The sequence below is a fragment of the Cupriavidus sp. C3SS-1 genome (assembly GCF_057073755.1).
In genome coordinates this window covers 507,264-564,084 of record NZ_CP172700.1, presented here as the reverse complement: position 1 = coordinate 564,084, position 56,821 = coordinate 507,264, and the positions used below count along the sequence as shown (strand labels likewise).

Here is a 56,821-nt window from a genome sequence, read left to right as displayed (position 1 = left end):
CTGCGGACCAACGATGGCGAATTGCTGCGGCCCGTTCCCGGTCGTGCGCGTACCGGGAGAAGTGAAGACATCCGTCCACATGTCGAGCATGGGCAATAGATAGTAACGGCCACCGGAATCCGGCACGGAGACAACCAACGGTTCACGAGTGACGTCATACCACAACGACGAATAGAGGGTATCGGCATTCGGGCGAACTACTGTCTCGAACTTGTCATCAGGAAACGCAGGTGCATGCGCGAACTGGTTCATCGGCGAACGGATGCCCGTGGGCGTTTCGACATTGGTAGAGACGCGCCTCGTCACTTCCATCAACACCATCGGATAGGCATAGAGGTAGGCTTCCTTGGCAATTTCGTGCGCGTCGGCAGCGCTGAGCGGTGTCACTCCGGCATTTGCCTGAAATGCGATCGCGCCAAGCAGCGCGCAAAGAGCACGCCGAATCCACGGCTCGCGGGTCATTACGTTCATGTCTCTTCCTTCGTTTTCGAATACATTGTGCTTCGCTTCGCATCATTACTGCGGAGGTCGAGATAGCCGCCCTAGCGCCACGCTCCTCATCGACTTGAATACTGCACGTGACATCCACGTGATGTGGTACGTCCAGGCCTGCGGGCTAGCCAGTGCGAGGGAACGGTCGCTGCGATGCCATCCACGATCGCTTCTGCCATGATGGTTAATCGACGTGTTGATTATGCTAGGTAGACGGAAGTCACGCCGACCTGCGTATCGGCCAGTTCCATCGGCAGCACATGTAACACCCATTACCGCATGCTTGGATAGCGCATAGCGCTCGCGTTTGGAGCGTGCGATGCTGCCGCCCATGCCATGACGATCCAACGCGCGCCGGCCGCCTCGATCCTCCGTTTGCCTGAGTCAACTCTCGAAGGCAGACAGGTCTTTCGGCTTGATGCCGTTAGCCTCGCAGTAATTGAGGTAGCGGTCCATCGAGGTCTTCCAGTTCTCCACCGCGATAATGTTGTCCTGGTCGTCGAGGTAATGCAGTTCGCCAGCCACTATGTTGAAGGTGATAATGTCGGGGCCTTCGGCGTAGGCCGCTTGCGGTGTGTGCCGCGTCGAAGCGGTCTCGTAGACGACGCTGCCTTCGTGCGCGACCCAGTTGTGTTCCTTGTAACGCCATCTTCCCTGGACCGTGTAGACAATCACGGTGCCAGTGTGATGGTGGCGGGGCATCTCTATGCCGGCGCGCGCCTTCAGTAGCGTAATAGTCTCTCCGCGTACCGGATCGATCTTGAAGTACTTCACCATCACGGCGTCGCGGTACCCCTCAAGGGGAATCCAGGGGGTATCTTCATCGTTCAGGCAACCGGTTTCGATGGATTCGAACAGCATGGCATCTTCCTCTCGTGGCCCCGTCCGGGATGGATTCGGGCTCATTTGCAGGCCTTCATTCTGCGTAGGTAGCCGACTTTTCTGCTTGTCATTTTCAGACAGTGATCTATCATTTTCAGACAGCGTACCTTCCGTGCAACTTTCCTCACTCAGTCCGGTAGAAATGAAAGGCACGACACGGCCTCTGTCCCCGGCCCGCTATTTCCTGTTGATGCGCAGCTATCTGAAATCGGCAGGCACGTCACTGGGTGAACTGCTTCACGGCGTGGAGATCGACCCCGACGAGTTCCAGGAAGCGGAATTCAGCCTGACCACGCAACAACTCGAGCGCCTGTTTGCGAAAGCCGCGCTTCTGACCGGACGCAGTGACTTTGGCTTCGAAATTGGCCGCCGGCTCAAGCCGAGCGCCCACGGCATTCTGGGGCTCGCGATACTCTCGTGCTCAACGCTTGACCACGCGCTGCGCTTGTGCTCCCGCTATTACCAGCTCATAACGCCTATGTTCAGGATGACGTATCAGCGCACCGGCGATAGCGCGGAACTCGTCTTCCGGCCGACGCAGCCGATGGGTGTGCAAACCCTGGAATTCCTACAGGAAGCCATTGCCGTCTCAACGCACCTGCAATGCAAGGCATTGCAGAGTCGCTCGTCCGTTTATGACATCTACATGTCGATGCCACCGCCGCCGCATGCGGAACGCTATCGGGAACTCGCACCGGCGCGCGTTCACTTCCGGGCTTCGCCGCTGCCGGAAGTCCGCATGGTCGCGGAAACGTGGGATTTGGACGCCCCGCTTCCCCTGGCAAATGAACACGCGGTACGAGTGGCGGAGGTCCGATGCAAGGCTTTGCTGCAGAAGTACGCCGAGCCGAGAAACTGGACAGAATGGGTTGTCATGATGCTACACGAGGCAGACGACAACCAGCCTACTCTGGAGAGTCTTGCACAGTTTCTTGGATTATCGTCGCGCACGCTCGACCGCTACCTCAGGAAGGAGGGAAGCAGTTTCCGCGACCTCGCGCTTGATGCGCGTAACGAACGCGCCCGGAAGCTCCTTGTCGAGGGGAGTCTTCCGATTTCGCAGATAGCATACCGGCTTGGGTATGCTGACGTTGCGAACTTTAGCCGCGCGTTCCGGCGAGCAAACGGGGTCAGTCCATCGGACTATCGTGGCAACTGCCGTAGTCTGTTCCACCAGGTAACGTGAAGCTCGGGGTCATCGTAACTTCCGTGCATCTTCTGGTGATTGAGGGCTGGCCGGGGTGTGGTTTTCTGCACTTTGCCCAGAATCGGGTTCGGGTCGGATGCCCGAGCGCATTGGCGTCACGTCAAAGTGCCGCCGGAATAACGACGGCAATTTTCCAACGGCGCCTTACATCACGGTATGATGAAAGCCTGACGTCTCAGCCTCACAGCAGCGGCAATGGGGCCTGAGTTATCTGAAGCCGAGTATGTCAACTAGGCGCTGGAGCAACTCAAGGCCTTCAGCCTGATACCAGGGATCGTCGGGCCCTATTTTGCCGACTCGTTAGTCTGGCAGGACGCGAGGTACGTTCATGCCCTCGACTACATCGGCCACCGCCGTCTCATTGAGGTGTTCGTCGTAACTGACAAGCGAAAGCTTGGCACTGAGGATTAGTTTCCCCTCGGTGATGGAGCAATACTCGAGCGTCTCGTGGCACCCGGCAGACTACGTATTCTCAGCACTGGGAGAATCTATGGACGGAGTGATCGCTGGACCTTCCGGGTCGAATCCGTGTTTTCTCCGCCTGGCGCTGGCTCAAGCGCGCCCTCGATCTGGGCAACGACAAGCCGCAGTCTGGGATGTTCATTTAGCACCGTCACTATCAGTGCTCGATGCTTTTGCTCCGCAGCCACTGCCTCCCGCAGGGTATCCAACAGTTTGAGTGCTAAGGTGGTGTCATGACCGTCCGCGCGCAACTCTCGAACAAGGGCGATCTGGCGGCGAATGCGTTGTCGTCCCTCCGTGATATGCCGGGTGCTCATCTCCAGATCCCGCAGCTCCGTCTTAACGTCAAGCATGTGACTTCTTCCGACTGAATCCCCAATAAGAATAGGATGTTGCATGGCCGTCTTCCTGAAGCGAAATGCAGATGACCGATGCGTCGGCCGCTAAGCCTCTCGGGAGCAACAGCGCTTTCACATCCCGTTAGATTGACCCGGATCTAAAGCGTGGTTTTCGCCTCATTTCATGGATATGCAAGCGGCTGACCGCAGCTAGAATCAACTTCTCCGGTTTGCTGGTTCATCTAGGTAAGAAATGCCCCGAAGGTCACCGCATGCTCATCGCACTTACCGAGAAGGTCCATGACCTGCGGGAGCAGTTTCCCGGACGACGCATTTTGGTCTTGGGCAATGAGTACTGCGCTGTTTTCCAAGACTGCGAGATGGGAAAGGACGGAGTTGAGATAATCGTGTCACCTCTCGATGGCGGCTCGGGGAGGCAGTCGCTCCGATGGGACCCAGCGCGCTACTCGATCATGGTCGAGGAAGTCAGTGTTGCCGACCAGAAGAGCGCTGAGCCGAAGGCTGACGAAAGCCAACTGGAGCAGGTCTCGCACGAAAAGAACCCCCCAAAGCGCGGGGGCACTAAGACGGGCCGGAAACACAGATCCTGATATGTCCAGTAATTTTTGTCGTTTAAGTCCGATCTGAGCGTCATTGTGTGGGGACTCACGGAGCACTTTAGTGCGCTGATCCGTGACCGGCAGAAAGCTGCCGCTCGCCAACGGCAGCTCTTGGGTAGGCTGTTTTCTCATTCCCCGTTGATCCGGAGGCCCAACTAACTCCCCAAGTTCGTGACACCGTTGAGGGACCAAAGAACGTGACCGTCAAGCGAATAGACAACGTCCTGATAGTTGTGGACGACCTCGAAGCCGTGAAGGCATTCTTTATCGAGTTGGGCCTCGCGTTTGAGGGGCAAACCACGGTTGAAGGGCCTTCTGTCGGGAGCCTCATAGGTCTCGGGGACATCCGAGCCACCCTCGTTATGCTGCGGACTCCCGACGGGCAGGGAATTGAACTGGACAAATTCCACACGCCAGATGCAGTCAGGTTTGGGCCCGTGGCCACGCCAGTGAATGCTTTGGGCCTTCGTCGCATCATGTTTGCCGTTGATGACATCGATGCGGTCGTTGCGCGAATGCAGGCCCATGGCACAGAACTCATTGGCCGGATGGAGTACGAGAAATCGTACCGGCTCGCCTATATTCGTGGTCCAGAAGGCATCATCGTCGGGCTTGCCGAGCGACTCAGTTAAAGAGTCGCTTCGCTCTCGCGCACGACTAGTCGAAATAGGGCTTCACATCGACGCCGGTCGCCCCCCGCCTGCTGCAGCAGTTTGGTGACGCCGGCGAAAAAGCTGGTCCGACAGCATTCCGCCTCGCCAACGGCGCGGCAGACCGAAGGTTTGCCGCTTCGCGACGGGCATCGGTCCGAGACCGGTCAACAGGAGCCACTCGGGAGCGGCCGTCGCTCCGGCGAACGGCCGAGGGGATGCACCCAGCTCGGCGCGCGGTACCGAAACGTCACGGTCTCGCAAGTCGTACGACGCACTTCTGCAAAGGGGCCGCGCTATACTTCGCGGCGATGCGTCAAGCGCATCCCCACCCCGCACCGCGAGAACCCGCCTCATGACCGAAGCCACCGCCCTGACGCCCGACGAACTCCAGGAGCTTGATGATCTGCTGGACGACCTGCGCCAGCGCGCTGAGGAAATCCCGCAATGGGAGTTCTGCGACGGCTTTCTCACGGCCCTGGTTTGCACGCGCCGCCACATCCCGGCTGCCGACTACCTGCCCATGCTGCTGGGCGACGGCGCGGCGCTCGACGTGGCCGAGGGCAGCCCCCTGCCGTTGCTGCCCGCGTTCCATGAAGCGGCTCAGCAGACCCGCTTCATGGAGCTGTGGCAGCGTCGATGGAACGAGGTGGAGCATCAGCTCGACCAGCCCGTGGAGACGCTGGAGGACGAACGCACCTTCCATCCCGAGGCCATGGACATGCGCGGCGCCATCTTGAGCCTGCCCCAGGAAGAGCGCGCGGAGATGGACGGGCGGGAAATCCCGTCGTTTGGCCAGGTGTGGGCGCTGGGCTTCATGTTCGCGGTGGAGAACTGGCCCGAGGAATGGGCCGCCCCACGCGACAAGGAAGCCGCCCAGTGGCTGGACGACGCGCTCGACGCCATTGTCGCCCTGACCGAGGACGACACCGGCCAGCCCGAGGTCTGCATGTACAGCGAGGATGGCCCGCCCAGCACCAGCCAGGCGCGCGTGGAAACCTTCGGCGAGGCGATCTGGGCTGTCTACGACCTGCGCCAGATCTGGAAGAGCCTGGGCCCGCGCGTGGAGGCCGTGGTGAGGGGCGACCAGCCCGGCCGCAACGACCCGTGTCCTTGCGGCAGCGGCAAGAAGTTCAAGAAGTGCCACGGGAGATAAGGGATTCAGCCAGAATTGGCCGATTGTCTGCCCGAATTGCTCAGGCGAGTCGCATGAGGGTGGCTGGTCGCCGCCGCCCAAAGTCGAGCGACCAGTGGCCAGCCGGCGACTTGCTCGCAGGGGCCGTGTCCGGCCATCAACCGTCGTTCATTTGGCACCCACTCAGCAACCTAGGCGTCGGCCTTGCACCTGAGAGCAGTCATCCAAGCACGGTCCGATGGCTTTCAATGTATATGAGGGCAGAAACTTCGGATCCTGGTAGCGCGCCGCCAGTGTTTCCTCTGCGATGACGTCAGTGGAAAGATTCCGCGTTTCGCCACCGCCCTCTAGCCCGCCATCACACCTTGGTTGGCACGGTACAAACGGTTTTTCGAGCGGGGAATCCATGTCCCCGGAGCTCTCAAGCACTTGGCGCTCGCTCTGGCAAAACCGGTGGAACTCGCCGGGATTGCCGCCGGCTGCAAATCAACGCGGGCGAGTAATCCATTTAACGGATCGCATTTTTGGGACCTCCGTTCGGTCTCTTTTGCTTGCAAGACATGCCAGCCAAGACCTTCTAGTGCTTTCGATGCGTGACATACCGGTCTCACCTACCCCCCGCGCACAGCCGTCATACCACGGCAGTGCGAAGCCCGGGAAGGCACGAGTATTGCACCCTCACACCGAAATCGATGAATCGCTGCACGGGGGCCCTCCTTAGGGCAGAACATGCAGAAATTTCTTGGTCGTTTGTAGAAACCGAAATGGGTGAGGCGGCTCATCTTTGGAGCGGATGTGGAAAAGGAACTGAAACTTGAGTTTGCGGTCGAGCCCAACATCGCTTGGAACGATTTGCCCAAGCTTCTCGAACTGGAAGCAGACACGCCGAGAGACCAACTTCTAGAAAGCGATTACTTCGACACCCCGGATTTCCTATTCCGCAAGCACGGTGCATCGCTGCGCGTCCGCAGCGTAGAGGATCAACTCGTCCAGACCTTGAAATCCGGGGGTGCCCCGACCGGCGGGCTGTACGACCGCGAGGAGTACGAGACGGCCGTGGAAACTTCCGAGCCCAATCTAAACGCGCTGCGGGCGTCAGTACCTAAGTCCTCGCCGCTATCGAGACTTCTCAGAGACGACGCCCTGCAAGCTCGTCTAATAGCCGCTTTCCGCACAACAGTGAAACGCAAGACCTGGGCGCTGACACTGTCCAGTGGCGATGACATCGAACTTGCCGTAGATAGGGGCACGGTTACTGCCGCCGAGCATGAGCAATCATTTTCGGAGATCGAGATCGAACTCAAGCATGGCGATGCACACTGCATCGGCGACATGGCACGTCGACTCGTCGACAAACTACCACTTCGACTAGGCATGCAAACCAAGAGCGACCGTGGCTACGGCATGCTGACCGCCGAAAAGCGCTCGGCGACCACCGCCGCCCCAGTCACCCTGAACAAGCGCGACAATGTGGGGACGGCAATGCACAAAATCTTGCGCAGTTGCCTGGATCAGATCGAAGCAAATGCGCCACTTGTCGCCGCGGGCAATTCGCCTGAGGGCATCCATCAGATGCGCGTTGGACTGCGACGCTTCCGGTCGGCCCTCGACCTGTTTGAAGAAGTGACCACGATGCCAGAGGGCCTGGCAGACGAAGTGAAATGGATTGCCAATGAGCTAGGCTATGCCCGCGATTGGCACGTGCTCGCCCATGCCACGCTCGATCACGTCCAGGCGAGCGAGGAGCAGAGCAAAGTCCTGAGCGAAACCGTAGCTGCAGCCAAATCCATTGAAGCAGCGCGCCAGGCCGATGCTTCGCTGGCAGTCCAATCGCCACGGTATGCGCGCCTGATGCTGACTCTAGCTCATTGGCTGGAAGCCGCCGCCTCGCCCGATGCCAGCAGCGGCCTACATGACAACTTGCGAGACGAGCCCGTCTCCGAGCATGCGCGCCGTGTCCTCCGCAAGCGCCACCGCAAGCTGGTACGACGGGGCCGAGGTCTTCACACGCTTGATGCCCCGCATCGGCACCGGGCACGCATCGCCGCTAAGAAGCTGCGTTATGCCACTGAGTTTTTTGCGGACCTCTTTCAACGCAAAAGCATGAAACCGTATCGCCGAGTCTTGGCAAATCTGCAAGACGACCTCGGCTGGGGCAACGACATGGCAGTGGCCGAAGGCTTGCTAAACCAGCTCGAACACAATCATCGCAAGGCAGCCCCGGGGGCAAACTACGTGCGTGGCTTCCTGGCCGCTCGAGTCGCCGACGACCGATCGAATCAACGCAAATTGTGGAAGCGCTTCCGCGCCACCAGCCGCCCGAGGCTGCTGTGACCATGGCCGTCTCCAGGGTATTTTGGATGGCGTCGGCCCGCGTGGCAGCCAAAGACCGGTGCGCGGGTGTCCATGGACTCTTCCAGCACGGCATCTTCCGCCCCGCTGCGCGAGAAAAGCAGCGCGCCGCTGGCACGCACCGAGAGGCCCGCCTGCCCGGCCCAGCCGAGATACTGCGCACGGCTCTCGCGTGCCAGGTCGAGCATGATCCCGGGCGGCTGGCCGGTCACCAGCATCTGCCCGAAGTTGCGGATCGAGGCTCCGACAGCAATTTCGCTGCGCTCGAACACCGTCACGCGCAGGCCGCGCTTGACCGCAGCCGCCGCGTGCGACAAGCCCAGGATGCCCGCGCCGACGATCGCGACGTCGTTGCTGGGATCCAGGCCCTCTTGAATGGCAGGATCTTGCATCGCCTACTTCTTCTCCGACTTGCCGTCGTATCGCTTGGTCCACTCGCCGAGATTGCGGTCGCGGTTGGCGCTTGCCCACACGAAGTCATTCTTGATCAAGCGCTTCTCGTAGTCGGCCGGCAGCAACGCAACCGAGATGATGCCATTGCGTTTGCGAGGGATGCGTCAGCCTCCGATAGCTGGGTTATCGAGGGCATATGGATGGCTCGTGGACGAAGCCGAGGCGAATGCCACGGCGCTCGTCTGGCTCTGCATCGATGAAGCCGATTGCATTGCCAATATCAGACAGCGCGGGCTGCGGCGTTGAGGAAGCCAAGAATCGTTCAACGCGCTACTGAGTTGGGCAGGAAGCTACAGGATGCGCAATGGCTCAAGTTCGTACTCCGCACATGAACTCATCTTTGAGGCCTTCTCGGGCGCAAAGACGCGCTTGTGCAGCGGCAGCGACGTAACGGCATTCGCGATTGCCGCACTCTGCCTTCACGCTGATTGAGCGAACGCTTTTCACCGATTTGAAGGTCTCCTTCGGGTCGGCTGCTGCCGATTATGTCGGCCCCGTCGGCTGATCGACGGCCGGGTCCGGCGATCAGGAGACTCTCGTCCCATGCGCTGTCGAGGCACTCACACGGCAATTCCACTTTAGAAGCGGTCCTTCGCGCGTGGGAGGATTCTTCCGGACGCTCATAAGAAGCAGCGGGGGCCAGCCATCAAACCGCCCTAGCTTTCCCATGAGGTGTTGCCGAAGTCGCCGAGATCGGAAGCGTCCAGATCCGAAGTACCATTTGTTTGGCCGACCGCGGCCATGGATGGCAGTCGCGATCGGGGACGTCGTGAAAGGCGGCTGCCATGCACAGCATTATCGGCAAGTGAGAGGGAAGTAATGCTTGAGTCGCACAGGATGGATGGCGGCGAAGGCAAGCGTGCGATCCGAAGCGAAACGATGACAACCGCTGCCGCGGAGACCGCAAGCGTGGAAGCGGTCGAAGCGCAATTGGCGAGAGCCGCAAATGCGTAGGTGCGACTTTACACGGCAATTTTTCCTCATTGACCTTTCGAGAACAGACTCGCCGTGGCTGGCCCTCCAGTGTTCTCGTGAACTTTGCGATGTGAAACGACTTGGCATAACTCTTGCAATGTCATGACGAGCGTGGGCCTTTCTCACGCTGAACACCTTTCACAGGAGACCATCATGAAGAAGGACAAGGGGACAGCGAGCGACGACACTAGGAAGAAGGACAAGAAGGCGGAGAAGAAATCCGAAGACAAGAAGACGGGCAAAAAGTCCAGCGATCGTGCTTCGGCGTCGGGTAAGAATTCGAAGAGCGGAAAGAAGGCAAAGAGCGAGACAACGGCTGGTAAGGAAAACCGTGCAGATCGGGCCAAGAAGCAGCGGAAAAGTTCGCACTAATTACTTCCGACGTATCGATCCCAATGACGGCTTCCGAGTACAAAGCCGTCGTTTCTCCATTGCTTACTGTCGAGGCTCAGCGTTAGACAAAATCCGAATCAGCCCAGGATCGTAGCCAGACAGTGCGACGCGGTTTCGCGAACGCCATTTTGTTATGTCCGGGTGATTCCGACCCGAGGCGATCGCCGCCATGGCTGATATTGCGCTGGGCGAAGACGTCGGCACCCGCCCGCGGCCGTTCGCTGGCGGTACCAATGGAATGGATTTGATGAAGGTCAGCGCGATGAAACTGGATAGATTCGTGCGTGACCAGCTCATGCTGGAGGCAGCGATCGCTGCCTCGGTTAGTTGCCTTAGCCGTGTGGCTGTGACTACCAGGCTTCGACCGCGATAGGCACGTTGCCTGGTCCTGTTGTCGCGCCTTGACGTTCCGCTATGGCTGGGGCCGCAGCAGCATCAGACCCTGATTACTTGCAGCTACGATTGCGCCATTATCAGATAGAGCAACCACCGCATTGAGTACAAGTCCTGCGGGAGGATTCTGAAGTTTGGTATGGAGATCAATCACGCTGCCCGATGACCATACTACTGCTCTCCACTGGCCGCTGCCGTTCTGAGCTGTCCCATCAACCACTTCACCGTTTGTGCTTATCGCGGCCGGCGAGGCTGCGTTTCCGCCAAGCGTGCCGAGATCTAAGATTTGCGCTGTTGTCGCATTCCAAAGGAATGCCCTTGGCTGTCCCGCCGCGTTTAGCGCGGTTCCAACGACGTTTCCGTTTCGGGTTGCAGTGGCGAAGGAGTGTTTCCCACCGAGGGTACCTAGGTCTTTCCGAATCTGGCGGCGTCGGCGAAATGATGGTGTAACGGGCTTCTCTCTCGGCCGGTCAGCCGCCAGCGAACCAGCCGCTGCCACGGACTCAGCGCACCATCGCTACAACCGCATTGCCCGGGTCAAAAACGCTATCACGTCGGCTTCTGACTTTTTTCCCTGCTCGGGACTGGCGCCGGCGGAGACGCCTCGGCTAACGCAGCGCCTGTATTCGGCGTCCATCGCCTGGAAGCTGGGGTATTTCTCACCGCCCGGCAGGCGGTAATACCTGTCGTGCCGAGCGTCAAGGAGAATCTGGGGGCAATCCCGGAGCGTCGTGGCACTGGGGAAATACTTGAAGTAGACGCGCGTATTGTCGAAATCGTGATAAGCCCCGGGGTAGACGTGCACTGCTACCGGCTGTCCATCTCGCTTCATGGTGTCCGCGGCACTGAAGCACGGCTGCGCTGGCGTGTAGTCATCCTTCTCGCCCACAGCCAACATCAAGGGTGCGCCACTCAACGAGGGTGGCGGGACCTCCCACCACAGTTGGGTGCATGAGGGGTAGAAACCGATCAATGCGACGAACCGTGCATCGTCGTCAATGACACCCTTACGGAACGATTCGAGCACCAAATCCATCGCCACGTGCCCGCCGCGCGAAAATCCGATCTGCCCGATTCGTTGCGGATCGATACGCGGATCCGTACTCAGCAGTTTCAGGGCAAATAGTGCATCGGCGTCGTTGGCGGCAGGGCTCAGTTGCGACTGGTCATTCATGGTGTTGGCAATCCCGCGCCCGCCAAACGAATCGACCACGAACGCAGCCACTCCCATCTGGTTGAATACGCGTACCCAGCGGTCGGTGTCCTTGTCCTGTACGCCCGCCGACCCGTGGGAGATCACCATGGCTGGAACCCTGCCCTGGACACCCTCGGGCAGATACAGCGTGCCCCAGATGGTCGTCGGCTTCGGGTCGTACTTGCGATGGACCAGCTCCCATTTGCTCTTCGGGGTGACGCTGTTGAAATAGATCTTTCCGGCCGGCCTGGACGCGAGGTCGTTGTAGATTTCCTGCGCCAGTGCCGGCAACGAAATTGCTGCGGCGAGGCTGATAGCGAGCAACTGGCGCAGCAAGCTGGCTTCAAACAGGGGTCTCATGGGTTTTCCGCGTGGCAAGGTTGCCCACTCTACCGCAATTGGGGGCGACCGAATGCTCCAAGCGGGCTCGTCTGCCGGTTGGATGAACTTGCGCGCTGGATGGCGTTATCCGCCCTTTCCAATCCAATCATTCTCAGCCAACTCGGCGAGGCGAGCGGCGGTTGTACATCGGAAGTGGTCGTTACGGCGTCTCGAGCTTCAAAAGGCGGTTCAGGGTCGTCTTCTGCCCTACGCGGGCCAGTCCAGGAGGTACGAACGGTTGTAATTGGCGTCGGGCCGCACCCGGCCAGCTCCAGTCATCCCCGTTCAACCAATCAATGGCCGAGACCAGTCCAATCTCGGACAGTTACGCGAGAAGGCCTATCAAGATATAAGTGGAATGCTTACTCTGCGGCGCCGCCACGTTACGTGCGCGGCTTGGGTCTATCAGACGCCAATCAAGATGACCTTTAATAAAGTTCTCGGCCGGAGAATCTGTCAATCTGTTCATTCAATTTCGCTCCCGAACCTCCCCGCTCACTTCACCGAATCCGACACGGTAGCCATTTCCTTGACACCATCCGCGTATCGACACCTCGTCGCCATCAAGCAGGAAGTTACGTGTGCTTCCGTCCTGCAGGGTCAGAGCTTCCTTGCCGTTCTTCGTGATCTCGAGCAGGCAGCCAAGCGAATCGCGTGTCGCGCCGCTGAGCGTCCCCGAGCCCATCAGGTCGCCAACGCGCACATTGCATCCCGATACGGTGTGGTGCGCAAGTTGCTGCGCCATGGTCCAATACATCGTCCGAAAATTTGTGCGGGTAATCGGAAACCGGGCCTTCCCGCCTGCTGGATGGATCGACGCCTCCAGTTCGATCGAATAGGCGCCGTCTTCGTCTTGGCGGAGATAGTCCAGCGGATTTGGTTGCTGCATCGGATGGGCGCAACGGAACGGAGCCAGCGCATCCATGGTCACGATCCATGGCGAGATTGATGTGCAGAACGACTTGCTGTTGAACGGACCGAGCGGCGCCGATTCCCACTGCTGGAAGTCGCGCGCGCTCCAGTCGTTGAGCAGCACCATACCGAAGAGGTGGTCAGTCGCTTGTGCTATCGGGATCGGCTCGCCCATGGCACTCGGCTTGCCTACGACGAAGGCCATTTCGAGTTCGAAGTCTAGCTTGCCGGACAACCCGAACACCGGTCGCGGCTCGCCCGGCTGGCGCCTCTGACCGCTGGGTCGGCGCACCGGCGTGCCGCTGACCACGATCGTGCTAGCGCGGCCGTTATAGCCAATGGGTAGCTCGAGCCAGTTGGGCGGCAGGGCGTGCTCCGGCTCACGGAACAGCCTGCCGCAGTTTTCGGCATGGTAGCGCGACGAGAAGAAGTCGGTGTATCCAGTCACCTCCAGCGGTAGGAGTAGCCGGGCTTGCGCCATGGGCACCAGCGCGCGTTCGCGAAGCGCCGGTGCGGCGTGCGCGTCGGCGTCTTTCGCAAGCCAATCAGTCAGGCGTTGGCGCACATCGCGCCAGGCGGGCTGGCCTAGCGAGATAAATGTATTAAGTGTTTTTGTCGCGAATACCTCTTGCATCGCCTCCGGAAGCAGACCAACTGCGGCAAGCTCCTGGAGATCAACGATCTGGTCGCCGATCGCAACGCCAGCACGGGCGTTCCGATCGGCCGTGCAGAACACGCCAAAGGGGAGATTCTGTAGCGGGAAATCGGTCAGGCCGGTATTGGCGGATTCGACCCAGCTCTGTGGTAGTGTGGTCAAGGCCAAACTCCTGTCAGATTTGTGCTTGAAGGCTCTGCCGGGGCGCACCGGTCTGCGTGGGCGCGACGGCTTCGCGCGCCAGCATGTCGGAGACGATCCGCCGAGCGTGAACGAGGCCTGCATCGGAGGCGATCATCACAAGAGGGCCATCCGGACTGGCGTCCATCGATATCTGCTGCGCCTCGACTACCACCTTGTCCTCGCCGAATGTGATTGGGAGGCTGCGCATCAGCGACGCCTTTGTCTCCTCGTGCCGGTCCGGCCCACAGGTGCGCGCCCCGGACCAGAAGTAGTGGGTTGTCGTGGCCGTTTCCGGTGTCTGCAGGTTCAGCCCCATGAACGCGATGCCGCCGCTGCGGTTGCCCTCGCGCGCGCCCGTTCCCGTGTCTACTGCGCCGGTATGGATACGGACCACGGCCGGTGGGATGAAATCGATCTCCATCCAGCGGTCGACCGTCGGCGTGCCAAAGGTATGGGCGGCGAGGTACGAGGGCGGCGGCAGCGAATCCATCATCCAGCGCGTGACGCGCACGCCGTTATCCAGCCGCGTCGTCTTTGTCTCGGCGTCGGAGTGCGCCTGCGGCGTGCCTCCAATGGTGCGGGTATGGACGTAGCCGACGTGCGTCAGGTCCATCAGGTTGTCGGTGATCAGTTGATAGTTCGCCTTGACGAGGTAGCGATCCTTAACCCAACTCCAGGCCGGATCGTCGTGGATCGCGTGGCGCGGCACCGCAGCCGGGTCGGCCTGGACCGGATCGCCGAGCCAGATCCAGACGATATGGTCCTGCTCGATGACGGGGTAGCTCGCAACCCTCGCCGCAGAAGGAATGCGGGTCTGACCCGGCACCTTCACGCAACTGCCATGGCGGTCGAAGGTCAGGCCGTGGTAGCCGCACTGTACCTGGTCGTCGACCACGCAACCGTGCGACAGCGGCAGCGCCCGGTGGCAGCACCGATCTTCCAGCGCGGCGATCGTTCCGTCGCGCAAGCGATAAAACACGACCGGCCGATCCAGTAGCCGGCGTTGCAGCATCTCGCCGACTTTGACCTCATCGTCCCATGCGCCCATATACCAAGCATTCATCACAAACATAGCTGTCTCCCAGTTCAATGCGAAATAACCTTGCGCGGGGTTTTACAGGTCGAGTACAAGTAGCGGCGAACACGAGCGCGAGCAGCACGGCAGGAAGCAGTCGTTGCCCGCGCGCTCGTCGTCGCCGAGAAACGCGTCGCGGTGATCTGGTGTACCGGACCGCACCCGCGTCAGACAGGTCCCACATACGCCTTGCTCGCAGGAATGCGGCACGTCGATACCGGCGGCCGTAAGCGCGTCCAGGGCTGACTGGCCGGCCTCGACGCGAATCCGCACGCCAGACCGGTGCAGTTCGATATCGAAAGCCGCATCGCCCGGGCGCACGTCGGGCGCCGCACCGAAGTATTCGCGATGCAGGCGCGACTCCGGCCATCCGTTCCGGCGCGCCGCGGCAAACGCCGCGTCTATCAGTCCCGCGGGCCCACATACATACAAGTGCGTGCCGGCGTCGGCCGATGACAGCATTGCATCCAGCGACAACCGCTGCGCCGGAGCACCGTCGTCGGCGTGGATCGATACCAACCCGGCCAGGTCGGCATGCGTCAGCCGTTCACGGAACGCGGCGGCCGCTTCCGTTCGCACGCAGTAGTGCAGTGCAAACGACGCACCCGCCCGCGACAGGTGCTCCGCCATGCCGAGCACTGGCGTAATGCCGATGCCACCCGCCAGCAGCAGGCTCGACGCGGCGGACGGATCCAGCGCGAAGTGGTTGCGGGGCACCGAAACCTCCAGGTCGTCGCCCACTTTCGCGTGCGCGTGCAAGGAGCGTGACCCGCCACGGGAATCCGGGGCGTCGAGCACGCCGATCACGTAGCGGTGGCGTTCATCCGGGTGGTTGCAGAGCGAGTACTGACGGTTCAGGCCGGCCGGGGTCAGAACATCCACATGCGCCCCGGCGGTGAACGGCGGCAGGTCCGACCCGGATGCGTCGACCAGTTCGAACGCTCGGATCGACGCCGTCTCCTGCCGGATATCGGAAATCCTGAGCCTCATGGCTGCTTCCGGATGTTCATGCCGGCCAGCACGTTCGACCAGCGCGTACGTTCGGCCTGGATAAACTGGCCGACTTCGGCGACCGACATCGGACGTGGCTGCACGCCCACGCTGGCCATCTGCTCGATCACCGTCTTGTCGCCGACGACTGCATTGAGGTCACGGTTGACGCGCTCGACGATGTCCGCCGGCGTCCCTTTGCGCGCCAGTATTACGAACCAGCCGTTCACTTCCTGGCCCGGCAGCGTCTCCGCCAGTGTCGGCACGCCCGGGGCCAGGGGCACGCGAGTTTTCGACGTGACCGCGAGCGCCTTGATGCGTCCGCCCTTGAGCATGCCCTCGACACCGGGAATGCCATCGAAGAGCACTTGGACGTCACCGTTCATCACCGCCGTCAGCGCCGTGCCGCTACTGCTGAAGGAGACGATATTCAGGTCCAGGCCGGTGCTGCGACGGAAGGACTCGGCCGCGAGATGTGGTAGCGAATACTGGCCGTTTACGCCGACGTTGACCGTGCCACCGACCTGCTTTGCGTGCGCGATGAACGACGGCAATGAGTCCGCGCCATGCCGCTTGTCAGCAACGATCACGAGCGGGCCCATCGCTACCATTGCCACCGGCGCGAAGTCGGTGTCCATATCGTAGCGGGCGCTGGCATTGACCAGCGGCGTCACGGCGACAGTTGCCGCGTGGGTCAGAATGAAGGTGTAGCCGTCCGCCGGCGCATGCCTGAGGCCGTTCATGCCGATGATGCCGCCAGCGCCGGGCTTGTTGTCGACGATCACCTGGCCGTTCCAGCGCGTGCCGAGACGCTGGGCAATCAATCGCGCCATCACGTCGGGCGGGCTGCCGGCCGCGCTGGGCACGACCATGCGAACCGGATGGTCGGGCCACGCCGCAGCCCCGGCTGAGAGCGACACGGCCGCTAGCACCAGGGCAGTCAGGGCTCGAATATGTCCGATCATGTTGTCTCCTTAGAATCGATGCAGGACGCCGGCCACGATGCCGGTCTGGCTTTCGCCCGGCGTCACGCTGTTGGGCGCGGCAAGGCCGACCGTGGAGCCCTCGCGATTTTTGACATAGCCCGCGTTGAGGTAAACGAGCGATCGCTTCGAAAAGTTGTAGAGCGCGGACAACGCAAATGTGGTCGCGTCCTTGCCGTTGCCCTTCTGGTCGTTCTGGTACACCGCGCCGCTCAGGCTGAAAGCCGGCGTGAAGCTGTACTTCAAGCCCGCCCAGTAGATATCGGCAATCGCGGTGCTAGGACCCGTCTTGGCTCGCAGGTTCCTTATGCCAAGGAAGCCCTTGACGGCGCCAACCTCGTAGGTGGCCGCTACCACTGTGCGACGTTCGGTATTGTCCTGCGTAGCGATGGACGTGCCGTGGCGCTCGTCATACGCCAGCATTGCACCGAACGGGCCTGCGGTGTACTGCAGGTTCGCGCCCCATTCTTGCCCGACCTTCAGGTTGCCCGGCACTTCGCTGCCGTTTGCGATTGTCGAGTCATAGCCGAAGCTGTATTGGGCCGAGAACGCAAGCGGACCGATTTCCTTGCTGTAGCGGACTGCATTGTCAACGCGGCCGCCCATCTGGGTGTCCTGCCCGAACACCGAATACAGGTTGTAGACCATCGGATCGAACGGGATCGCCACATCGAAGATGGCATTTCGATGGCGACCGAGGGATACGAGTCCGTAAGGCGTCTCGATGCCTGTGTAGGCCAGCCGTCCAAACAACCGACCACCCTGCTGCAACGAGCCACTGTCCATGCTCAGGCCCGACTCCAGCACGAAGAAGGCGGAGTTGCCGCCTCCGAGATCCTCGTTGCCCCGGAAGCCCCAACGCGATCCAGCCTGTCCGCCACTGGTCATGCGGGCTACGCTGTGCGAGCCGTTAGGCTGGCCGTTGATGAACTCTATGCCGTTATCAAGGATGCCGTAGATGGTGACACTGTTCTCCGCGTGCGCCGTGCCGGCCGCTGCCAGGCAAAGCACCATCACCGCTTTGCGGGAATAGCTGAAGATGTCTTGTGGGGGCTGCTTGTGTTTCAATGTCTCCTCCTTGTTGTCGGGATGTCGACAAGGACATCCGTTGTTGTGATGTGTTGTGCTGCGAGGGGGAGCCGGCCTGACTGTGCAGGCTTACGGCTGCCCTTGCAGACTTGAAACCGCTATTGCGGCGGCTGCGGTCAGCCGTGCCCGGTGACCTGCCGGAGCAGTGCTTCGGGCTCTGGCGGTAACACGTCCGCACGCCACGCGACATGCTGGTCGGGGCGGATCAGTGCGTAGCGGGCGCCATAGAGTGCTCTGACACGTTCGTTGTTGAGCCTCACGATCGTCAGCGGGCATCCAAGCCGGACTGCGGCAGCTTCCAGCGCACCGACGCCTTCGGCGCTGTCGTCGAGCACCAGCAGCGTGAAACCGCCGGCGAAGGTGTCGTAGAGTGACGTGCCGCTGCCGGTATCGTCGGCCAGCCATGCATGTGGCGCGCGACAACCGGGACTAGCGGACGGCATAAAGGCGCTCGGGTGGCAATCCGTCCCAGCCTCAGTGCCGTAGTCGATCAGCGGCGACTCCGTGTAGCGATAACCAAGCACAACACCCAGCGAGTCAAACTCCCGCGCCTTGGCGGTGCGGACCTGCGCGGCCACGGCGTCACGTGCGGCATCGCCGGCCGGGCCGTCGGCTTCGATGTCCGGTACGCACAGGTTGGTGGTACGGGTGGCGTGATTGAGCACGGCTTCATCGATCACTCGGCGGTGCACCGGGCGCCGTTCACGCTCATAGCTGTCCAGCAAGCCAGTGCCGCCCCAGCCCTGCAGTGTCGCAGCGAGCTTCCAGCCGAGATCCACGGCATCGCCGATGCCGAGGTTCATGCCATAGCCGCCATAGGGCGGATGAAGGTGGCAGGCATCGCCGGCCAGCAGCACGCGCCCGTCGCGGTACCGTTCCGCCAGCAACTGGTGCGCTTCCCAGTCGTCGACCGACAGAATCTCCGGCGAGATGTTGAGCCCGGTGGCACCACGGATGAAGCGCACCGGATCTTCAGTCAGTGCTGAGACCGGGCCGCCGATGTACCAGCGGTCGCCGGTATCGAGCGGGCCCATAACCGCGGGCGAGTCGGCATTGACGAGCCAGTACATCACTGCTTTGGGTAGTCCGTGCATCGCATCCAGGCCGGGCTGGCGAAAGACGATCATCCTGTTCCGCGACAGTCCGCCCGAGCCTTCCATGTGGATCCCTAGAAGGCGCCGCACGGTGCTGCGTGCGCCGTCGGCGCCGATCAGGTATCGAGCGCGAACGGACTCTGCGCCGCTGTCACCGTCGAGCACGGCAGTCACGACGTCTATGTCTTGCGTAAACGCTTCCAGCCGCGTGTCAAACGACAACCTGACACCGGGCTGAGCGAGCACGTGGTCCTGCAGCACCTCCTCCAGCTTGTATTGCGGAATCCACTGTGCATGCTCCGCGTAAAGCGGATTCTGCCCGGGCCTGCAATAGAAGGCGTTCTCGAAGACGGTGATCGGCTGGCCGGCAAGCCGGGTCGCGAAACAGACGGTCGAAGGATAATCAACGCCGAAGGGTGCCTTGGCCCGAAACGCGTCGATCAGGCCCCAGCGCCGAAGGTGTTCGCAGGTGCGGACGTTGGTGGTTTTTGCCCGGGGGGCATTGCCCACGCGGGCATTAGCTTCGACGATCCGCACCGTCGCACCGCGCTGGCTGAGTTCGATTGCCGCTGCCAGACCCACCGGTCCGGCGCCGACGATCAGGACATCGACGTCGCACGCGGCGACGCGCTCATCCTTCATCTGCATGATTTCCATCCTGTTGACTGGCGCCGCCGGAGGGCGCCGTTGAGTTGCTTCGCTCGTCTCAGTCGGCTTTGCCCTGAGCGCTCGTCGTAGCCGCCGTCCCTGGATAGGGCGGCGCCCAGCTCGCCAGCATCTCAATGCTGTTCGGATAGAAGGCGGCAGGCGTGCTCTCGTTAAAGACGTCACCGTCGGCGTAGTGCTCGACGACGTTGCCGGCGGGGTCGTGCCAGTAGTCGAACACCTGGCTACCCAGTACGTGACGCCCTACGCCCCAGCGTGGCTTCCAACCCCGGCTGCCCAGCCAGTGATGGCCTGCACTGATCGCGTCGAACGATTCCACCTCAAACGAGGCGTGATGTGCCGTTCCGGCCATGGGGGCCGGAGCTTCGACAAAGCCGATGGCATGGTGATCGACGTACTGGTCTGCCTTGGACAGCCGGTAGAATCCGGCCACCATACGGTCGCCGCCAGGCTCGGTCAGACCATCTGAGAGCCGCAGACCGAGATGCCGCGTGTACCAGGCGTCGGTTGCTGCGATGTCGCTCACATGGAGCAAAACGTGCCCGAGCCGGAAGACCGGAGCGGGGCCCCGCGGCGGACGCAATGTTGCGCCGAGCCGCGATTTCGTGACCGGCGAGTTGGCCTTGGTCACACTTGCAAGCGATTGGGCGTTGACATTGGAAGTCGCTGCGTTGCGCTTCCAGTACAGAAGGTGGACCGCGAAGCCATCAGGATCGCGGAGCCGCACGCGCAGGCCTGCGCAGGGGCCGCCTACTTCCTCGATTTCGCTTGCGCCTGGAATCGCAACTGCCCGGCGGAGTTCGTCGGCCGAGGCGACCTCAAAGGCAACATAGGCCATGCCGGACTGGTCATCGCCGGCGGCCAGCGTGACATGCGCGTATGGCTGTGCGCCGCAGCCTTTCATGTATAACGCGTCGCTGCTTTGCGAAAGCGGCACGAGCCCGAAGTCGGCGAAAAAAGCCGACATCGTAGCGAGGTCCGCGGCGTAGTACGCCACGTGGGCGATGTCTTCGAGATTGATCATAACGGGAAGTCCTGGATTGTCGCCGGGCAGCCGCGCATCACACGGCGGAGTCGCTGGCCACCGTATTGCGCAGCACGCCGATGCGATCGACTTCGACCTCGACCACGTCTCCCGCCTTCATCCAAAGAGGAGGGGTGCGCTTGGCCCCCACTCCGCCCGGCGTGCCCGAGACAATCACATCACCTGTCTCCAGTGGCATGACCGTGGAGAGATACGCAATCAATTGCGGGATGCTGAAGATCAGCAGGTCGGTCGTGGTGCGCTGGACTTCTTCGCCGTTCAGCCGCGTCGTCAGCGTCATCACGGTGCCGGGCGCAATCTCGTCGGCTGTGACCATCCACGGGCCGAATCCGCCCGTGCGGTAGAAATTCTTGCCCGGCGCCCACTGCGGCGTATGGATCTGCCAGTCGCGCACCGAACCGTCGTTGTAGCAGGCATAGCCGGCGATGTGGTCCCAAGCGTCCGCCTGCCGGATGCGGCGGCCAGGTTGGCCGATGATTACGGCGACTTCGCCCTCAAAGTCGAACTTGTGCGACTCGGGCGGCACCAGCAGCGGTTGCCCGTGCCCCTGCTGCGAATCGGCTACGCGAAGGAAAATGGGAGGATGGGCCGTTTCGGCCTTTCCGGTCTCCGCCAAGTGGGCGTGATAGTTGAGACCAACGCACAGAATCTTGCCCGGGTTGGGAATCGTGGGCAGAAAAACGACATCGTCGGTTTTGAAGTCAGGGCGACCTCCCGCGGCGACCGCAGCACGTACCTGCTCCGTTGGCGCGCCGAGCAATGCCTTCAGGTCAGGATAGCGATCGCCGAGGCGCGCGGAGAGATCAATGATGCCGTCATCGGTGACGACACCATATGCCGGCCGGTTGCCGGCCAGGAAGGAAGCAAGGCGCATGATGGAGGCTGTCTCGGGTGAGTGGTTGTCGTTTCGCGATATGTCTTCGCGCTACGGAACGAAAGGTAAGCCGGCCCCGGTCTCCTCGAAAGATGGCAAAATTGCGCCGGAGATAGCCGGTGGCTATCACTAGATCCCCAAGGAAGCTTCGATGAAGCTGCACAATCTTCGCGATTTCGTCGCCGTAGCCCAGACGGGCAGCCTCCGGGCGGCCGCGCGCATGCTGGAACTGGCGCAACCGTCGCTCTCAAAGAGCATTCAGCAACTCGAGACGGAACTAGGGGCTCCGCTGTTTGAGCGGAACGCACGCGGGGCAACACTGACGTCAGCAGGAAAGGCTTTTCTTCCTCGTGCGCAGGCGGCACTCAATGAGTTGAAAAGGGGGCAAGGAGAAGTACGGCAGCTATCAAGCGGGACCGGCGGGAGCGTCAGCATGGCTGTCTCGGCAGCAGTGGCGCTTTCCGTGCTGCCAGACGCAATCAAGGCTTTCAGTGCAAAGTTTCCCGATGCGGCAGTACGAATCACCCCAGCGCAGCCCGGCACGATGCTTCCGGAACTCCGCGCCGGCGCCCTGGACTTTGCCATCGGGCCGCGCCCTTCGGTTCCGCTCGGGGACGACTACAGCATTGACTTTCTGATGCACAACAGGCGCACAATTGTCTGCCGGCAAGGCCATCCCCTACGCAAGATGCGTAGGTTGCGCGATTTGCTTGATGCGCAATGGTTGGTATCTAGCGCCACGGGGATGATGGCGACCGACCACGATCAGTTCTTCCAGTCGCATGGTCTTGACGTGCCGCAACGCGTGGTGCAATGCGACTACGGCACTGCTACCTGGTCACTACTGGCTTCCACCGACATGCTCGCAGTGCAGCCCCGGCAATGGGTCGAGGCCGCGCTGACACGAGGCGTGCTCACCGAGATCCTGATTGATGAAAAGCTACCTGCTGTAGACATCGTCCTTGTGCGGCGGCGAGGGTTGCCGCTAACGCCAGCGGCAGAGACGATGCTTTCGTTATTGCAACGGCATATCGTGTACTACGCTGGCGAGCCGGGAAGCGCGGAGCTGACGCCAGCAATTTAACTCTGACGACGCTGCTGTGCCGTTTTCCGTAAGCTCTGTAACGATAAGCTCCTCCCTGTCACCGACGGCTCCGCTCATGACTTGTGCGACGCACGGCACAGCGATTCGGATGACTGCTAATCAATCGGAAACTGACCTACGGTATGGCGCACTCGAATGACCCAGATGGGTCGGGAATAGCCGCCCGGCGCTGGCTCTCGCAACACGCGTGCTGCGCAAGGCCCGCCCTCGCTACCCGCAGTGCGTGAGATGGGCTCGGCAACAGGGCCCACGCGGACCCAGCGATGCATTTCAGAGTGGTCAGCGCTTGACATATCCACCGGCGCAAACTTTGCTTGCGATAGGAAGCGGCCCTCCAGGTATCACCCATGTCCTTGCAGACGCCCCATTCGCCCTCCGCCCGTACCTGGGCCCTCCACTGCACGCTCTTTCGCGGGCAGACGCCGCCGCGCGCATGCCTGTACTTGCTCGCGGACCTGCGCCGGGGCGTCGCGCTGTCGGCCATACTGGCCGAGCAGCCGCTGGGTGGTGCCTTGGCCGCATGGCTGGAGGCGGCCGCGATTGGCCGGCCCCCGCCACGGGCGCTGCAGTCGACCGAGTTGCCCTCAGCGCAAGACCGGCAGGCTCTTTGCGCATGGATTGCGGCCTACGACGTTGTTCTAGAGCCGCAGAATCTGGGTGGGCGTTTCTGGAGGCCTGTCGATCAACTCTTGCAGTCGGCGTGGGAAAGCCTTGGTCTGGCGCCCGGCGCAGTCGGCGGGATGCCGACGTGGTCCGGCGCGCAGCAGGGGCTGGACCGCTGGTTTCGCGAACATTGCCAGCACCTCAGCGGGGTGTGACACCACGTGCAGGGGGCGTCTACGATATTGGCTACCCGGTGGTGGGGGCGGCGGTAGCCGCTGCAGGTCTTGAGCACCCGGCGGGGGCCGTATCCGCTGGAAGCAGCAGGGGTGAAAGAACTGTCAACGGAGGCGCGGGGTGCGCAACATGTGGGCAGAGACCGGCCATGAACAGCCACACGAATCTCATCCCAATAACGGACGTCGAGCCCGTGTTCGAGGTCCGCGGCGCGGACTGGACTAGCTTCCCCTCCCCGTTGACTGCCGCGAACAGCGTTAGCAGCGGATTGCATAAAGCGAGCCTTTTCTCAGACGCCACTAATGCTGCGCACCCGCTCAAGTAGGCGTTGAACGTATTGATCTTCAATCTCTAGGGCTTTGAGTTGGCCGGCTAGCTGCTCAAGATAATCGCGATTCGTGCCCATGACGCCAGAACCTCTCGCAATGAGATTAGCAGTCTCGCTGAATGGCAGCTCTTCAACATATCTGGAGTGCGAGGTGTTCGTAGCAAAGACAAGCGCTGTGATTGCCCCTTGGGGCGTGCTCATCGGGAGCAGGAGCGGTGAGTATCCACCCAGAAGCATTTCTCGTCTCCAAAGGATCGCGGATTCATCCTCCGCCAAATCGGCGGCGATACGAAAAGCGAGTCCTCTGCAGGAACCGAGCTGAGGCTGCAGCGAGAGCATGAGAGCGGGCCGGTCCGGTGAGCCTCGGCCAATGGTCGTTTTGAGGGTGAAGCGACGCTGATACCCTTCTGCGTCCGCTAGTCTGACCTCTGCAAAGTACAAGCCGGGATCCCACATCAGGGACCCGAAGGCATATACCCAAAGGTCCTCACCAGTGTCTCGTTCTCCGAGAACAGCGCGCCGCGTCTCTTCGAGTCTCTCGTCTGAACGGCGCCAATTCGCGGGGAGGCCAAGCTTGCGGGCACGTTCGTCCCAGGATGCAAGGACTTCCGGTGTCGCGCGATACTCAGACTTATCCGGAGGTGTCAGCCTATCCCGAAGCCTCGGAAGATGTACGAACGGGTCTGGCCTCAAAGGTGGCTCCATATCTAACACCACAAATCGAATTTTAACAGCCTGATAGATCAATTCGCGGCGTCCGGACGGGATTCTGTTCCAACCGTGTAACAAATGAATGGCGGCTTCCTGTGACCTCGTGAGACCGCTGGGTCGATCAGAGGCGGCGGCAGTATCGGTTTCCGGCAATAGAAGGAGTTCGTGCCGGCGTATATCTGAATCGGGATGGAACTACAGATGTGATGTGTCCGCAACAAAAAGAGGCCCTACCTCTGTTAGAGAGTCGTCTGGGTGGCAGGCCCGCTTCAAAAAAAAGACCCGCCGAGCACCGGGGGACGCTGCGGCGGGCAGGAAGGGCGGAGAGGGTGGAATGCCACCCACTCCGCAGCGGGGTCAAGCGGTACTCCATATGATGAGAATTTCATATTATTGAAATCAGATGTGAGGGACTTTGTTCGGGGCCGCTCACTATGTGGCAGCGTAGGGGAACTAACTTAGAAGATCGCGGGGGCCGCCCGGGTTATTGCTGTGCCGCAATGCCAGAGAAGCGCTCAGTGACGCTGTCCTTCGGAAGCTGACGCCGGAGTCGTACAGGGGCGGACGACAGTAGTGGGTCGGTAGTTGCCCTTGGCGTCAGAAGGCCCGTGCCCGGATAGGCGAAGGACCGAGAGCGGCCAGAAGCAGTCGATCAGCATCTTTGTCTGTCTGGCGGCTTCAGGCTGGCAGCAGCCGTTCAGTTCTTCTATGCCAATGTCTGCTGACATCAATAGCAGACATTGGTACCAGCGCGGCAAAGACAACTTCGACAATTGATAGGTCTAGCTATCTATAAAAAGCTGGTCGATTCAGTTACCCCGCCGGGGGCGCGGTTCAGTACGAAAACTGTATCGGTGATGATGTTGCCAGCGAGCCTTGGTTCTTCGAGCGTCAAAGAATCTTGCCAAACTTTTCAGTTGGCTCCTTGTGCAAGGGTGATGGTGGGGGCAGGCTGGCGTGCCAGCTCAATGAAGGACCGTACGTAGTCGATGCCAGTATCTGCCTCGCGTGCCCCTAGGAAGATCTGCTTGGCGATACCGCGCGCGCCCAGCCGCACGGGCACCACGTCCATTTTGGCTGCGTATTCCTCGACCAGCCAGCGCGGTAGCGCAGCCACACCGCGCCCGCTTGCTACCATTTGCAGCATGATGTCGGTGGTTTCGATGGCTTTATGGCGCCTGGGTGTGACACCGGCTGGCAACAGGAACTGGTTGTAGATGTCCAGGCGCTCGATGTCCACGGGGTAGCTGATGAGCACCTCCTGGGTCAGTTGCTGGGGCTTCACATAGGCCGCCGAAGCCAGCGCATGGCCTCTGGGCACGACAAGCACCTGCTCGTAGTCGAACACTGGTTCGAACTTCAGCCCCGGCTTGAAAAGTGGGTCAGGCGTGACCAGCAGGTCGATCTCGTAGCCGAAGAGCGCCCCTATCCCGCCAAACTGAAACTTCTGCTTGACGTCCACCTCCACATCGGGCCATGCAGCCAGATAGGGAGAAACCACTTTGAGCAGCCACTGGTAGCAAGGGTGGCATTCCATACCGATGCGCAGCGCTCCGCGTTCGCCCTGCGCAAATTGGCCCAGGCGCTCTTCGGCCAGGTCCAGTTGCGGCAGCACCCGGTTCGCCACCGCCAGCAGGTACTGACCGGCCTGTGTCAGTCGCAGACTTCGCCCTTCGCGTAGCCAGACGTCGGTGCCCAGTTGCTGCTCCAGCTTTTTCACGCTGTGGCTCAGAGCCGATTGGGTCAGATTCAGCACGCCAGCGGCGGCAGTCAACGACCCTTGTTTCTCGACCTGCTGAACGATGCTGAGGTGAATACGCTCAAGCATTTGAATGACTCACATTCATGAATTTATGAAATAAGACCATTTTACATCATGGATTGCCGCCGATAGCATCCTCCCCATTCGGCGCCGCGCATATCAATCCATGAAAGCAGAAATGACACATCCACTCCGTGTAGTAGCGGTTTCCGGTGGACTGCAACGCCCCTCCAGGTCTGCATTCCTGGCAGAGCACCTGCTGGACCTGATCGCCGACGAAGTCCCATGCCAACAGCGCCTGATCGAAATGGGAGAAATTGCACCTCTGCTTGCTGGCGCGGTCTGGAGGTCCCAACTATCCGGCACGGTGGAGCAGGAACTTGCAGTGGTCGAGCAAGCTGACGTGCTGGTTGTGGTAACGCCCGTTTTTCGCGGCTCCTACACGGGACTGTTCAAGCACTTCTTCGACTTCATTCATCAGGACGCCCTGATCGACAAGCCCGTCCTGTTGGCTGCCACCGGCGGCAGCGAGCGCCACGCCTTGGTGATCGACCACCAACTGCGGCCGCTGTTCAGCTTCTTCCAGGCACGCACGTTGCCGTTGGGGGTCTACGCGACCGACAAGGACTTCGTGGACTACTGCCTGCAGGACGAGGCCGTGATCGAGCGGGCCAGACTGGCTGTTCAACGGGCATTGCCGTTGGTCGAACTGGCGCGCCAGGCCAGGCCCTCTCTGGCCGAGGAAGTGGTTGTGGCCTGAAACAAGAATCGTTTTTTCTCAGAAATTAGGTCACTAGATCGCAATGAACAACGAGCTTACCTTTAAACTCAAGAGCATTTGCTTCGATGAAAACTATCACCCATCGGACAGCACGCGCATAACCACCAACTTTGCCAACCTGGCCCGGGGAAACAGTCGACAGCAGAACCTGCGCAAGACGCTGAGGATGATTGACAATCGATTCAATGACCTGGCGCACTGGGACAATCCGACGGGAGATCGCTACTCTGTCGAACTCGAGATCATCTCCGTTGAGATGAATATTGAGACCAAAATCAGCAATGATGTATTTCCATTGATCGAGATACTGAAGACCAGCATTCTCGACAAGAAAACGAACAAACGCATTGACGGTATAGTGGGAAACAATTTCTCCTCCTACGTGCGCGATTATGATTTCAGCGTCTTACTTCCAGAGCACAACGTCAATCGACCGGATTTCAGCACGCCAGACAATTTCGGCGACTTGCATGGAAAGCTGTTCAAGCAATTTGCTAACTCAAGCACTTACAAGGAGTGCTTCAACAAGCCGCCTGTCATCTGTATCAGCGCGTCGACCAGCAAGACCTATCAGCGGACCGGGAACCAGCACCCCATATTGGGAGTCGAGTACCAACAGAATGAGCTGTCCTCGACCGACCAATACTTCGCAAAAATGGGGATGAAGGTTCGATTTTTCATGCCTCCGAATGGCGTTGCGCCGTTGGCTTTCTACTTTCACGGCGACCTGCTGGGCGACTACACGAATCTCGAGTTGATCGGCACCATCAGCACAATGGAAACCTTCCAGAAGATTTATCGTCCCGAAATTTACAACGCCAATTCTGCAGCAGGGAATCTCTATCAACCGAGCCTGAAGAACCAGGATTACTCGTTGACGCAGATTGTCTACGACCGGGAAGAACGCAGCCAGTTGGCTGTGAAACAGGGGAAGTTTGCGGAGGAGCACCTCATCAAGCCGTACAAGGGCGTCCTTGAACAGTGGGCTGCCAATTCCTCGCTCTGACCAGCCCCAATACACAAACCACTCTTCATGAAGAAGCGGTCCCGACGCACGTTCGTCACACCCATCATTGTTTGAAAGGAATCCTCAGATGTTTGAAACCTCCATTGCCGGCAGCCTGCCGAAGCCCGCCTGGCTGGCTGAAACCAACAAGCTCTGGCCTCAGTGGAAGGCTGAAGGCGATGCACTGCGCCAGGCCAAGGCCGATGCAACCCTGCTGTGGATCAAGGCCCAGGAAGACGCCGGTCTGGACATCGTTTGCGACGGCGAGCAATCGCGACAGCACTTCGTGCACGGTTTTCTTGAGCAGGTTGAGGGCATCGACTTCGAGAACAAGGTGAAGATGGGCATCCGCGACAACCGCTACGACGCGATGGTGCCGCAGGTGGTGTCGGCTCTGCGCCTGAAGGGCCGAGTGCATGACTTCGAGGCGCAGTTGGCGCGAGCGCACACGAAGAAGAAGCTGAAATTCACCCTGCCCGGCCCGATGACCCTCGTCGACACCGTAGCGGACCGCTTCTACGGCGACAAGGTCAAGATGGCCTTCGCTTTTGCCGAGTTGCTCAACCAGGAGGCCATGGCGCTTCAGGCTGACGGCGTAGACATCATCCAGTTCGACGAGCCCGCCTTCAATGTCTACATGAAAGACGCCGCCGACTGGGGCGTGCAGGCGCTCGAGCGCGCGGCTCTGGGCTTGACCTGCACGACGGCGGTGCACATCTGCTACGGCTATGGCATTAAGGCCAATACCGACTGGAAGAGTACCCTGGGCGACGAATGGCGCCAGTATGAAGCGGTGTTCCCCGCACTGGCCCGCAGCAGCATTGATCAGGTAAGCCTGGAATGCATCCACTCCCATGTGCCGCCCGACCTGATGAGCCTGCTGGTCGGCAAGGACGTGCTGGTCGGCGTGATCGATGTGGCCAGCGACGTGATTGAAACACCCGAGGAAGTGGCTGACACCATCGGCCGGGCGCTGGAGTTCGTGCCAAAGGAGCGGCTGTTCCCGTGCACGAATTGCGGCCTGGCGCCGATGGCGCGGGACGTGGCGTGGCGCAAGCTGGAAGCACTGGCAGCAGGCACACGGCTGGCAAAGGAGCGACTCACCACGGCATGACGCACACTCGGTCGTTGCGACCAGTCATCTTGGTCGCGCCGTCGGTGGCGCGACACATCCCGCGCATATTGGAATCGACCAGCTTTTCCATCGGGCGCGCCGCAGCTTAGCTTCGCAGGGCAAACCTTGTGATGCGTTTTCCTTATCACAATCCGCGCTGCGGGTCCAAACTGGACGGACTCAATTCGACTTTATCCCGACATGCCCCAGGCTAGCCATGCCCGAACACGACGAATCTGAACTCGACATCCCCCTTCGTGCCGAACTTGCTCGTCCAGCGAACCTCGACTGAAATTCATCTTCGATTCCGCCATTAGTTCGCTTATCCACTAGCCCCGTCTTCACCTCCAAACGGGGAGGGTGGCTCAAATGGATCGAGAAGGCTGACCATCCCACCACCACTGGCGGAGGCGTCCCCGCTCAATGGGTCGCCCATGCACCGGCGCGCCACCTCATTCCGGTCTACCAGGCGCGGTGCAACGCAGATCAACTACGCGATCAGCATCGGCAATCGCGGAACGTATCATTGCAAGTCTTCGGCGGTCCGACGATCTGAGCACTCCCGACTAACGGATTTGCCCCATGATTGCGGAAGCAATGCCTGGCCGGCCGGCCCCGTGCGCTTGTGCTGCTGCGCACGGGCCTTTGCACTACGGCAGCACAGGCGGCGAATACTGCAGGGTTCCGGCCAGGGCCCACAGCAAGAGCAGTACCAGCGGCGTGTGAGTAAGAAATTGCGCGAACGTGAAGCCCACGAGGTCGCGAGCCTTCAGGCCGAGGATGCCGAGCAGCGGCAGCATCCAGAATGGATTGATGAGGTTGGGCAGCGCCTCCGCGGCGTTGTAGATCTGCACGGCCCAGCCAAGGTGGACATGGAGGTCATTGGCAGCCTGCATGACGTACGGCGCCTCGATGATCCATTTCCCCCCACCGGACGGCACGAAGAAGCCTAGCACGGACGAATAGACGCCCATCATCAACGGATAGCTCTCGGCTGACGAAATGCCGACAAACAGCGTCGAAAGATGGTGCGACAACGATGCGCCGTCCGGCCCCTGCGCCGTGGTCATCATGCTGGCGATTGCGCCGTAAAGGGGGAACTGGATGAGCACCCCGGCAGTAGCCGGTACCGCCCTCGCCACCGCATCAAGGAAACTGCGCGGTCGCCAGTGCAGCAGCATTCCGACCAGCAAGAAAATCAGGTTGTAGGTATTCAGACCCGAGATCGCCACCAGCAGCGGCTTGCCGGACAACTCATGCCACACCCATCCCGTCCCCAGTGCCACGAGCGCGATCGTCAGTATCGGGCTGTGTTCCAGCCACTCTCCTGGACGCCTGCTGACCAGCGCGGAACATTTGGCTGGCTCTATGACGACACCGAGCTCGGAAGCAGTCTTTGCGCGCGACGGCCCCGGCGCGGTCCAGTACGCGACTAGCGTCGATACCATGAGCAGTACCGCCGTCACGACCAGGCTTTGCCACAGGAAGATGGTCTTACTGAACGGAATCACCCCGGTAATCTGTAGCAAGCTCGGTGGAATGCTTGCCGGGTTCGCCTGCAATTGAGCCGCCGATGAGCTGAGCCCCATCGCCCAGGTCGCGCCAATACCGAGATATGCCGCAGCTCCGGCCGCGCGATAGTCCATGCGCAGATCGGTACGTCGCGCCAGTGCCCTTGCCAGCAACCCGGCGAAGATCAGGCTGATAGCCCAGTGGAGCAACGACGCCACCACGCTGATGAACGCTACATAGGCGACGGCTGAGCGCCCGTTTCGCGGCACCTGGGCCGCTCGCTCGACAAGCCGCGCTATCGGCGGGGAGCTGGCGATGACATAGCCAGTAATGGCGACCATCGCCATCTGCATCGTGAAAGGGATCAGGCTCCAGAAGCCGTTCCCGAACGCGACCGACACCGCGCCCGGCGTGGCACCGATAGTCATCGCGCCCAACGCAACCGCCACCACGGTCAGTGCGACGAACACGTAGGCGTCCGGATACCACTTTTCGCACCAGCGGGTCACACGTAGCGCCAGCCGTTCAAGTGCCGGGGTATCGGGAGCGGCGCTGCCGATCATGGCGCCACCCGCCTGTGAATCCCGCGGCACAGGGGTGGCCGCGGCAATTTCCTCTTGTCGTGACATGGCTGCATCTCCTTCCGTTCTATGCATGCTGGCCCACCGCCATCCCGGCGCGCCGAGTCGGCAAGCCCATCCCCAGCGACTGCTCCAGCAGGTAGGTCGCACCGAGCAGATCGAAGTCGCCACGAGGACGGCCCATAAGCTGAAGCCCGACCGGTCGGCCGTCCGCTGTCAGGCCGACCGGGATCGAAATCACCGGACAGCCGGTCAGGGTTAGCACGAAGGTCAAGTACATCCAGTCGATGTACGACTGCAGCGGCTCTCCATCGATCTCCGTTGGGAATCGCTGCGCCACCGGGAACGGCGCCACGGCGACCGTCGGGCACGCGAGGACGTCGTAATCTCGAAAAAACGCGGCCACGCGCTGGAACAGTTCACCGCGCAGACGTTCGGCGCGGGCAACGTCGGCACCGGTTTGATTCAGGCCCTTCTCGATGTTCCAGATGATCTCGTCACAGATCTGCGGGCGGTATGCATCGAGCAGCGGCCCGCGCACCGCGGCTACGAGATTGGCACGCAAGGACTGGAAGGACTCAAATGCTCCTGTAAAGTCCGGATGCGCGGCATCCACATCCGCGCCGAAGTCGGCGAACCGCAATGCCGCATTCCGGCAAAGCGAGGCAACCTCGGCCTCCACCTTTCCGACGCCCAGGTTCGTTGAGAACGCCACCCGCGCCGGCGCGCGTGGCTCGGCAATTGCCCGTACAAATGGAGTCATCGGCGCTGGCCACGACAGCGGATCACGCATGTCGAAATGGGCCTGGGCGTCGAGCATCAGTGCGACGTCCGCCACGCTGCGTGCCATCGGGCCCTCGACCCAGAGCGGGTCGTACGGCATCACGGAAGATGGACGCGGCACCCGGCCGACGCTCGGCCGCATGCCCACGATCCCACAAAAGCTGGCCGGAATTCTGAGGCTGCCGCCGAGGTCATTGCCTGTGGCGAGCCAGACCATTCCCGCGGCAAGGGCCGCGGCAGAGCCTCCGGAGGAGCCGCCCGCCGAGAGCTTCGGGTCCCAGGGATTGCGCGTGGCGCCGAAGACGGTGTTGAAGGTATTGGCGCCGGCGAATTCGGGCACATTGGACTTGGCGACGGGGATGGCGCCCCGGCCTTCGAGGTTGGACACCGTGAGGTCGGAGCGCGCAGCCAAGTTGTCGGCGTAGATCGGCGAGCCGTAGGTGGTGGGCGCGCCCGCCAGGTCGTTGTAGTCCTTGACGGCGATCGGCAGGCCGGCAAGCCACCCGGGCGCCTCGCAGGTCGCTGCGTCCGGCTTCGGGAAGTCACGTGCGGCCGCGCGCGCCGACTCGAAACGTCGGATAGGCAAGGCATTGATAACAGGATCGACCGCCTCGATGCGAGCGATGGCGGCGTCAACCAGATCCAGCGGTGACAGCTCGCGCCGCTTGAGCAGCCGGACCGCGTCCGTGGCGCTGAGGTCGCAGAGGGAATCGCTTCGCTCGCGCGGGGTGTCCGCGATGTCGTTGATGCTGGGGGTGCTGGTCATGCATGTCTCCTGTCTGTTGTGATAGGCCCGGCTGCCGCGCGTCACTGAATTGTCGTTCCGGGTCGAATGCAGGATAATTGCCGCACCCTCCGGGCGGAAATCACATCTCCTGATGACTTCCATAAGCCGCGCCTCACTGGGGGCTGGCGCGTCAAACAGTCCATGGACATCCGGCAACTTCGCACCTTCATCACAGTCGCGCGATTCGGCAACGTCACCCGGGCGGCCGAGGCACTGCACGTCACGCAACCTGCCGTCAGTGGGCAACTGCGTCAGATGGAAGAGGAATTGGGCCTGCAACTGTTCGACCGGACGAAATCCTCCGTCGTGCTGACTCAATCCGGGCACGAGTTGTTGGTGCGCGCCGAGAAGGCGCTGGAAGCGTTTGGCGACTTCCTGCATGCAGCGAAGGCGCTCCACGGGCAAATCGAAGGGAACCTGCGCATCGGCGTCGTGATGCTCGATCCAGCAATGCTTCGCATCGGGCCGCTGCTGGCGCTGCTGGTCCGGCAATGTCCGGCGCTGAGAATCGACTTGCAGGTCGGACGTACGCCCTGGTTACGGACGGCGCTGCAGGCATCGGAAATCGACGCAGCGATCATGGTCGCGCGCACGGCGCCAAAGGGCACCGGCATGCTCGTGCTGACGCCGCTGAAGTTCCGCGTCGTTGCGCCGGCGGCTTGGGAGGCGCGCACCAACTCGACGGCGGAGCTGACGCGATTGCCTTGGATTCGCATGACGCCGCACAGCGCGCATGAGGAATTACTGAGCGAAATCCTCACACGTGCCGGCATCGCGCCGGTCGAGTCGGTGCTGGCCGACCACGAGCTGATGATCCGCGAGTTGGTCACCGCCGGCGTCGGCCTTGGGCTGTTGCGCGAAGACCTTGCGTTGGCCGCACAGGATGCCGGCGAACTGGTCTTCGTGGGGAACTACAGCGCCGATTCGAACCTCGCTCTGATCTATCCGGAAGAGCGTGAGAACGAGCCGGCAATCCGTACGGTGCGTGAGGCGCTGCGCACCCTTTGGCGGTAGGAACTGGCCGGCGAAGCACCGTTTTCGTTTCGCGAAAAATGCTGAACAGCGGTACACAGCAAACGCGAATCATGCACGCATGCTGACCACCGAGGTACCGGGCAATAGACCATTCGTGCCCAACAGGTGACGAGATTGGTGTGCCCGATGCCTTTCGAATCGTCGAGCACGGAAATCACGTTCGGCGTAACGCGGAATAATCGGACTTTACAAGTGAATCGAGGGCAGAGACCGGCCATAAGCGCCGTAGCGCCGCCCGCGCCAGCGTGAACACGTGCGTCCAGAAAGTCCGTGGTGTCTCCAGAGTTCGTAAAGCCAATCCTCCGGTAGTACACCGGCAGCGATTCATATCCTGTACGACCGATTAAGCCGCCTATCCTCGCATTGCTACGGCACTTATGTCCGCATGACTTGGATTTGGCCGAAGCGCTCTAACTCACCCGAGTGAGTGTGCAAGGGGGAAGAAGCTTGTTCTCATACCCTACTCAAGAGGGGATTACCATTCTGCAAGTATGGTTATTATTAAGGGCAAGGCTGAGCCTGCGACGCCAGCCCCGCCACCGCCCGCGTCGCCCCCCGGCCACGCGGGCTCTTTTTTTGGGCGGTAGCGTTCAGAGTGCCGTCAAACCCAGGGCCGAGCCTTGCGACCGAGTCGTGGTGCCCGCGCCGGGGCTCAATGCAGGTGGTAGTAATGTACCGAGCGGCGGCTCAGTTCAGCGGCACGGACAGCTCGTACTTGTGCAAAGTAGCCAGTCATCTTCCAGCGTGTTGACCTGGAATCGGAACGTCATGTCCAGGGGTTGGTCCGACACGACGACGTCGCGCATCTGGTCACGACCTTGATATCCCACCGTGAGCCGGTACGCACCTGGCTTAAGTCGCATGTATAACCGTGGACCACCAGCCACAATGCGCAGCACCGCCTTGCCCTCGGCGCTGGTTACAACCACGGTCGCCCCGCTTAGCGGCCTGGCGCTGCCCGCATCGATCATGCTGAGTCGGACATTGAAGCGCGCGGCGACATCTTCCATGGCCCGCCTACCGGCTTCGTCGTCTCTGGCACAAGCGTAGGGAATGCCCCGCTGCTCCATGATCAGCACGCGGTCTCCCGCCGGTTCCGCCTGCGTAGCGCAACCCGCGACCAGTAGCACAGCCAACAGCGACGACACCGCGATACCAAGGCGTTTTGAAATCTGCATTTACCGGTGCCCCATTGGATTCGACAGCGGTCCAGATTACCGGCCACGAATACGGGCCGACTGTCTCAGCGCGTCACCATCGGACCGATCGTGCTTCCGCAGCACTGGACGAACCGACCTGGCAACGAGTTGATCTGAGACGGAACTCAGGATGGCGACTGTAACGTGTCGGCCCGGTCCATTCCCAACACGATGACGTCCGCGCTCCACAGACAAAACTCCTTTCAAAGATGAATGGCCCAATCGTCTGGAAGATGGCCTGGATTTGGCGCTGTCGCTGCTGTTCCGGTGTGAGCTTGCCTCATGTGCCTCCAGCCCATCATCCTCGGGCCCATTCCGCCGAAGTACAAGGGCGGAAATCGTGGCCGCCAGGATTCTTCGTTTCATCTCTCAATTCCTTCACATTGAGAGTCACGCCATCGGCAAGGGGCACTCTTGCCGATTGAATTCAATCTAGATCTCAGCGACGGCAATGATTTGCGCTGGCTCAAGAATGCTCGCATGGCGAGCGTCAGCGACCGTCCAAGTGGGCGTGCGAGACTTTGGGCAGCGACTGCTATTGCCAATCCCGAACTGTCATCTGCGCCCGGTCAAGCCCGAATCCTGACAACTTGCTGGCCCCGTGAAAGACCTACATGGCGCCCACCGATATCCACACCATCGGTCTTCGACGCCGCGCGGCGGTAAACCCTTGCCAGCCGCAACCTCTTGTCAGGCCTTCGGAGACACCGGCGATGTGTTCGTGGCGAGGAATTCAAGTTCCTTTTCGGTTTCAAGGCTAGCCACCGGGGCAATTTCGATGAGATCGCTCAAGCTCCCTCTCCGATGACGTTTGCAAGAATCTCATGTTCGAGTTCGGCGGCCTGCTCGGCGCCGCGTTTCGGGTGAGCCGAAACGTCGAGCCAGGTTCCGATGATGTCCGTAACCGGGATGCCCTCACGGAAGACAGACCGCGCTGGGGATATGGCTACAACTCCCACCGGCAGAAAAAATCTGGCCAGAATCCTATCGCACTTCTGCAAACGTGCCCGTCCCGATCGTGCGCAGCGCATCGCCATCGCGTACAACGAAGAGTGCGTCGAGGCGCCGCCGCTGAGCATAATCCCGCCCGGCCTGCTCGCCGAGCACCATCAAGGCTGTCGCGTAGGCGTCCGCCTCCGCGCATGTCGGTGCGATGACCGTCACCGACGCTATGGAACTGCGCAATGGCGCGCCGGTTCGGGGATCCATTGTGTGCGAGACGCGCGCACCACCGATGTCAGCCCAGTGGCGGTAGTCGCCAGACGTCGCGATGGCAGCGTTGCTCAGTTCGATTACGCCCATTGCAGCGTGCCGCTCGTAATCCGGGGCCTCAAGCGCAATCGCCCATGGCGACCCATCCGGCTTGCTTCCGCACGCGCGCATTTCGCCGTCGATGCCGACAAGCCATGAGTCGATCCCGTGCTCGCTCAACACGCGTGCAAGTTCGTCGACGCCGAATCCCTTTGCAATGCCGCACAGATCCAGCGCAACGGGTCCCAGCTTGCGTACCCGGCACTGTTGCACGTCCACGTCGATCAGATCGCTCACAGACAGGCATGGGCTTGCCCGCGACGTGCCCACTCCGCCCGGACGATGTGCATGCTGCTCCCCCGATGGCCCAAAGCCCCACATGCCGACCAGGTCACCGACGCCGATGTTGAAGGCATTGTGGGTGTCACGGCCGATCTCCAGCGCACGCACGAATAAAGCCGCGAGATTGCCGGGGACCGGCACCCAGCAATCCAGCTCGGCACGATTCAGCCGAGAGAGATCTGAGCTGTCCTTCCAGTTCGACATCTGCTCGTCAACCGCGCCCACTGCCGCGGCAAGCCGCGCCGACAGTTCTCTTCCATCCGTCTTCGGCGACGCATGGAAGGATGCCGTGTAGCGGGTTCCCATCGTCGCGCCGCTCACACGCCAAAGCTTGAGTTGCGTGTCTGGCAACGCCTCAATAGACATCTTCGACATAGCGTTCCTGCGCTCTCAGTTGTGCGACGGACAAGCCGGTATCCGTCAGAATGCGTTCCCACGCCTGCGCCACTCCCTCCGCCATCCTGCGGCCGCCGCACACCATGATTTGCGCGCCGTGCGTGACCAGAGTGCGCAGGCTCTGTGCATCGGCGAGAAGGCGCTCCTGCACATAGCTCCGGCTTCCGGAACGTGAGAAGGCAGTCGTGAGTGCCTGCAGCCGCTGGTCGGCTACCAGGTGCCTGAGTTCGTCGCGGTACAGGAAGCCATCGTCAGCATTGCGCGCACCGAAATACAGGTGCATCGGACGGCGGGCCGCATTGTGCCGGATGAAACCGATCAGTGGACCAATCCCGGTTCCAGCCCCGATAAGGATCACGGGCACGCTTCCGGCGCCCGGCCGAAAGCGCGCGTGCGGCCGCATGAATGCCTCAATCGTGTCGTCGGGCTGCAGGCCTGTGAGGTACCCGGAGCAAACGCCGTTCGGATGACGCCGCACGCAGATCTCGACCAGGCCGTCCGCCGTCGCGCTCGCGAGCGAGTAGTACCGGGGCGAGGTAGCGCCTGGCGGCACGACGCCGAGCAGATCCCCCGCCTCGAACCTGGGCAGCCGCGGCCGTAGCAGGATAGCCCAGGATCTTGCCCCCTCGGCAGGCATGAAACGCAGCACCGAAGTCATGTCCTCCGGATCCGTACCATAGTCGTCACGTGAGACGAGCCTGAGCGGTATCGTGGGCGGCAGCGATGGCGTGTAGCGGATATCGAGCGAAACGCCGAGCCTTTCGGCAAGCCCCGTGCACCACTGCCGGAATTCGGGTTCAGACTGCCTGTCAACCGTGCCCGGATCGGTCAGTGCTTCCAGCCCCCTGGCGGTCAGCGCATCATGAACCGTTCGCGCATAGCCGCAAAAATGAGGAAACTGGCGGTCGCCGAAGCCCAAGACCCCGAACGCCACCCCGCCAGGGATCGTCAGGCGCTCGAGCTTCGGCAGGAATCGTATAGCGCTCTCCGGTGCATCGGCGTCACCGTAGGTCGCAGTCAGGACCAGCAGATACCGCAGGCTGCGGCCGGCCGCAAGATCGTTCATCGGCGCAACATGCACGCGAAGGCCAGCCCGGGTCAGCGCTGCATGCAACGCCGAAGCAAAGCCCCACGTGCTATTGCCCTCGGTGCCCACCAGCAACACGGTATCCGCGTCGCGTGCCGGCACGTTGCCGGCGAGCTTCGGCATGGCGCGTCGACGACGCAGCCAAAGCAGCAGGCCGGTTGCGGCCAGCAACGGCACCGACGCCGACGATGCGCCGAGGATCAGCCCAAGCCACCATAGTCCTTCGCCCGTGTGCAGCATGCGGACAATCCCGTGCACACGTTGCCAGGCGTCGGCCGGCTGAAAGGCAAGCCATCTGCCTGACGATGGATCGACATAACCGGCGCCATCCGTCGTATTCACTTCGATGCTGCTGCTAGGGTCGGCCGCGTTGGCAAACGTCAACTGACGCAGCCTGGAGACATCTATTGCCAGTGCGGGCATCTGCCGCAGTGGGATTGGGGGCGTGGTAATTGCCGAAACGCTGAGAGCGGGCTCCCGCGCGCCGCCTTCCGGGATCACGCCGAACGTCGCCAACGACAGGACGACCCCGGTCATCGCCGACAGCGTGAGGCCGGCAAGCGCAACTCGTGCAGTTTCGTTATGCAGCCGCTGCACCCCGTCACCCCGGATCGGGGCCAACATGTGCTTCCACCCGCCCATCCGGCGTGAGAGCAATACAAGCCCGGACAACGCGGCGAACAGCATGAAGGCAGCAGTCGCACCGGTTGCGATCCGGCCAGCATCACCTAGAAAGAGCTTACGGTGCAGGTTCTTCAGCCAACGCTCGACAGGCGAGGGGCGATAGTCGCCGACAGCCTTGCCGGTAGCTGGATCAATGATGGATGCACGCTGTTCGCCGCCGGCCTGGTAGTACGCGATGATCGCCCCTGACGGCCTGCGTACGAGTGTTTCGACGTCGGGCACCGAGGTGCTCACGCGGCTGGCGAGCGTTGCGACGTGCAGCGGAGCCTGGCCCGGACGGACGGCACTTGCGTGCTCAAGTGCCGGATTCACCGACAGCGCCGCGCCTGTCAAGGCGACGATCGTCATCAGCAATGCGGCGACGAGACCGGGGATTGAATGGAGCTTGCGTAACATCGGGCACCTCCTCGCCTGCCCCGGGTTAAAGTGAATAGCGGAACGACTTCACATAGCCGCTCCCCTTGACCGTCTTGTTCGCGCCCGAGGTGGTCAGCGGCACGACGACCTCGGACGGGTATTCCTTCATGTCCTCGACCGCCGTGTCGATGTGGACCTCATATCCGGCGTCGAGCAGCGTGTCGGACAGATCCAGCGTCGCACGCAGCGCCTTGCCTGCGCCCACGCTGGCGCCCGTAATGCCGTCTACCTTTGCGGCGCCGCCCGTGGTGCGATACCAGTCGCGCAGATGCCGGTAGTACTTCGCTTTGCGCCCTGCCACCCACAGCGTGCCCTGGTACCGTCCGGCGCGATCGGTGACATACATGGCAACGTAAGCGCCATCCCCCCCATAGCTCGACAGTTGCGTCTCGAACGAAACCTGACGCGCGGATGCCAGTGAAGGCGCGGCAAGCGCGCCGGCAAGCACGGCGATTGGGAATGCGTGTTTCATCTGGATTCTCCTGTTTTGGTCAAAAGGGGGGCCTCGCACCCATCGCTTCGGGCCTGCCGCTGCTTCGGCAGGATTAACGCCGATGAGGTACGCGGTGCGTCGGCAATAAGGGGTCAGCGGATCTGGACCTGGGGCTTCGTGCCAGGCTTCAGCAAGCCTTCGGGGGGTGCGTCAGCCGGTGGCTTGCCAGTATTCGCGCCCGGCAGGCGCCCGCGTGCTCCGCCGTGGTCGTCGTCTTCACGTTTCATGCGCACGACGTCAAGGGTGACGGGGTCAAGCTTTGCCTTGAAACGCCGGCCATCGGCATCACGACCCTTGACCTCGTAGCAACCGTCGTCGATCCTGAGCTTGTCGATCTGCCAGCCCTTTTGCTGCGCCATCGTCCGGACATCGTCGCGCGGCTTCCAGGCGTTGACCGGCGCCTCGCAGTCGTCGCTGTCGTGCGCCTGTGCGGGATGGATGCCAGCGGCGACGACAAATGCAAATATCGTGAGCGCCAAGCCTCTGGCTATTCGCAGGTGTTTCATGACTGACATCTCCCGTTCGCATCGCTGGACTCCACAATGCACCTGAAACCTGAAGCCAAGCTTGCGGACACAAGAAATTTTCTTCATGTTCGCGACAGGTTCGCGTGGCAAAGTCACGCGAGACATCTATCAGGAAGATCTTAATGAGAGTTCTTCTCATCGAGGATGAGCCCTGGCTCGGGGAGGCCGTTCGCGACCAGATCGAGAAAGACGGACATCCGACTGACTTCGTGGCCAGCCTCGCCGAGGCGCGCCGGCACCTTGCGGCCGCTAACTACGACCTGATCCTGCTCGATCTGCTGCTCCCCGACGGTCGGGGGCTTGACTTCCTGCGAGATCTTCGTGCGGGTGGCTCGACCGTGGCCGTCATCATTCTGACTGCGCTCGATCAGGTATCAAACCGTATCGCCGGGCTGAACGCCGGCGCGGACGACTATCTCGTCAAGCCCTTCGACCTGTCAGAGCTCTCCGCACGGGTGAGCGCGGTTTCACGCCGGTATTCGGGCAATCCGAATCCCCTGGTCAAGCTCGGCGAACTGCGAATCGATACAGCGCGGCGCAGCGTGATGCGCGGTGCCGCGCGCATCGACCTGACGGCCAGTGAATGGGCGCTTCTGGAAGCCCTGATCCAGCATCCGGGGATGATCGTGTCAAGAAGCCGGCTTGAGGATCGCCTTTATTCCTTCAACGAGGATATTGGCAGCAACACCATCGAGGTACATATGAGCCGACTGCGCAAGAAGCTTGGTGCCGACATCATCGAGACCCTGCGTGGGCTCGGCTATCGGCTCAAGCACGACTGACAATGCTGCGCAGCCTGCAAGGTCGGCTCGCGACCGCGTTGGTGGCGGGGCTCGCTGTGCTGTCGCTCGCGGCCGCGGCCGCTTCATTCCACGTGCTGCGCCACGAAGTCGATCGGATGTCGGACAGTGCGTTGCAGGAAACGGCGCAGCGCCTGTTGCCGCTCGCCATCATGGATATCGTCGGGCGCGATGCGGATGGCGATGACGATGGCAGCCGCCGTATCGCAGGAGTTCGCCCGCACAACGAATTACTGACCTACGCGGTTCGCGATGACAGGGGCAAACTTCTGCTGCGATCGCACGATGCCGATATGGCCATCTTCCCGCCTGACCTGAAAGCGGGCTTCACTTCTACGGCGTCGCACCGGATTTACGCCGAGCCGGGCTTGCAGGGCACGATCTCGCTGATGATCGCCGAGCCGCTCGCCACGCGCCGGCATGCCGTGATGGAAGCCGCGCTCGCGGTCGCCAGGGTCCTCATCCTGTTTCTGCCGGTGGGCCTGTGTGGCGTCTGGCTGATTGTCCGCACGGGGCTACGGCCAATCCGGCGCTTCTGCGGCAGCATCGCTGCACGCGACCAGAACGACCTGACACCGCTCGAAAAGAAAGAACTGCCGACGGAGGTCGCACCGATCGCCGACGCGGTCAATGACCTGATGGCTCGCCTGGACCGCGCGCTGGCCGCGGAGCGCAGCTTCACTGCCAATAGCGCGCACGAGTTGCGCACACCGATTGCCGCGGCCCTCGCACAGACGCAACGCCTCATGGACGAAATGCCTTCCGCCGCCATGCGTGAGCGCGTGCAGAACGTCGAACGGTCCTTGCACACCCTGTCGCGGGTCAGCGAAAGGCTGATGCAACTCGCGAAGGCGGAAAATGGGCGCGTGCTTGGCGATGCGCCGCAGGATCTTCGGCCGGTACTGGAACTTGTCATCGAGGATTTCCGGCGCGTGGCCTCTGCGAACCCGATCCAGCTCGACCTGCCCGACCAGCCTGTTCCGTCGTGGATCGATCAGGACGCATTTGCCATTGTCGTGCGCAATCTGGTCGAAAATGCACAGAAGCACGGCTCACATGGGCAACCTGTGGGGATTTCGCTGTTGGCCACCGGTTCGCTCACTGTGAGGAATCACGGACCGGTGCTGCCGGACAATGAACTTAAACGTCTGACAAAGCCGTTCGAGCGTGGAGCGACGACTGCCAAGGGCAGCGGACTTGGCCTTGCTATCGTCGAAGCGATTGTACGCGGCGCGGGTTCATCCCTTGAGCTACGCTCCCCGGTTCCGGGCTGGCAAGACGGCCTGCAAGTAAGCATCGACCATTTGCTTGTTGCGCCAGCGACACAGAAGCGCGCGTAAGCCAGCCAGGCCACATCGATTGCGAGGCGTTGCACAGGACACCCTGGCTCGACCGACAGGTGCCCCGGATCGGCGAGGTTCCAGCGCACGTTGCTTCGTTACGGTGGGGAAGACAATTTCCGTGAGCGTCGCCAACGTAAGCGTCGCTCATGCAGCAGACATACCCAGTCCACTCTCGTGAAGAGGTACACGGCCGCCAGAAGAAGCAACTGCGAGAGAACGAAATAGAGACCGAGATAGGCCCCGCCAAGATCCGTGCCCAGATAGCGCGAGCCCACCTGGGCCAGATTCGTCCACGCAAAATAGCTGATGAGGCGTCCGGCAAAGAATGGCAACCCGATCATCCAAAGCCGCATCCCCGTGAGGCCGTACGCAATAAAGAGATAGTTCGAGGGAAATGGGCTGAAGGCATAAGCAAGCATGAACCCCGCCGTCATGCTTTTGCGGCGCTCCAGCCACTGAGCGACTACGTCGATGTTCCGCCTGTCATCCTCACGCATCCAGCGCTGGCGCACCAGTGCAAAGGCCATCTGGGCCAAAACCAGGCGGCCGGTAGTCGCTGCACATGCCGCTGCCAGCGCCAGAAGGGCGGGGTTGGCCTCTGGCTGCGAAAAACCTACCCATGACATTACCATCCATGTCGGCGGGGCAAAGGCTGGCATCAGATTCAAGCCAAAGATCACGACGACCAGGACAAGCAAGTCTGCGATGTCGCTCATCCTTGTCCTCCCAAGACAAAATAAAGGTCATCCTCCCGCGCACAATGCAGCCGCAGGATAGCATCGAGATCATAGAGGAGCCTCTGTAATTCCCGCGTGCTCGTCTCGTCCGGCCCATCCGACGGCAAGTTGGCAACGATCCTGTCCAGCAACCGAGTTAGTCCTCATTGCAGTTCCGCCAAGTGCATTTTGCGATTGACCACAAGACTTCATGCCACGTCGACCGGATCAACGTGCGTCATGACGTTGAGGACATCTTTTCGGCTCATCACTCGCCGTCTCGCCTCAAGCGCAATGTCATGCCCCTCTCTCACGCTCGCCGCTGCATTGATGTCAAGGTGGACGTCCACGAGAATCATGTCACCCATCTTCCGGGTCCGCACATCGTGCGCACCGAGCACGCCCGGTGTTTCCAGCATGGCGTTGCGAATCGCCGTTACCGTCTCCGCGTCGATCGCACGATCCATCAGGTCTCGCAGGGCACTCCGGGAAAACTGCCAGCCCATTCTTGTCACCATCAGGCCAACCACAAGCGCCGCGATCGGATCCAGCAGGTGGTAACCCAGGGTATTGCCCAGGATCCCCAGTGCCACCACCAGCGAAGATGCTGCATCCGACCGAGCGTGCCAGGCATTTGCAACCAGCATGCTTGACCGGACTCGTTCGGCGATCGCGAGCATATAGCGAAACAACAATTCCTTGGTTGCCAGCGCGCCAAGGGCGACCCAGAGCCCGACTATTCGTACTGGCTGGATTGAATCCGGATGTTCAAGCTTGAGTACGGCGTTTGACAGCATGCCGACGCCGACGACTAGCAAAAGAAGTCCAAGTATCAGCGAGGCGGCAGTCTCGAAACGCTGGTGCCCATAGTGATAGGCTTGGCTTGGCGCCTTCTTGCTATGGTGGCTGGCATACAGGACGACGAAGTCCGAAACCAGATCCGAAAGGGAATGAATTGCGTCGGCCACCAGCGCTTGGGAGCCGGCAAAGATTCCCGCGGCAACCTGGGCGAGTGTCAGGCCGATATTGACCGCGACGCTCACGAGCGTGCTTCGTCTTGCCGCAGCCTGGCTGGCTGGCATTTCGTCCGCCTCAGGATTCACTCCATTTTGCTCTTGCATTGACAGTGCCTTGTAATTCCGTATCGGTGTGCCCCAATCCTAGAAGCGATGAGCCCCCTGTCAATCAATCCATGAGGACCGGACGCGCCATCCACTCTAGGCCCTAGACTGCGTTCAGCGGGATTTTCAGGTAGCGCACTCCGTTCGCCTCAGGTGGAGGCAATTCCCCCGCCCGGATGTTGACCTGCACTGACGGCAGTATCAGGGTGGGCATCGCTAACGTCGCGTCGCGTGCCTTGCGCATGGCCACAAACTGTTCCTCGCTCACGCCGTCGTGCACGTGGATATTGCGTTTGCGCTGGGCGCCGACCGTGGTTTCCCAGGTGGGCCCACGGCCCTCGGGCGGATAGTCATGGCACATGAATAGGCGGGTCTCGGCGGGCAGGTCCAGAAGCTTGCGGATGGAGCGGTACAACTCATGTGCGTCGCCACCCGGGAAATCGCAACGAGCTGTGCCGACGTCCGGCATGAACATCGTATCGCCGACAAAGACCGCGTCCCCAATCTGGTAAGCCATGTCGGCAGGGGTATGGCCGGGCACATGAATCGCCTTGCCGGTCAGGCCACCGATGGCAAACGTCTCATCCTCTTCGAAAAGGTGGTCGAACTGCGACCCGTCGAGCCGGAACTCAGGTTCCAGGTTGAAGAGAGTCTTGAACACCCCCTGCACACGGCGAATGTTCTGGCCGATGGCGATACGGCCGCCGAGGTGGCGTTTGAGGTAGGGCGCCGCAGACAGGTGGTCGGCGTGCGCATGCGTCTCGAGAATCCACTCGACGTGCAATTCGTGCTCGTGCACGAAGGCGATGACCTTATCGGCACTTGTCGTTGATGTCCGCCCCGCCTTGGGGTCGTAGTCGAGTACCGAGTCGATGATGGCGCACTCGGGACGCCCCTCCTGATAGACCACGTAGGTCACGGTCCAGGTCGCCGGGTCGAAGAACGGTTGAATGGTCGGTTGCATGCGTGCCTCCTTGGATGCAATACATTCTATTCACACACATTATATTTTTCAATATACTATCAAGACACAAAGTCTAGACGACCTATGGACCAGCCCCACCCCACCATTGACCTCGCCACGATGCAAGCCGCCGCGACGAACGCCTGCGCGCTGCTCAAGGTGCTCGCCAATCCGGACCGCCTACTGGTGATGTGCCGCCTGTCGCAGGACGAGTTGTCTGTTGGCGAACTGGAGGAACAGCTCGGCATCCGGCAGCCGACGCTGTCCCAGCAGCTCGCCGTGCTCCGTGAAAACGGTCTGGTGGCGACGCGCCGCGACGGCAAGAACATCTTCTATTCGGTGGCAAGCCCTCAAGCGCTTGCCGTGATGGCCGTGCTTTATCAACAGTTCTGCGCCAGTACCTCGGAGGACACGACATGCTGATTGACCTTGCCAACTTCACGCCTGGGCTGTCACTGGCCGGCGGACTCATCATTGGCACGGCGGCAGCCGTGCTGGTGCTGTTCAACGGCCGCATTGCCGGCATCAGCGGAATTTTCGGCGGCCTGCTCACCCTGCCCCGCAAAGATATGGCCTGGCGCCTGGCTTTCCTCGCCGGTCTGGTCGGCGCGCCTGTCATTGCAAGCCTGCTCGGCAAACCGGCCATTGCGGATATCCAGGCCAGCTGGGGCGAAATCCTGGCCGCCGGCTTCCTGGTGGGGCTTGGTACCCGCTACGCCAGCGGCTGCACCAGCGGCCATGGCGTGTGTGGCATCTCGCGCGGCTCCATCCGCTCGCTGGTCGCCACCCTGACATTCATGGTGGCGGGATTCCTCACGGTTTTCGTGCAACGGCACCTGATTGGAGGCTGATATGACCGCCATTACCGCACTGCTCGCAGGCCTGCTCTTCGGCGTCGGCCTGATGGTCTCAGGCATGGCCAATCCGGCCAAGGTACTGGGCTTTCTCGACCTTGCAGGCACTTGGGACCCGTCCCTCGCCTTTGTGATGGTCGGCGCGATTCTCCTTGGTTCGCTTGCCTTCCTGATTGCCAAGCGCCGCAAGCGCTCTTTCCTGGGGTTGCCCGTGCAACTGCCGGCCAGCACGACCGTGACGCTGCGGCTGGTGCTGGGCAGCGCCGCATTCGGCGTCGGCTGGGGGCTGGCCGGCTTCTGCCCGGGCCCTGCGCTGGTGGCCTTGGGCGCGGGCTATCCGAAGGCCGTTGGCTTTGTGGCGGCGATGGTGGCCGGCATGGTCGTATTCGAAGTCGCCGAGCGGGCCAAGTCGCCCCTGCAACGGGCGTAAGCGGGCCGGCACTTGGCAGCCATGTCCACCAATCACGTCTATTAAGCGGTAAATCGATGGAAAGCATCTTTGCCAGCAGCGCGATGCTCGGCGCCGTCGTTGGCCTCATCCTGGCGCTGACCGGCGCAGGCGGCGCCATTCTCGCGGTGCCTCTGCTGCTATTCGTGCAGCATCTTAGCGTCGCCGAGGCCGCGCCGGTCGCGCTGCTTGCGGTCGGCCTGTCTGCCGCAGTCGGGGCCTTGCTTGGACTCCGTGCAGGCATTGTGCGTTACCGCGCTGCCCTACTGATGGCGGTCGCCGGTACGCTGTTCTCACCCGTTGGCTTGTGGCTCGCCCACCGCCTCCCGAACGGGCCGCTGACGCTGCTCTTCGCAGCCGTGCTGGCCTTTGTGGCATTGCGGATGTTCCGGCAGGCGACCGTCAGCAAGCAGGAACACCAGACAGGACCCGGGCAACCCATTCAGCCTTGCCAACTGGATAACCGCACCGGCCGCTTTGTCTGGACTGCATCCTGCACCCGCGCGCTGGCGCTGTCTGGTGTTGGTGCCGGGTTTCTGTCTGGCTTGCTCGGCGTGGGCGGAGGCTTTGTCATCGTGCCGGCTCTGAAAAAAGCGACCAACGCTCCTGTACACGCTATCGTGGCGACGTCCCTCGCGGTCATCACGCTGGTATCCGCTTCCGGCGTCATCTCAACCGCCATTGCCGGACGAATGAACTGGCAACTCGGCGTGCCGTTTGCCGCTGGCGCCATGCTGGCCATGCTGATTGGTCGGCGCGTGGCCAGTCGGTTAAGTGGCCACAAATTGCAACAGGGCTTTGCGCTGGTATCCGGCTTGATAGCCATGGGCATGGTAGTGAAAGTCGCATTGGCCGGATGAATGCGAGCGACCAAATTACAAATAATCGATACAGCCCTCTCCTAGGAGACACCCGTGAACAGAATCAAATTGCATGCTCTAACCATCGCCTTGCTGGCTGCTGTCAGTGTGCCAGCACTCGCCCAGTCGCCGGGCGCGCCCATGTCCGTGCCTGATGAGGCGACGATTCCCAAGGGACCGATGGGAGATGCCATCAAGCGTGGCAAGGAGTTGCTGACGGATACCCACAAGCAACTTCCGAAAAATGTTGGCAACGGCTTGAACTGCACGAGCTGTCACCTAAACGCTGGCACCACCGCTTATGCATCGCCCTGGGTAGGCCTCGCCGGCGCATTCCCGGAATACCGCTCGCGCAGCGGCAAGGTCATCTCGCTGCAGGAACGCATCAATGACTGCTTCCAGCGCTCGATGAACGGCAAGCCGCTGCCGTTCGATTCGGCCGAAATGAACGCCGTCATGGCCTATATGAAGTGGCTGTCCACCGGCATCCCGACCGGCACTAACGTCATTGGTCGAGGTTTCGAAAAGATTGATACCTCCCTGACGCCAGACCCGGTCCATGGCAAGGCTCTGTACGCCGCGCAATGCGCGTCCTGCCACGGCGCCGAAGGCTTGGGCACCAGGAACCCGGCAGGCGGCTATGTCTTCCCTCCGGTCTGGGGCAAAGACTCATTCAATGTAGGCGCAGGGATGGCACGCATGTACACCGCGGCCGCGTTCGTGAAACACAACATGCCGCTTGGCCAGGGCGGAACGCTGTCGGCCCAGGACGCAGTCGACGTTGCCGCATACTTCACGCAGCAGCCGAGACCGGATTACGCGGCGAGAGTGAAAGACTGGCCCAAGGGCGACAGGCCAAAGGACGCACGCTAGCCACGAGGGAGTGCCCCAGTGCCACCAATTTAATGGGATTGCGCTACATCATGACCGCGTATCCGGCAATAAGCGAAACTTAATAGAGCTTTCGCTTTTCCCGTTGGATGCAGTCGAAAGCCAGTCCATGTTTTCGTCTGCCCAGCTTTCTTTATAAAAGGAGTCTGCCATGCAAGCAAATGTTGGAACCGTTGACCGAGTCCTCAGAATTGTCGTTGGACTGGTCTTGATTGGTCTGGCTGCGACCGGGCGCATTGGTGCCTGGGGCTGGATTGGCATCTTGCCACTCCTGACCGGCATCGTGCGTGTCTGCCCTGCCTATGGCATTCTGGGTGTGAAGACGTGCTCGACACCAAAGTCTGACGCAAAGTAATCCCGCTACAGCGCGTGAGCCGCTAACTTTCCGCTCGTGGCAATCAAGATGGCAAGTAAGCCGCCCGGCTCAATCCCCAAAGGAAGAAAATTTTATGAGTGGCATTCCTGAATTTAAGACGGTGGTGAAGGATGTGTCCGCGCAGATGCGGCACCTGCGCGAAAGCCAGCCGGATTTGATGACAGCCTTCAGCCAACTGGCTGCCGCCGGGACCAAGGAGGGCGCGCTCAGCAAGAAGACACGGGAGTTGGTGGCTCTCGGTATTGCCGTCGCCTGCCGCTGTGACGACTGTATCGGCTTTCACGTCCAGGCCCTTGTCAGACTGGGCACCACGCGAGCCGAACTGGAGGAGGTACTGGGAACGGCCGTATATATGGGAGGCGGCCCATCGATGATGTATGCCACGCATGCGCTCGCGGCGTTTGAGGAATTCTCATCGTGATGAAGGTGTGAGGCTGCTCAGGCGGGTCGAGCAACCTCGTCTTATTCGGCCGCGCCTCGGCCTGCAGGCCAAGGCGCGGGCCCCGCTCAGCGTTCTGGAACACTCACGGTTGGCCGATTTTCCAGCGTCCATTCAATCATCGAGCCATCATATAGACGGACCTGCGGAATCTTGAGGATTTCCGACATCACAAACCAGGCGCCGGAACCAAGGTGTCCGGTGTTGCAGTATGTGATGGTGGGGCCAGCAATGCGTACGCCAGACTCTGCGAAGATGGCTTTGTAGGCAGCCGGCGAAAGAAATTTCGCAACCCCGCCTTCCGTTTTTAACTGGACATCCGGTGGGAACGGACGAGCTCCGGGGATATGCCCATACCCCTTGACGTCAGCTCGCTTCACCAACCCATAGAATTGGGGCAGGTCGCGAGCATCCACCAACTGAGTTCCATCGTCCTTGACCGCTCGAGCCACATCTTCCGATTCCGCCAGCAGGTCCTTGTTCTCACCTGTGCTGACCCAGTTCCCTTTCACAGGCACATTGGCTGCGTTGCTTACGGCGCGCCCTTCCCTGAGCCAACCGGCTAGTCCGCCATCGAGGACAGCCAAATTCTTCTCACCGTAATACTTGAACTGCCAGTAGAGCCTGGTCGCCTGCTCGACATCCGAGGGATTCTCACCCACCGGAACAAGAACGATTGACTTATTCGCCACGACACCGGCGGCTTGCATCAATTTCTCGAACTCGGCCTTCTCCGGGTTCATGAACTTCAGAGTCAGGTTTCCAATCTTTCGGTCAGTCCGGATGGTCTGGAAATCCACGGCCAGTGCTCCGGGAATATGCCCGCCCGGCACGACCATGACCTTGCGCCCGGTCTTCGCGTCCGTCTCGTAGACGGGTTGTGACGCGAAAGATTTGGTATCGCTCCGGATATCGACTATCTGTACCTCACGACCATGTTGCGCCAGCCACGCTGCGTTGACTACCGGCCCCGGCAGTTCGAGCGCCAGAGCCGTGCCAGCCGCAGTTAAGCCAATCAACAGCAGGCAAAATCCTCGCATGGTGAGTCTCCTTCTTTTTCAATGTCAGCCCATCTGGCACTGAATTCTGCGTCGATTTGCAGCAGGCGCTCGGGGACATTAACTGGAACCTCGGTAATGAGGTGGAGGCTTCTGTCTTCCAGAGCAGTCTCGCTTCCATGCCTGCGCGCATGCGCGGTCATGATGGCATCACGCTGCTCCAGCAACGTCCCGATACTGTCTCGGTAAATGCATATCATTGCGGTCAACCAGCGTGCGACCGGCGCCAGTCGGCCTGTGGTTGCGAGGCCGAAACCGTCCAGCATCCGCGCCAGGCTTGATGCGGGAAGCCAGTCCTCCCCCGTGACCCAGCGATTGGTCGTGAACAGCCGAAGCGCCTCTCCTCTTGCCGCGATGGAGATGCCCGCCAGATGGCTGTAGCCGCTTCGTCGCCCCCTTGTGCCGCCGCTCGGAACAAACAGGTGGAAGTGTCCATGCTCGTCCTTCATGCTCTCCGACGCAGAGTGGGCGTGATAGTAGGCAATGGCCCCAGTTTCCTTATCCCGGATATTGGCGGCGGGATAGTGGTTCCATTCGACGAAAACCCGGCTACCCGCGAGTGCCGCGAGCGCAATACTCTGCCCCCGCCTGGCGTAGCTCGCCTGAATATTCAGCAGACTTTCGGCAGCCAGATAACGGCGGCCGAGTTCGCTCGCGTCCATACCCGTTCAGCGAGTGGGAGCGCAGGGACTACCTTGGGTTACCGGGCCACGAGGCTTTGACGGCGCGCATGGATTCTGCCCCGTGCTGCGTTGCCCCGGAGCGCACGGACTGCCCGAGGTGCCTGCCCTCGTCCGACCTTTGGGTGTACCTGGGCTGGCCATCTGCCCACTCCCAGCCTGGGGAGAACTGCTCCCGCGTTGTGTTGCCGTATCGGCGGCTGTAGCAGCGGGAGCCGCTGCTGCACAACTCATGGCGATCGCGAGGGCCTGCACTGCTTGCGTCAACCTCCGCCCGGGCATGTTTGCCGATTTCATAAGCGTACCCCAGTCGATGAAGTGTTTCGCGCTGGTGTGTCGGTGGCCATGACCTGTTCTGCCGTCATGGGCCCGTTAAGGCGACGCTCGAACCGAGCGCCGAGCCTGAACAGCAAAAAGGCGATGGCAATTAGTGCTGCCAATATCAGCCACGTTGGAACGCCGAGCGCCTCTGGCAACGTATCCGCGCCGCCGGTATCGCCCAGGCTGGTCCAGCCGCCGATCGCAGGAAAAAATGAAGCAAACGAAGCTGTGCCGATGACCATGCCGACTCCGAAAAGAAGGGCATCGACACGCCCGGAAAGAAGGCCAACAACAGAGGTTCCGGGGCAGTAGCCACCGATTGCGAAGCCGGCTCCCAGCATGGCCCCACCAATTGCCACGCCCCCCAGATAGGCGGGGGGGACGAACACCTTGCCCACATCAAGGACATCAGCCTGCGCAAAAAAATGCAGGCCGAGCGCGGCGACGACGATGGCCGTAAACATGACTTTGAAGACGGACCAGTCGGACAGCCTGAACTGCGCAGTCAACTTGCATGGGCTTCCGAACCCTGCGTTTTCCAGGACGTATCCGAACAGGAATCCGCAGAGTAGCCCCGATGCAAGGCCTATATCGTTAGCGGGAAATATCATTGCGGACCTCCTTTCACCACGCGGCTGACGATGAGGCCTGCCACAAAGAACGCCAGCAAGAATACAAAACCGGCCACACCAAGAACTGCAGAGCCGGATAACCCCATCCCGCTGGTGCACCCGGAAGCAACTCGGGCACCAAATCCCGAGAGGGCACCGCCGACAACGGCAAGGAGGCTACGGCCTACGGCTCCGTACGGCCGCCTGCCATCCAGGTGGATGCGAAAACGGCCAGCGCTCCAGCTTGCACATAGGGCTCCAAGCGCTACCCCAAGAACCTCCCATGTAATCCAGTTCGCGAGTGGATTGCCAGATCCCAGGAGCGGACCGAGGTATTCGTTGCCTTGCGTGGCCGCAGGTGCGAGTTCCCCACCTAGCCAGGCAGCAAGACGGGTCGTGAAGCCAGACGCGCCAAGCCCGTGCCCGGTCAGCAGGAAAGTCAGGAGTAAAACAAGCCCCAGCGCAACGCCCGCAAGCAGAGGTGACCAGAAGGGGCGTATCCGCCCGGACGCTGCTTTGACCATGGTTGACGTCATTGGGGTTACCGCGGCACCTGCCTCCACATCTGATGGTTAAGCATCATTTGCTCCATCATAAGGTAGTGAAGGTCTGCGTATTGGTCCGACATATACTGCCGCTCTCTCACCTGCTCCGGCGTGAGCTTGGAATAGTAGCCCCCCATCCCTTGCCACCCCATCCCAGGCCCGCCCATCATGCCCCCGCCGTGCATTCCCGGGCCACCCATCATGCCGCCACCCCGCATTCCGGGTCCTCCCATCATTCCGGGCCCCCAAAGCCCACGCATCATGCCCATCGTGGCCTGCATCGTCGTCCAATGGTCCTCAAGCAGTTTCTGTCGCTCCTTCGGGTCCTGGGTCTGCCGAATCTTTTCCATCTCGTCCTGCATCTGCTTTATGTTCGCGCGGACCTGCGCCACCTGCTTGTCGAACTCAGCTACGTTAACCTTCTCTTGAGTCGTTTGAGCGCCCTTGCTCGCGGGCTTCGCTTGCTGTGCGAGCGCGGGAGCAGTAGAAAGTACCAACGCGGAAAGAACGGATATCAGAGTTACATTTTTCATTTTCTTCTCTTTCATATCGTTGAGATAAATTCGGTTTTCCATGCGGCATGAGAGGTCATTGACCTAGTACGGCAATCCCTCTTCGATAGGCAGGGAGGGGTCCCTGGACCATTCATTCCACGAGCCGAGATAAAGGCGAACGTCCCTGATACCGGCCTCCTCCAGTGCAACAAATGTATTGGAGGCTCGCGCCCCTTTGAAGCAGAACACAACAACCGGGGTATCAGGACGAATACCCACGGTGGCACACTCGGCAAGAATTTCTGCGGGCGACTTGAACATCTGCCCAGCGGGGGTCGGCTTCATCATTCGATACCACTCCAGCCAGACGGAGCCGGGAATGCGGCCTTTTCGGGGGCAAAAATCCTTGCCATAAGGAGACGAGCTTGCGGCAATCCATTCATCGACGTCGCGTACATCGAGCTTCACGATGTGCGGGTCTGCAACGGCGTTCTTCATTCCAGCCAGGTCGACAAGGATGCTGCTGCCTGCGCCCGTATCTGGGGGAAACTCGGAAGGAGTCGGCGCAGGGACTTCGGTCGTGCTTGGCAGCGCGGCGGCACGCCATGCACTGTAACCGCCGTGAAGTACCTTGATTTTGTCGCGGGGATAGCCGAGATGTCGGAGCAGCACATAACCCCGACAGGACTGGCCAAATCCAGTTGTCATCGACTGTTCGTAGATGACGGCCGTCTCCTGTCCTGACAGTCCAGCCTTCGCAAATGCCGCAGCAAATGTTTCGCGCAAGGTGGCAAGACCTTGTGGTGTTGTGGTCGCCAGATAGGTAAATATCTCATGGATATTCACCGCGCCTGGCAGATGGGCTTCGGCGTAACTTGCTGCGTCTCTTGTGTCGATGAGTACGACCGGCCCGGACTTCACTAGCTGCGCCAACTCCGCCGGTGAAATAAGAACTCTCTCGTGCATGGCAATCTCCCACCTGACTTGGCCGGTGTTTGGTCCGAAGACAGGACCACATGTCGACGTGGCGCGGCGCCTACCGATTGAATCTAGGCGAAGACGGATGGACCACTTTGATGCTCATCAAAGTAAAACCCAGTGGGAACCCTTCTGAGGCAGTAGCGCCACCGGGTACTGCGGACTGACTTGTTTCGTTAAGAACGTGGCCGACGCTCGGGCGGTCAAGAATCGCTCTCACCTTACAAGTACGCGAACGCCTGGTTGTTCCATCCTGCGGGGGACGGCGGCCCAGTGCAGTTCCTTTTGCGGCTCGTCGCTATATCCCTTCTTGATTCACCTCCTCGACGTCGCTCGCCCATTTAGGGGTGAGGCTGATTTATGCCGCAACCCATACATTCTGGCGAATTCGCCTGAGCGATTCACCCAAGATTTGTTTTTCCGCAACTGCTTGGCGCCCTTGCCGCGACATGCTTGTTTTGTTGGCTGTTGCCCGCAGCCTCGTCCAAGACTCCGAAAGGAAGTCATCATGAAAAAGCTGGAAGTGTTTGACCCCGCCATGTGCTGCTCGACTGGCGTCTGCGGCATCGACGTCGACCCCGTACTGGCTCAGTTTGCAGCGGACCTGAAGTGGGTCGAAGAGCATGGCGTCATGGTGGCGCGCTACAACCTGGGCCAGGAGCCGCAAGCGTTCGTGGCCAACCCCGCCGTGGTCAAGGAGATGGAAGGCGGCATGGACCGCCTGCCTATCATTGCCGTCGATGGCCATATCGTCTCCACCGGCATGTACCCCTCGCGCCAGCAACTGGCGCAGAAGCTCAACATCGCGCTGACGACCGCCGAGAAGCCCCGCGTCAGGCTGGGCGGCTGCACTCCCGGCTCCGGCTGCTGCTGAAGCGGAGGCGCTATGTCCATGCCTTCGACCAGTACCCGCTACCTGTTCTTCACCGGCAAAGGAGGGGTCGGCAAGACCTCGCTGTCCTGCGCCACCGGCCTGGCACTGGCCGAATCCGGGAAGTCGGTGCTCATCGTCAGCACCGACCCGGCGTCCAACCTGGACGAGGTACTAGGCGTGGGCCTGAGCCAAGTGCCGACGGCCATACCCGGGGCCAGCGGTCTGTTTGCGCTGAACATCGACCCCGAAGCCGCGGCACACGCCTACCGCGAACGCATGGTGGCGCCCTACCGAGGCATCCTGCCGGCGGCGGCAGTCCAGAGCATGGAGGAACAATTCTCCGGCGCGTGTACCGTCGAGATTGCCGCGTTTGATGAATTCTCGAAGCTCCTGGGTGACCCATCTGCCACGGCCGAGTTCGACCACGTTATCTTCGATACCGCCCCCACTGGTCACACACTGCGGCTGCTGACCTTGCCTTCGGCATGGGACCAGTTCATCTCCTCGTCCACGGGCGGCGCCTCCTGCCTCGGTCCACTGGCCGGCCTGGAAAAGCAAAAAGCGCTGTATGCGGCAACCGTCGTGCAACTCTCCAGTGCTGCCGAGACAACCGTTATCCTGGTTGCCCGGCCCGATACCGCGTCGTTACGCGAAGCCAACCGCACACGCGCCGAACTGGCCGACCTCGGAATATGGAATCAGAGCCTGGTGGTCAATGGCTTGTTCTCGGATGCATCCTCGGATGACCCGATTGCGACCGCCATGGCGCAGCGAGCGGCCGAGGCGCTGGCAAACATGCCGGTGGAACTGGCTGGATTGCCACAGACACGCATTCCCTTCCTGCCGCGCGGGACCGTCGGCCTGGAGGCGCTGCGCGAGATGGCCCACCCGGAGACCGTTGCGCCTCCGACCGGCCATGAGACGCCCGAAACTAGCTTACCGCCTGGTCTGAACGGTCTGGTCGAAAAGATGGCCTGCGCCGGCCACGGCGTCATCATGACGATGGGCAAAGGTGGCGTGGGCAAGACCACGGTAGCCGCAGCCATTGCCGTTGCACTTGCAAACAAGGGCCACCCGGTTGTGCTGTCGACGACCGACCCGGCCGCACATATCGCTGCCACGATCGACGGCGCGATTCCAGGCCTGACTGTGAGCCGTATCGACCCGCCCCAGGAAGTGCGGCAGTACACCGAAGAGGTGCTCGCCAAGTCCGGTCAGCAACTGGACGCCGCCGGGCGTGCGATGCTCGAAGAAGACCTGCGTTCGCCATGTACCGAGGAGATAGCGGTGTTCCGGGCTTTTGCGCGTACGGTGGACGGAGGCAAGAACGGATTTGTCGTGCTGGACACGGCCCCCACCGGCCACACCATCTTGCTGCTCGACGCAGCCGAGGCGTATCACCGCGAAGTAATGCGCACCCAAGGAGATATGCCTGAGGCCGTCCGACAGCTGTTGCCGCGCCTGCGCGACCCTGACTACACGCGGGTGCTCATCGTTACGTTGCCGGAGGCCACACCGGTTCACGAGGCAGAGCGCCTCTGCAACGACTTGGCGCGCGCAGGCATTAAGCCTTATGCGTGGGTCATCAACCAGTCGCTCCTCGCGAGTGGAACGACCCACCGTGTACTGTGCCAGCGCGGTGCCTATGAGGTGCCGTTCATTCGCCGTGTCGCGGACCAGCTGTCGCGTGAATGCGCGCTCATACCGTGGCTCGCCGAGGCCCCGGTCGGGCGAGCGGGCCTGGAACATCTGATCACTCGGCAGCATTACGGCGAGGCGCAATTGTCTTCAGTGAGGTAACACCCGCCATGGTCAATGCCGACATGACCAAGTCGGTCGGCATGGTCGGCGCCATCGACCAACCGACGACCTTGCGCGAGTGCAAAGCGCCGAACGGCCGTTTCACCAAGCTCCATCGACCGGCAAACGTCGCTGACCGATAATCCTTGGTCTCACACCATCCGTACTACTTCCAGCTTGATGCTGGCGTCAAACTTTCGGCGCTTGTCATCTATCTTTTTTCCTCGTCGATTCCGGATTGTCCTCCTATCGACCTGTCCGAGGAAATTAGACCACCACAGTCCAAGTAAGACAGCGCCGGCCCGAACTGTTAAGTTCCGAAAAGATTCACTGGGGACTGCGACAACTTGATGACAAACACGCAAGTCATAGCCTGCCCTTCGGGGAGGGGACCGTGAGTTCCGAGCATGAAATTG

Annotated in this window: 54 protein-coding genes and 2 pseudogenes (1 of these 56 running past the window's edge); 24 read left to right on the top strand and 32 right to left on the bottom strand. The window is 61.2% G+C overall.

Annotated elements, in window-relative coordinates; translation table 11 throughout:
- Positions 1–471 carry the beginning of a DUF1254 domain-containing protein gene (locus ACIGJC_RS18605; RefSeq protein ID WP_483713567.1) on the bottom strand. It extends 945 nt beyond the left edge of the window, so only the first 471 of its 1,416 coding nucleotides appear in the window; it begins with the start codon at positions 469–471; its stop codon lies off the left edge, out of view.
- 405 nt (positions 472–876) lie between these two features.
- A complete protein-coding gene (locus tag ACIGJC_RS18600; protein WP_483713566.1) occupies positions 877–1,353 on the bottom strand; it encodes a 2,4'-dihydroxyacetophenone dioxygenase family protein in 477 nt (158 codons plus the stop codon).
- 133 nt (positions 1,354–1,486) lie between these two features.
- On the opposite strand from ACIGJC_RS18600, the gene ACIGJC_RS18595 reads away from it, so the two are divergent.
- From ACIGJC_RS18595 to ACIGJC_RS18575, 5 genes are all read left to right on the top strand, one after another.
- Positions 1,487–2,560, top strand: coding sequence for an AraC family transcriptional regulator (locus ACIGJC_RS18595; RefSeq protein WP_483713565.1), 1,074 nt, complete (start codon positions 1,487–1,489; stop codon positions 2,558–2,560).
- A 1,093-nt stretch (positions 2,561–3,653) separates the two neighbouring features.
- Entirely contained in the window at positions 3,654–3,992 is a 339-nt protein-coding gene (locus tag ACIGJC_RS18590) for a hypothetical protein (protein WP_483713563.1), read from the top strand.
- Positions 3,993–4,198: 206 nt separating this feature from the next.
- Positions 4,199–4,633: a VOC family protein gene (locus ACIGJC_RS18585; protein ID WP_483713562.1), complete on the top strand. Its 435-nt coding sequence runs from the start codon at positions 4,199–4,201 to the stop codon at positions 4,631–4,633.
- A gap of 373 nt (positions 4,634–5,006) precedes the next feature.
- Positions 5,007–5,807: a YecA/YgfB family protein gene (locus ACIGJC_RS18580; RefSeq protein WP_483713561.1), complete on the top strand. Its 801-nt coding sequence runs from the start codon at positions 5,007–5,009 to the stop codon at positions 5,805–5,807.
- 774 nt (positions 5,808–6,581) lie between these two features.
- Entirely contained in the window at positions 6,582–8,120 is a 1,539-nt protein-coding gene (locus tag ACIGJC_RS18575) for a CYTH and CHAD domain-containing protein (RefSeq protein WP_483713560.1), read from the top strand.
- Between the two features lie 47 nt (positions 8,121–8,167).
- Here ACIGJC_RS18575 and ACIGJC_RS18570 read toward each other — a convergent pair.
- A pseudogene (locus tag ACIGJC_RS18570) lies at positions 8,168–8,530 on the bottom strand (FAD-dependent oxidoreductase); the annotation flags it as partial.
- A gap of 3 nt (positions 8,531–8,533) precedes the next feature.
- A pseudogene (locus ACIGJC_RS18565) lies at positions 8,534–8,656 on the bottom strand (putative 2-aminoethylphosphonate ABC transporter substrate-binding protein); the annotation flags it as partial.
- A gap of 1,063 nt (positions 8,657–9,719) precedes the next feature.
- On the opposite strand from ACIGJC_RS18565, the gene ACIGJC_RS18560 reads away from it, so the two are divergent.
- On the top strand, positions 9,720–9,938 hold the full coding sequence (locus ACIGJC_RS18560) for a hypothetical protein (RefSeq protein WP_483713558.1): 219 nt from the start codon (positions 9,720–9,722) through the stop codon (positions 9,936–9,938).
- Positions 9,939–10,371: 433 nt separating this feature from the next.
- Here the strand turns inward: ACIGJC_RS18560 and ACIGJC_RS18555 are convergent, their stop codons facing one another.
- The 10 genes from ACIGJC_RS18555 to ACIGJC_RS18510 all read right to left on the bottom strand — a co-directional run bounded on the left by ACIGJC_RS18555 (position 10,372) and on the right by ACIGJC_RS18510 (position 21,494).
- On the bottom strand, positions 10,372–10,851 hold the full coding sequence (locus ACIGJC_RS18555; RefSeq protein WP_483713557.1) for a hypothetical protein: 480 nt from the start codon (positions 10,849–10,851) through the stop codon (positions 10,372–10,374).
- A gap of 18 nt (positions 10,852–10,869) precedes the next feature.
- Positions 10,870–11,907, bottom strand: a complete 1,038-nt coding sequence (locus ACIGJC_RS18550; protein WP_483713556.1) for a dienelactone hydrolase family protein — start codon at positions 11,905–11,907, stop codon at positions 10,870–10,872.
- A gap of 490 nt (positions 11,908–12,397) precedes the next feature.
- On the bottom strand, positions 12,398–13,657 hold the full coding sequence (gene fahA, locus ACIGJC_RS18545; protein ID WP_483713554.1) for a fumarylacetoacetase: 1,260 nt from the start codon (positions 13,655–13,657) through the stop codon (positions 12,398–12,400).
- Positions 13,658–13,670: 13 nt separating this feature from the next.
- Complete coding sequence (locus ACIGJC_RS18540) at positions 13,671–14,750, bottom strand: Rieske 2Fe-2S domain-containing protein (protein ID WP_483713553.1); 1,080 nt, start codon at positions 14,748–14,750, stop codon at positions 13,671–13,673.
- A gap of 42 nt (positions 14,751–14,792) precedes the next feature.
- A complete protein-coding gene (locus ACIGJC_RS18535) occupies positions 14,793–15,743 on the bottom strand; it encodes a PDR/VanB family oxidoreductase (RefSeq protein ID WP_483713552.1) in 951 nt (316 codons plus the stop codon).
- The gene (locus ACIGJC_RS18530) at positions 15,740–16,708 is read right to left on the bottom strand and encodes a Bug family tripartite tricarboxylate transporter substrate binding protein (protein WP_483713551.1); all 969 of its coding nucleotides are present in this window, start codon (positions 16,706–16,708) and stop codon (positions 15,740–15,742) included. The genes ACIGJC_RS18535 and ACIGJC_RS18530 overlap by 4 nt, the downstream gene beginning before the upstream one ends.
- A 9-nt stretch (positions 16,709–16,717) precedes the next feature.
- Positions 16,718–17,794 carry a porin gene (locus ACIGJC_RS18525; RefSeq protein ID WP_483713550.1) on the bottom strand — a complete coding sequence of 359 codons (1,077 nt, stop codon included), beginning with the start codon at positions 17,792–17,794 and terminating at the stop codon, positions 16,718–16,720.
- Between the two features lie 137 nt (positions 17,795–17,931).
- Positions 17,932–19,557: an FAD-dependent oxidoreductase gene (locus ACIGJC_RS18520; protein ID WP_483713549.1), complete on the bottom strand. Its 1,626-nt coding sequence runs from the start codon at positions 19,555–19,557 to the stop codon at positions 17,932–17,934.
- 58 nt (positions 19,558–19,615) lie between these two features.
- Complete coding sequence (locus ACIGJC_RS18515; RefSeq protein ID WP_483713548.1) at positions 19,616–20,599, bottom strand: VOC family protein; 984 nt, start codon at positions 20,597–20,599, stop codon at positions 19,616–19,618.
- Between the two features lie 37 nt (positions 20,600–20,636).
- On the bottom strand, positions 20,637–21,494 hold the full coding sequence (locus ACIGJC_RS18510) for a fumarylacetoacetate hydrolase family protein (RefSeq protein WP_483713547.1): 858 nt from the start codon (positions 21,492–21,494) through the stop codon (positions 20,637–20,639).
- A 151-nt stretch (positions 21,495–21,645) separates the two neighbouring features.
- Between ACIGJC_RS18510 and ACIGJC_RS18505 the strand changes: the two genes are divergently transcribed.
- Both ACIGJC_RS18505 and ACIGJC_RS18500 read left to right on the top strand, forming a co-directional pair.
- Complete coding sequence (locus ACIGJC_RS18505; RefSeq protein ID WP_483713546.1) at positions 21,646–22,578, top strand: LysR substrate-binding domain-containing protein; 933 nt, start codon at positions 21,646–21,648, stop codon at positions 22,576–22,578.
- A gap of 368 nt (positions 22,579–22,946) precedes the next feature.
- The gene (locus tag ACIGJC_RS18500; RefSeq protein WP_483713545.1) at positions 22,947–23,417 is read left to right on the top strand and encodes a hypothetical protein; all 471 of its coding nucleotides are present in this window, start codon (positions 22,947–22,949) and stop codon (positions 23,415–23,417) included.
- A gap of 308 nt (positions 23,418–23,725) precedes the next feature.
- Here the strand turns inward: ACIGJC_RS18500 and ACIGJC_RS18495 are convergent, their stop codons facing one another.
- Entirely contained in the window at positions 23,726–24,220 is a 495-nt protein-coding gene (locus tag ACIGJC_RS18495; protein ID WP_483713544.1) for a gamma-glutamylcyclotransferase, read from the bottom strand.
- 1,168 nt (positions 24,221–25,388) lie between these two features.
- Entirely contained in the window at positions 25,389–26,303 is a 915-nt protein-coding gene (locus ACIGJC_RS18490; protein ID WP_483713543.1) for a LysR family transcriptional regulator, read from the bottom strand.
- A gap of 112 nt (positions 26,304–26,415) precedes the next feature.
- Between ACIGJC_RS18490 and msuE the strand changes: the two genes are divergently transcribed.
- The 3 genes from msuE (at position 26,416) to ACIGJC_RS18475 (ending at position 29,138) form a co-directional block, all read left to right on the top strand.
- Positions 26,416–26,997 (top strand): FMN reductase, encoded by a 582-nt coding sequence (gene msuE, locus ACIGJC_RS18485; protein WP_483714468.1) that lies wholly within the window; start codon positions 26,416–26,418, stop codon positions 26,995–26,997.
- Positions 26,998–27,040: 43 nt separating this feature from the next.
- Entirely contained in the window at positions 27,041–28,024 is a 984-nt protein-coding gene (locus tag ACIGJC_RS18480; RefSeq protein ID WP_483713542.1) for a DUF1852 domain-containing protein, read from the top strand.
- 88 nt (positions 28,025–28,112) lie between these two features.
- The gene (locus ACIGJC_RS18475; RefSeq protein WP_483713540.1) at positions 28,113–29,138 is read left to right on the top strand and encodes a methionine synthase; all 1,026 of its coding nucleotides are present in this window, start codon (positions 28,113–28,115) and stop codon (positions 29,136–29,138) included.
- Between the two features lie 650 nt (positions 29,139–29,788).
- On the opposite strand, the gene ACIGJC_RS18470 is transcribed toward ACIGJC_RS18475, so the two are convergent.
- Positions 29,789–31,213: a short-chain fatty acid transporter gene (locus tag ACIGJC_RS18470; protein ID WP_483714466.1), complete on the bottom strand. Its 1,425-nt coding sequence runs from the start codon at positions 31,211–31,213 to the stop codon at positions 29,789–29,791.
- 85 nt (positions 31,214–31,298) lie between these two features.
- Positions 31,299–32,780: an amidase gene (locus tag ACIGJC_RS18465; RefSeq protein ID WP_483713539.1), complete on the bottom strand. Its 1,482-nt coding sequence runs from the start codon at positions 32,778–32,780 to the stop codon at positions 31,299–31,301.
- A gap of 162 nt (positions 32,781–32,942) precedes the next feature.
- On the opposite strand from ACIGJC_RS18465, the gene ACIGJC_RS18460 reads away from it, so the two are divergent.
- On the top strand, positions 32,943–33,815 hold the full coding sequence (locus tag ACIGJC_RS18460; RefSeq protein WP_483713537.1) for a LysR family transcriptional regulator: 873 nt from the start codon (positions 32,943–32,945) through the stop codon (positions 33,813–33,815).
- A gap of 713 nt (positions 33,816–34,528) precedes the next feature.
- On the opposite strand, the gene ACIGJC_RS18455 is transcribed toward ACIGJC_RS18460, so the two are convergent.
- From ACIGJC_RS18455 to ACIGJC_RS18435, 5 genes are all read right to left on the bottom strand, one after another.
- A complete protein-coding gene (locus tag ACIGJC_RS18455; protein ID WP_483713536.1) occupies positions 34,529–35,014 on the bottom strand; it encodes a carboxypeptidase-like regulatory domain-containing protein in 486 nt (161 codons plus the stop codon).
- Between the two features lie 1,005 nt (positions 35,015–36,019).
- Positions 36,020–37,003, bottom strand: coding sequence for an FAD:protein FMN transferase (locus ACIGJC_RS18450; protein WP_483713535.1), 984 nt, complete (start codon positions 37,001–37,003; stop codon positions 36,020–36,022).
- Positions 36,984–39,191: a PepSY domain-containing protein gene (locus tag ACIGJC_RS18445; protein ID WP_483713534.1), complete on the bottom strand. Its 2,208-nt coding sequence runs from the start codon at positions 39,189–39,191 to the stop codon at positions 36,984–36,986. The genes ACIGJC_RS18450 and ACIGJC_RS18445 overlap by 20 nt, the downstream gene beginning before the upstream one ends.
- A 25-nt stretch (positions 39,192–39,216) precedes the next feature.
- Positions 39,217–39,684 (bottom strand): DUF2271 domain-containing protein, encoded by a 468-nt coding sequence (locus ACIGJC_RS18440; RefSeq protein WP_483713533.1) that lies wholly within the window; start codon positions 39,682–39,684, stop codon positions 39,217–39,219.
- A gap of 113 nt (positions 39,685–39,797) precedes the next feature.
- The gene (locus tag ACIGJC_RS18435; protein WP_483713531.1) at positions 39,798–40,211 is read right to left on the bottom strand and encodes a PepSY domain-containing protein; all 414 of its coding nucleotides are present in this window, start codon (positions 40,209–40,211) and stop codon (positions 39,798–39,800) included.
- A gap of 143 nt (positions 40,212–40,354) precedes the next feature.
- Here ACIGJC_RS18435 and ACIGJC_RS18430 point away from each other — a divergent pair, with 143 nt between their 5' ends.
- Both ACIGJC_RS18430 and ACIGJC_RS18425 read left to right on the top strand, forming a co-directional pair.
- Positions 40,355–41,014: a response regulator gene (locus tag ACIGJC_RS18430; RefSeq protein WP_483713529.1), complete on the top strand. Its 660-nt coding sequence runs from the start codon at positions 40,355–40,357 to the stop codon at positions 41,012–41,014.
- A 2-nt stretch (positions 41,015–41,016) separates the two neighbouring features.
- A complete protein-coding gene (locus tag ACIGJC_RS18425; RefSeq protein WP_483713528.1) occupies positions 41,017–42,372 on the top strand; it encodes a sensor histidine kinase in 1,356 nt (451 codons plus the stop codon).
- A 98-nt stretch (positions 42,373–42,470) separates the two neighbouring features.
- Here ACIGJC_RS18425 and ACIGJC_RS18420 read toward each other — a convergent pair whose 3' ends face one another.
- The 3 genes from ACIGJC_RS18420 to ACIGJC_RS18410 all read right to left on the bottom strand — a co-directional run bounded on the left by ACIGJC_RS18420 (position 42,471) and on the right by ACIGJC_RS18410 (position 45,176).
- A complete protein-coding gene (locus ACIGJC_RS18420) occupies positions 42,471–43,082 on the bottom strand; it encodes a hypothetical protein (RefSeq protein ID WP_483714465.1) in 612 nt (203 codons plus the stop codon).
- Positions 43,083–43,300: 218 nt separating this feature from the next.
- Positions 43,301–44,212: a cation diffusion facilitator family transporter gene (locus ACIGJC_RS18415; protein WP_483713527.1), complete on the bottom strand. Its 912-nt coding sequence runs from the start codon at positions 44,210–44,212 to the stop codon at positions 43,301–43,303.
- Positions 44,213–44,315: 103 nt separating this feature from the next.
- Positions 44,316–45,176 (bottom strand): MBL fold metallo-hydrolase, encoded by an 861-nt coding sequence (locus ACIGJC_RS18410; RefSeq protein ID WP_483713526.1) that lies wholly within the window; start codon positions 45,174–45,176, stop codon positions 44,316–44,318.
- Between the two features lie 84 nt (positions 45,177–45,260).
- Here ACIGJC_RS18410 and ACIGJC_RS18405 point away from each other — a divergent pair, with 84 nt between their 5' ends.
- From ACIGJC_RS18405 to ACIGJC_RS18375, 7 genes are all read left to right on the top strand, one after another.
- Positions 45,261–45,599, top strand: coding sequence for a metalloregulator ArsR/SmtB family transcription factor (locus tag ACIGJC_RS18405; protein WP_483713525.1), 339 nt, complete (start codon positions 45,261–45,263; stop codon positions 45,597–45,599).
- Positions 45,593–46,027 carry a YeeE/YedE family protein gene (locus tag ACIGJC_RS18400; protein WP_483713523.1) on the top strand — a complete coding sequence of 145 codons (435 nt, stop codon included), beginning with the start codon at positions 45,593–45,595 and terminating at the stop codon, positions 46,025–46,027. Before ACIGJC_RS18405 ends, ACIGJC_RS18400 begins: the two co-directional genes overlap by 7 nt.
- Position 46,028: 1 nt before the next feature.
- On the top strand, positions 46,029–46,460 hold the full coding sequence (locus ACIGJC_RS18395) for a DUF6691 family protein (protein ID WP_483713522.1): 432 nt from the start codon (positions 46,029–46,031) through the stop codon (positions 46,458–46,460).
- A 56-nt stretch (positions 46,461–46,516) separates the two neighbouring features.
- Positions 46,517–47,338, top strand: a complete 822-nt coding sequence (locus ACIGJC_RS18390; RefSeq protein WP_483713520.1) for a sulfite exporter TauE/SafE family protein — start codon at positions 46,517–46,519, stop codon at positions 47,336–47,338.
- Between the two features lie 54 nt (positions 47,339–47,392).
- Positions 47,393–48,211, top strand: coding sequence for a c-type cytochrome (locus tag ACIGJC_RS18385; protein ID WP_483713518.1), 819 nt, complete (start codon positions 47,393–47,395; stop codon positions 48,209–48,211).
- Positions 48,212–48,380: 169 nt separating this feature from the next.
- Positions 48,381–48,584 (top strand): YgaP family membrane protein, encoded by a 204-nt coding sequence (locus tag ACIGJC_RS18380; RefSeq protein WP_483713517.1) that lies wholly within the window; start codon positions 48,381–48,383, stop codon positions 48,582–48,584.
- Positions 48,585–48,678: 94 nt separating this feature from the next.
- On the top strand, positions 48,679–49,026 hold the full coding sequence (locus ACIGJC_RS18375) for a carboxymuconolactone decarboxylase family protein (protein ID WP_483713516.1): 348 nt from the start codon (positions 48,679–48,681) through the stop codon (positions 49,024–49,026).
- Positions 49,027–49,112: 86 nt separating this feature from the next.
- Here the strand turns inward: ACIGJC_RS18375 and ACIGJC_RS18370 are convergent, their stop codons facing one another.
- The 6 genes from ACIGJC_RS18370 to ACIGJC_RS18345 form a co-directional block, all read right to left on the bottom strand.
- Positions 49,113–50,084, bottom strand: coding sequence for a sulfurtransferase (locus tag ACIGJC_RS18370; RefSeq protein WP_483713514.1), 972 nt, complete (start codon positions 50,082–50,084; stop codon positions 49,113–49,115).
- Entirely contained in the window at positions 50,060–50,764 is a 705-nt protein-coding gene (locus ACIGJC_RS18365) for a DUF6969 family protein (RefSeq protein WP_483713513.1), read from the bottom strand. Before ACIGJC_RS18365 ends, ACIGJC_RS18370 begins: the two co-directional genes overlap by 25 nt.
- Positions 50,765–51,075: 311 nt before the next feature.
- Positions 51,076–51,714: a DUF6691 family protein gene (locus tag ACIGJC_RS18360; RefSeq protein WP_483713512.1), complete on the bottom strand. Its 639-nt coding sequence runs from the start codon at positions 51,712–51,714 to the stop codon at positions 51,076–51,078.
- A complete protein-coding gene (locus ACIGJC_RS18355; protein WP_483714464.1) occupies positions 51,711–52,238 on the bottom strand; it encodes a YeeE/YedE thiosulfate transporter family protein in 528 nt (175 codons plus the stop codon). Before ACIGJC_RS18355 ends, ACIGJC_RS18360 begins: the two co-directional genes overlap by 4 nt.
- 17 nt (positions 52,239–52,255) lie before the next feature.
- Positions 52,256–52,834, bottom strand: a complete 579-nt coding sequence (locus ACIGJC_RS18350) for a hypothetical protein (RefSeq protein ID WP_483713511.1) — start codon at positions 52,832–52,834, stop codon at positions 52,256–52,258.
- A 21-nt stretch (positions 52,835–52,855) separates the two neighbouring features.
- The gene (locus ACIGJC_RS18345) at positions 52,856–53,719 is read right to left on the bottom strand and encodes a sulfurtransferase (protein WP_483713509.1); all 864 of its coding nucleotides are present in this window, start codon (positions 53,717–53,719) and stop codon (positions 52,856–52,858) included.
- 520 nt (positions 53,720–54,239) lie between these two features.
- On the opposite strand from ACIGJC_RS18345, the gene arsD reads away from it, so the two are divergent.
- Genes arsD through ACIGJC_RS18330 form a run of 3 tightly spaced genes read left to right on the top strand, consistent with a single transcriptional unit; the run spans position 54,240 to position 56,548 of the window.
- Positions 54,240–54,605, top strand: coding sequence for an arsenite efflux transporter metallochaperone ArsD (gene arsD / locus ACIGJC_RS18340; protein ID WP_483713508.1), 366 nt, complete (start codon positions 54,240–54,242; stop codon positions 54,603–54,605).
- 12 nt (positions 54,606–54,617) lie between these two features.
- Positions 54,618–56,405, top strand: coding sequence for an arsenical pump-driving ATPase (gene arsA, locus ACIGJC_RS18335; RefSeq protein WP_483713506.1), 1,788 nt, complete (start codon positions 54,618–54,620; stop codon positions 56,403–56,405).
- An 8-nt stretch (positions 56,406–56,413) separates the two neighbouring features.
- Positions 56,414–56,548, top strand: coding sequence for a hypothetical protein (locus ACIGJC_RS18330; protein WP_483713504.1), 135 nt, complete (start codon positions 56,414–56,416; stop codon positions 56,546–56,548).
- Positions 56,549–56,821 lie beyond the last annotated feature (273 nt).

Bases quoted from the DNA above. Each gene is read 5' to 3' on its own strand.
- ACIGJC_RS18600 (WP_483713566.1), bottom strand. From the start codon at position 1,353: ATGCTGTTCGAATCCATCGAAACCGGTTGCCTGAACGATGAAGATACC.
- ACIGJC_RS18590 (WP_483713563.1), top strand. From the start codon at position 3,654: ATGCTCATCGCACTTACCGAGAAGGTCCATGACCTGCGGGAGCAGTTT.
- ACIGJC_RS18580 (WP_483713561.1), top strand. From the start codon at position 5,007: ATGACCGAAGCCACCGCCCTGACGCCCGACGAACTCCAGGAGCTTGAT.
- ACIGJC_RS18560 (WP_483713558.1), top strand. From the start codon at position 9,720: ATGAAGAAGGACAAGGGGACAGCGAGCGACGACACTAGGAAGAAGGAC.
- ACIGJC_RS18550 (WP_483713556.1), bottom strand. From the start codon at position 11,907: ATGAGACCCCTGTTTGAAGCCAGCTTGCTGCGCCAGTTGCTCGCTATC.
- ACIGJC_RS18540 (WP_483713553.1), bottom strand. From the start codon at position 14,750: ATGTTTGTGATGAATGCTTGGTATATGGGCGCATGGGACGATGAGGTC.
- ACIGJC_RS18535 (WP_483713552.1), bottom strand. From the start codon at position 15,743: ATGAGGCTCAGGATTTCCGATATCCGGCAGGAGACGGCGTCGATCCGA.
- ACIGJC_RS18530 (WP_483713551.1), bottom strand. From the start codon at position 16,708: ATGATCGGACATATTCGAGCCCTGACTGCCCTGGTGCTAGCGGCCGTG.
- ACIGJC_RS18520 (WP_483713549.1), bottom strand. From the start codon at position 19,557: ATGCAGATGAAGGATGAGCGCGTCGCCGCGTGCGACGTCGATGTCCTG.
- ACIGJC_RS18515 (WP_483713548.1), bottom strand. From the start codon at position 20,599: ATGATCAATCTCGAAGACATCGCCCACGTGGCGTACTACGCCGCGGAC.
- ACIGJC_RS18510 (WP_483713547.1), bottom strand. From the start codon at position 21,494: ATGCGCCTTGCTTCCTTCCTGGCCGGCAACCGGCCGGCATATGGTGTC.
- ACIGJC_RS18505 (WP_483713546.1), top strand. From the start codon at position 21,646: ATGAAGCTGCACAATCTTCGCGATTTCGTCGCCGTAGCCCAGACGGGC.
- ACIGJC_RS18500 (WP_483713545.1), top strand. From the start codon at position 22,947: ATGTCCTTGCAGACGCCCCATTCGCCCTCCGCCCGTACCTGGGCCCTC.
- ACIGJC_RS18495 (WP_483713544.1), bottom strand. From the start codon at position 24,220: ATGTGGGATCCCGGCTTGTACTTTGCAGAGGTCAGACTAGCGGACGCA.
- ACIGJC_RS18490 (WP_483713543.1), bottom strand. From the start codon at position 26,303: ATGCTTGAGCGTATTCACCTCAGCATCGTTCAGCAGGTCGAGAAACAA.
- msuE (WP_483714468.1), top strand. From the start codon at position 26,416: ATGACACATCCACTCCGTGTAGTAGCGGTTTCCGGTGGACTGCAACGC.
- ACIGJC_RS18480 (WP_483713542.1), top strand. From the start codon at position 27,041: ATGAACAACGAGCTTACCTTTAAACTCAAGAGCATTTGCTTCGATGAA.
- ACIGJC_RS18475 (WP_483713540.1), top strand. From the start codon at position 28,113: ATGTTTGAAACCTCCATTGCCGGCAGCCTGCCGAAGCCCGCCTGGCTG.
- ACIGJC_RS18470 (WP_483714466.1), bottom strand. From the start codon at position 31,213: ATGATCGGCAGCGCCGCTCCCGATACCCCGGCACTTGAACGGCTGGCG.
- ACIGJC_RS18465 (WP_483713539.1), bottom strand. From the start codon at position 32,780: ATGACCAGCACCCCCAGCATCAACGACATCGCGGACACCCCGCGCGAG.
- ACIGJC_RS18460 (WP_483713537.1), top strand. From the start codon at position 32,943: ATGGACATCCGGCAACTTCGCACCTTCATCACAGTCGCGCGATTCGGC.
- ACIGJC_RS18455 (WP_483713536.1), bottom strand. From the start codon at position 35,014: ATGCAGATTTCAAAACGCCTTGGTATCGCGGTGTCGTCGCTGTTGGCT.
- ACIGJC_RS18450 (WP_483713535.1), bottom strand. From the start codon at position 37,003: ATGTCGAAGATGTCTATTGAGGCGTTGCCAGACACGCAACTCAAGCTT.
- ACIGJC_RS18445 (WP_483713534.1), bottom strand. From the start codon at position 39,191: ATGTTACGCAAGCTCCATTCAATCCCCGGTCTCGTCGCCGCATTGCTG.
- ACIGJC_RS18440 (WP_483713533.1), bottom strand. From the start codon at position 39,684: ATGAAACACGCATTCCCAATCGCCGTGCTTGCCGGCGCGCTTGCCGCG.
- ACIGJC_RS18435 (WP_483713531.1), bottom strand. From the start codon at position 40,211: ATGAAACACCTGCGAATAGCCAGAGGCTTGGCGCTCACGATATTTGCA.
- ACIGJC_RS18430 (WP_483713529.1), top strand. From the start codon at position 40,355: ATGAGAGTTCTTCTCATCGAGGATGAGCCCTGGCTCGGGGAGGCCGTT.
- ACIGJC_RS18425 (WP_483713528.1), top strand. From the start codon at position 41,017: ATGCTGCGCAGCCTGCAAGGTCGGCTCGCGACCGCGTTGGTGGCGGGG.
- ACIGJC_RS18415 (WP_483713527.1), bottom strand. From the start codon at position 44,212: ATGCAAGAGCAAAATGGAGTGAATCCTGAGGCGGACGAAATGCCAGCC.
- ACIGJC_RS18410 (WP_483713526.1), bottom strand. From the start codon at position 45,176: ATGCAACCGACCATTCAACCGTTCTTCGACCCGGCGACCTGGACCGTG.
- ACIGJC_RS18405 (WP_483713525.1), top strand. From the start codon at position 45,261: ATGGACCAGCCCCACCCCACCATTGACCTCGCCACGATGCAAGCCGCC.
- ACIGJC_RS18400 (WP_483713523.1), top strand. From the start codon at position 45,593: ATGCTGATTGACCTTGCCAACTTCACGCCTGGGCTGTCACTGGCCGGC.
- ACIGJC_RS18395 (WP_483713522.1), top strand. From the start codon at position 46,029: ATGACCGCCATTACCGCACTGCTCGCAGGCCTGCTCTTCGGCGTCGGC.
- ACIGJC_RS18390 (WP_483713520.1), top strand. From the start codon at position 46,517: ATGGAAAGCATCTTTGCCAGCAGCGCGATGCTCGGCGCCGTCGTTGGC.
- ACIGJC_RS18380 (WP_483713517.1), top strand. From the start codon at position 48,381: ATGCAAGCAAATGTTGGAACCGTTGACCGAGTCCTCAGAATTGTCGTT.
- ACIGJC_RS18375 (WP_483713516.1), top strand. From the start codon at position 48,679: ATGAGTGGCATTCCTGAATTTAAGACGGTGGTGAAGGATGTGTCCGCG.
- ACIGJC_RS18370 (WP_483713514.1), bottom strand. From the start codon at position 50,084: ATGCGAGGATTTTGCCTGCTGTTGATTGGCTTAACTGCGGCTGGCACG.
- ACIGJC_RS18365 (WP_483713513.1), bottom strand. From the start codon at position 50,764: ATGGACGCGAGCGAACTCGGCCGCCGTTATCTGGCTGCCGAAAGTCTG.
- ACIGJC_RS18360 (WP_483713512.1), bottom strand. From the start codon at position 51,714: ATGATATTTCCCGCTAACGATATAGGCCTTGCATCGGGGCTACTCTGC.
- ACIGJC_RS18355 (WP_483714464.1), bottom strand. From the start codon at position 52,238: ATGGTCAAAGCAGCGTCCGGGCGGATACGCCCCTTCTGGTCACCTCTG.
- ACIGJC_RS18350 (WP_483713511.1), bottom strand. From the start codon at position 52,834: ATGGAAAACCGAATTTATCTCAACGATATGAAAGAGAAGAAAATGAAA.
- ACIGJC_RS18345 (WP_483713509.1), bottom strand. From the start codon at position 53,719: ATGCACGAGAGAGTTCTTATTTCACCGGCGGAGTTGGCGCAGCTAGTG.
- arsD (WP_483713508.1), top strand. From the start codon at position 54,240: ATGAAAAAGCTGGAAGTGTTTGACCCCGCCATGTGCTGCTCGACTGGC.
- arsA (WP_483713506.1), top strand. From the start codon at position 54,618: ATGTCCATGCCTTCGACCAGTACCCGCTACCTGTTCTTCACCGGCAAA.
- ACIGJC_RS18330 (WP_483713504.1), top strand. From the start codon at position 56,414: ATGGTCAATGCCGACATGACCAAGTCGGTCGGCATGGTCGGCGCCATC.